The 54759-nt window shown below is 68.6% G+C and carries 54 protein-coding genes and 1 pseudogene; 42 read left to right on the forward strand and 13 right to left on the reverse strand.

Annotated features, from left to right (window positions below):
- Positions 1-72: 72 nt before the first annotated feature.
- Both ON04_RS07075 and ramB read right to left on the reverse strand, forming a co-directional pair.
- Entirely contained in the window at positions 73-654 is a 582-nt protein-coding gene (locus ON04_RS07075) for a carboxymuconolactone decarboxylase family protein (RefSeq protein ID WP_010540902.1), read from the reverse strand.
- Positions 655-659: 5 nt separating this feature from the next.
- Positions 660-2114: an acetate metabolism transcriptional regulator RamB gene (gene ramB, locus ON04_RS07080; RefSeq protein ID WP_010540903.1), complete on the reverse strand. Its 1455-nt coding sequence runs from the start codon at positions 2112-2114 to the stop codon at positions 660-662.
- Positions 2115-2308: 194 nt separating this feature from the next.
- Here ramB and aceA point away from each other — a divergent pair, with 194 nt between their 5' ends.
- The 8 genes from aceA (at position 2309) to ON04_RS07120 (ending at position 9484) form a co-directional block, all read left to right on the forward strand.
- Positions 2309-3598 carry an isocitrate lyase gene (gene aceA / locus ON04_RS07085; RefSeq protein ID WP_010540904.1) on the forward strand — a complete coding sequence of 430 codons (1290 nt, stop codon included), beginning with the start codon at positions 2309-2311 and terminating at the stop codon, positions 3596-3598.
- 144 nt (positions 3599-3742) lie between these two features.
- Entirely contained in the window at positions 3743-4663 is a 921-nt protein-coding gene (locus tag ON04_RS07090) for a 3-hydroxybutyryl-CoA dehydrogenase (RefSeq protein WP_010540905.1), read from the forward strand.
- A gap of 159 nt (positions 4664-4822) precedes the next feature.
- Positions 4823-5131: a hypothetical protein gene (locus tag ON04_RS07095; protein WP_010540906.1), complete on the forward strand. Its 309-nt coding sequence runs from the start codon at positions 4823-4825 to the stop codon at positions 5129-5131.
- A gap of 89 nt (positions 5132-5220) precedes the next feature.
- The gene (locus tag ON04_RS07100) at positions 5221-6429 is read left to right on the forward strand and encodes a DUF445 domain-containing protein (protein WP_010540907.1); all 1209 of its coding nucleotides are present in this window, start codon (positions 5221-5223) and stop codon (positions 6427-6429) included.
- A 205-nt stretch (positions 6430-6634) separates the two neighbouring features.
- On the forward strand, positions 6635-7156 hold the full coding sequence (locus tag ON04_RS07105) for a helix-turn-helix domain-containing protein (protein ID WP_010540908.1): 522 nt from the start codon (positions 6635-6637) through the stop codon (positions 7154-7156).
- A gap of 75 nt (positions 7157-7231) precedes the next feature.
- Positions 7232-8335, forward strand: a complete 1104-nt coding sequence (locus ON04_RS16705; RefSeq protein ID WP_010540909.1) for a hypothetical protein — start codon at positions 7232-7234, stop codon at positions 8333-8335.
- Between the two features lie 163 nt (positions 8336-8498).
- Positions 8499-8780, forward strand: coding sequence for a DUF2516 family protein (locus ON04_RS07115; RefSeq protein ID WP_010540910.1), 282 nt, complete (start codon positions 8499-8501; stop codon positions 8778-8780).
- Entirely contained in the window at positions 8777-9484 is a 708-nt protein-coding gene (locus tag ON04_RS07120) for a MerR family transcriptional regulator (RefSeq protein WP_010540911.1), read from the forward strand. Before ON04_RS07115 ends, ON04_RS07120 begins: the two co-directional genes overlap by 4 nt.
- Before the next feature lie 57 nt (positions 9485-9541).
- Here ON04_RS07120 and purU read toward each other — a convergent pair whose 3' ends face one another.
- Complete coding sequence (gene purU, locus ON04_RS07125; protein ID WP_010540912.1) at positions 9542-10408, reverse strand: formyltetrahydrofolate deformylase; 867 nt, start codon at positions 10406-10408, stop codon at positions 9542-9544.
- Between the two features lie 54 nt (positions 10409-10462).
- On the opposite strand from purU, the gene deoC reads away from it, so the two are divergent.
- Entirely contained in the window at positions 10463-11161 is a 699-nt protein-coding gene (gene deoC / locus ON04_RS07130; protein WP_029457966.1) for a deoxyribose-phosphate aldolase, read from the forward strand.
- Positions 11162-11171: 10 nt separating this feature from the next.
- On the opposite strand, the gene ON04_RS07135 is transcribed toward deoC, so the two are convergent.
- Positions 11172-12020 (reverse strand): LmeA family phospholipid-binding protein, encoded by an 849-nt coding sequence (locus ON04_RS07135; protein ID WP_010540914.1) that lies wholly within the window; start codon positions 12018-12020, stop codon positions 11172-11174.
- A gap of 94 nt (positions 12021-12114) precedes the next feature.
- Entirely contained in the window at positions 12115-12615 is a 501-nt protein-coding gene (locus ON04_RS07140) for a DUF2505 domain-containing protein (RefSeq protein ID WP_010540915.1), read from the reverse strand.
- A 38-nt stretch (positions 12616-12653) separates the two neighbouring features.
- Between ON04_RS07140 and ON04_RS07145 the strand changes: the two genes are divergently transcribed.
- From ON04_RS07145 to ON04_RS07160, 5 genes and pseudogenes are all read left to right on the forward strand, one after another.
- Positions 12654-13793, forward strand: coding sequence for a UDP-N-acetylmuramate dehydrogenase (locus ON04_RS07145; RefSeq protein ID WP_010540916.1), 1140 nt, complete (start codon positions 12654-12656; stop codon positions 13791-13793).
- A gap of 174 nt (positions 13794-13967) precedes the next feature.
- On the forward strand, positions 13968-15164 hold the full coding sequence (gene yidC / locus ON04_RS17005) for a membrane protein insertase YidC (protein ID WP_010540917.1): 1197 nt from the start codon (positions 13968-13970) through the stop codon (positions 15162-15164).
- 501 nt (positions 15165-15665) lie between these two features.
- Positions 15666-16178: pseudogene (locus ON04_RS17325) on the forward strand (ATP-binding cassette domain-containing protein); the annotation flags it as partial.
- Positions 16179-16622: 444 nt separating this feature from the next.
- On the forward strand, positions 16623-17246 hold the full coding sequence (locus ON04_RS17330; protein WP_420795330.1) for an ATP-binding cassette domain-containing protein: 624 nt from the start codon (positions 16623-16625) through the stop codon (positions 17244-17246).
- 55 nt (positions 17247-17301) lie between these two features.
- The gene (locus ON04_RS07160; RefSeq protein ID WP_010540919.1) at positions 17302-17907 is read left to right on the forward strand and encodes a dihydrofolate reductase family protein; all 606 of its coding nucleotides are present in this window, start codon (positions 17302-17304) and stop codon (positions 17905-17907) included.
- A gap of 92 nt (positions 17908-17999) precedes the next feature.
- Here the strand turns inward: ON04_RS07160 and ON04_RS07165 are convergent, their stop codons facing one another.
- The 3 genes from ON04_RS07165 to ON04_RS07175 all read right to left on the reverse strand — a co-directional run bounded on the left by ON04_RS07165 (position 18000) and on the right by ON04_RS07175 (position 19918).
- Positions 18000-18536 (reverse strand): ferritin, encoded by a 537-nt coding sequence (locus ON04_RS07165; protein ID WP_010540920.1) that lies wholly within the window; start codon positions 18534-18536, stop codon positions 18000-18002.
- A gap of 114 nt (positions 18537-18650) precedes the next feature.
- Positions 18651-19430, reverse strand: a complete 780-nt coding sequence (locus ON04_RS07170) for an SDR family oxidoreductase (RefSeq protein WP_010540921.1) — start codon at positions 19428-19430, stop codon at positions 18651-18653.
- 38 nt (positions 19431-19468) lie between these two features.
- Complete coding sequence (locus tag ON04_RS07175) at positions 19469-19918, reverse strand: limonene-1,2-epoxide hydrolase family protein (RefSeq protein WP_010540922.1); 450 nt, start codon at positions 19916-19918, stop codon at positions 19469-19471.
- A gap of 69 nt (positions 19919-19987) precedes the next feature.
- Here ON04_RS07175 and ON04_RS07180 point away from each other — a divergent pair, with 69 nt between their 5' ends.
- Genes ON04_RS07180 through ON04_RS07190 form a run of 3 tightly spaced genes read left to right on the forward strand, consistent with a single transcriptional unit; the run spans position 19988 to position 22810 of the window.
- A complete protein-coding gene (locus ON04_RS07180; RefSeq protein ID WP_010540923.1) occupies positions 19988-20830 on the forward strand; it encodes an alpha/beta fold hydrolase in 843 nt (280 codons plus the stop codon).
- A 59-nt stretch (positions 20831-20889) separates the two neighbouring features.
- Complete coding sequence (gene mshA / locus ON04_RS07185) at positions 20890-22200, forward strand: D-inositol-3-phosphate glycosyltransferase (RefSeq protein WP_010540924.1); 1311 nt, start codon at positions 20890-20892, stop codon at positions 22198-22200.
- Positions 22201-22228: 28 nt separating this feature from the next.
- Positions 22229-22810: a type III secretion system chaperone family protein gene (locus tag ON04_RS07190; protein ID WP_010540925.1), complete on the forward strand. Its 582-nt coding sequence runs from the start codon at positions 22229-22231 to the stop codon at positions 22808-22810.
- A 198-nt stretch (positions 22811-23008) separates the two neighbouring features.
- Here the strand turns inward: ON04_RS07190 and ON04_RS07195 are convergent, their stop codons facing one another.
- Positions 23009-24718 (reverse strand): long-chain-fatty-acid--CoA ligase, encoded by a 1710-nt coding sequence (locus tag ON04_RS07195; protein WP_010540926.1) that lies wholly within the window; start codon positions 24716-24718, stop codon positions 23009-23011.
- Positions 24719-24759: 41 nt separating this feature from the next.
- Between ON04_RS07195 and ON04_RS07200 the strand changes: the two genes are divergently transcribed.
- From ON04_RS07200 to ON04_RS07210, 3 genes are all read left to right on the forward strand, one after another.
- Positions 24760-25509, forward strand: a complete 750-nt coding sequence (locus ON04_RS07200; RefSeq protein ID WP_010540927.1) for a phosphoglyceromutase — start codon at positions 24760-24762, stop codon at positions 25507-25509.
- Positions 25510-25638: 129 nt separating this feature from the next.
- Entirely contained in the window at positions 25639-26835 is a 1197-nt protein-coding gene (locus tag ON04_RS07205) for a sensor histidine kinase (protein ID WP_010540928.1), read from the forward strand.
- On the forward strand, positions 26832-27521 hold the full coding sequence (locus ON04_RS07210) for a response regulator transcription factor (protein ID WP_010540929.1): 690 nt from the start codon (positions 26832-26834) through the stop codon (positions 27519-27521). Before ON04_RS07205 ends, ON04_RS07210 begins: the two co-directional genes overlap by 4 nt.
- Before the next feature lie 217 nt (positions 27522-27738).
- On the opposite strand, the gene ON04_RS07215 is transcribed toward ON04_RS07210, so the two are convergent.
- Positions 27739-28575: a DUF3109 family protein gene (locus tag ON04_RS07215; protein WP_010540930.1), complete on the reverse strand. Its 837-nt coding sequence runs from the start codon at positions 28573-28575 to the stop codon at positions 27739-27741.
- Between the two features lie 33 nt (positions 28576-28608).
- On the opposite strand from ON04_RS07215, the gene ON04_RS07220 reads away from it, so the two are divergent.
- The 7 genes from ON04_RS07220 (at position 28609) to ON04_RS07245 (ending at position 35412) form a co-directional block, all read left to right on the forward strand.
- Positions 28609-29556, forward strand: a complete 948-nt coding sequence (locus tag ON04_RS07220) for a Ppx/GppA family phosphatase (protein WP_193350598.1) — start codon at positions 28609-28611, stop codon at positions 29554-29556.
- Positions 29557-29558: 2 nt separating this feature from the next.
- Positions 29559-31133 carry a hypothetical protein gene (locus tag ON04_RS17200; protein ID WP_010540932.1) on the forward strand — a complete coding sequence of 525 codons (1575 nt, stop codon included), beginning with the start codon at positions 29559-29561 and terminating at the stop codon, positions 31131-31133.
- Positions 31134-31260: 127 nt separating this feature from the next.
- A complete protein-coding gene (proC, locus tag ON04_RS07230) occupies positions 31261-32097 on the forward strand; it encodes a pyrroline-5-carboxylate reductase (RefSeq protein ID WP_029457978.1) in 837 nt (278 codons plus the stop codon).
- Positions 32098-32387: 290 nt separating this feature from the next.
- A complete protein-coding gene (locus tag ON04_RS07235) occupies positions 32388-32609 on the forward strand; it encodes a helix-turn-helix domain-containing protein (protein ID WP_010540934.1) in 222 nt (73 codons plus the stop codon).
- A 169-nt stretch (positions 32610-32778) separates the two neighbouring features.
- Complete coding sequence (locus ON04_RS16160; RefSeq protein ID WP_003855542.1) at positions 32779-32880, forward strand: 30S ribosomal protein bS22; 102 nt, start codon at positions 32779-32781, stop codon at positions 32878-32880.
- A gap of 145 nt (positions 32881-33025) precedes the next feature.
- Positions 33026-34282, forward strand: a complete 1257-nt coding sequence (locus tag ON04_RS07240; RefSeq protein ID WP_238529257.1) for an NAD-dependent epimerase/dehydratase family protein — start codon at positions 33026-33028, stop codon at positions 34280-34282.
- The gene (locus tag ON04_RS07245; protein ID WP_010540936.1) at positions 34279-35412 is read left to right on the forward strand and encodes a lysophospholipid acyltransferase family protein; all 1134 of its coding nucleotides are present in this window, start codon (positions 34279-34281) and stop codon (positions 35410-35412) included. Before ON04_RS07240 ends, ON04_RS07245 begins: the two co-directional genes overlap by 4 nt.
- A gap of 155 nt (positions 35413-35567) precedes the next feature.
- Here ON04_RS07245 and ON04_RS07250 read toward each other — a convergent pair whose 3' ends face one another.
- Complete coding sequence (locus ON04_RS07250; protein WP_010540937.1) at positions 35568-36644, reverse strand: HAD family hydrolase; 1077 nt, start codon at positions 36642-36644, stop codon at positions 35568-35570.
- 137 nt (positions 36645-36781) lie between these two features.
- Between ON04_RS07250 and ON04_RS07255 the strand changes: the two genes are divergently transcribed.
- Positions 36782-37051 carry a glutaredoxin family protein gene (locus ON04_RS07255; RefSeq protein WP_029457980.1) on the forward strand — a complete coding sequence of 90 codons (270 nt, stop codon included), beginning with the start codon at positions 36782-36784 and terminating at the stop codon, positions 37049-37051.
- A 24-nt stretch (positions 37052-37075) separates the two neighbouring features.
- Here ON04_RS07255 and ON04_RS07260 read toward each other — a convergent pair whose 3' ends face one another.
- Positions 37076-37426 carry an HNH endonuclease gene (locus tag ON04_RS07260; RefSeq protein ID WP_010540939.1) on the reverse strand — a complete coding sequence of 117 codons (351 nt, stop codon included), beginning with the start codon at positions 37424-37426 and terminating at the stop codon, positions 37076-37078.
- Between the two features lie 421 nt (positions 37427-37847).
- On the opposite strand from ON04_RS07260, the gene ON04_RS07265 reads away from it, so the two are divergent.
- The 12 genes from ON04_RS07265 (at position 37848) to ON04_RS07320 (ending at position 50387) form a co-directional block, all read left to right on the forward strand.
- Positions 37848-39233, forward strand: coding sequence for a glutamyl-tRNA reductase (locus ON04_RS07265; RefSeq protein ID WP_033444156.1), 1386 nt, complete (start codon positions 37848-37850; stop codon positions 39231-39233).
- Positions 39230-40291 (forward strand): hydroxymethylbilane synthase, encoded by a 1062-nt coding sequence (gene hemC / locus ON04_RS07270; protein WP_010540941.1) that lies wholly within the window; start codon positions 39230-39232, stop codon positions 40289-40291. Before ON04_RS07265 ends, hemC begins: the two co-directional genes overlap by 4 nt.
- Before the next feature lie 69 nt (positions 40292-40360).
- Positions 40361-42004, forward strand: coding sequence for a bifunctional uroporphyrinogen-III C-methyltransferase/uroporphyrinogen-III synthase (locus ON04_RS07275; protein ID WP_010540942.1), 1644 nt, complete (start codon positions 40361-40363; stop codon positions 42002-42004).
- 55 nt (positions 42005-42059) lie between these two features.
- Complete coding sequence (gene hemB / locus ON04_RS07280) at positions 42060-43091, forward strand: porphobilinogen synthase (RefSeq protein WP_029457983.1); 1032 nt, start codon at positions 42060-42062, stop codon at positions 43089-43091.
- Between the two features lie 47 nt (positions 43092-43138).
- Complete coding sequence (locus tag ON04_RS07285) at positions 43139-43768, forward strand: hypothetical protein (protein WP_238529258.1); 630 nt, start codon at positions 43139-43141, stop codon at positions 43766-43768.
- Positions 43755-44294 carry a hypothetical protein gene (locus tag ON04_RS07290; protein ID WP_010540945.1) on the forward strand — a complete coding sequence of 180 codons (540 nt, stop codon included), beginning with the start codon at positions 43755-43757 and terminating at the stop codon, positions 44292-44294. The genes ON04_RS07285 and ON04_RS07290 overlap by 14 nt, the downstream gene beginning before the upstream one ends.
- Entirely contained in the window at positions 44291-44533 is a 243-nt protein-coding gene (locus ON04_RS07295; RefSeq protein WP_010540946.1) for a hypothetical protein, read from the forward strand. The genes ON04_RS07290 and ON04_RS07295 overlap by 4 nt, the downstream gene beginning before the upstream one ends.
- A 252-nt stretch (positions 44534-44785) precedes the next feature.
- Complete coding sequence (locus tag ON04_RS07300; protein WP_238529259.1) at positions 44786-46615, forward strand: alpha/beta fold hydrolase; 1830 nt, start codon at positions 44786-44788, stop codon at positions 46613-46615.
- Positions 46616-46699: 84 nt separating this feature from the next.
- A complete protein-coding gene (gene hemL, locus ON04_RS07305; RefSeq protein WP_010540948.1) occupies positions 46700-48010 on the forward strand; it encodes a glutamate-1-semialdehyde 2,1-aminomutase in 1311 nt (436 codons plus the stop codon).
- Complete coding sequence (locus ON04_RS07310) at positions 48007-48918, forward strand: histidine phosphatase family protein (protein WP_010540949.1); 912 nt, start codon at positions 48007-48009, stop codon at positions 48916-48918. The genes hemL and ON04_RS07310 overlap by 4 nt, the downstream gene beginning before the upstream one ends.
- A gap of 3 nt (positions 48919-48921) precedes the next feature.
- Positions 48922-49530 carry a TlpA disulfide reductase family protein gene (locus ON04_RS07315; RefSeq protein ID WP_010540950.1) on the forward strand — a complete coding sequence of 203 codons (609 nt, stop codon included), beginning with the start codon at positions 48922-48924 and terminating at the stop codon, positions 49528-49530.
- Positions 49527-50387, forward strand: coding sequence for a cytochrome c biogenesis CcdA family protein (locus tag ON04_RS07320; protein WP_010540951.1), 861 nt, complete (start codon positions 49527-49529; stop codon positions 50385-50387). The genes ON04_RS07315 and ON04_RS07320 overlap by 4 nt, the downstream gene beginning before the upstream one ends.
- Positions 50388-50407: 20 nt before the next feature.
- On the opposite strand, the gene ON04_RS07325 is transcribed toward ON04_RS07320, so the two are convergent.
- On the reverse strand, positions 50408-51757 hold the full coding sequence (locus tag ON04_RS07325; protein WP_033444159.1) for an HNH endonuclease signature motif containing protein: 1350 nt from the start codon (positions 51755-51757) through the stop codon (positions 50408-50410).
- A 371-nt stretch (positions 51758-52128) separates the two neighbouring features.
- On the opposite strand from ON04_RS07325, the gene ON04_RS17335 reads away from it, so the two are divergent.
- On the forward strand, positions 52129-52683 hold the full coding sequence (locus ON04_RS17335) for a DUF3558 family protein (RefSeq protein ID WP_420795331.1): 555 nt from the start codon (positions 52129-52131) through the stop codon (positions 52681-52683).
- Positions 52680-54575 (forward strand): hypothetical protein, encoded by a 1896-nt coding sequence (locus ON04_RS07330; RefSeq protein WP_141564678.1) that lies wholly within the window; start codon positions 52680-52682, stop codon positions 54573-54575. The genes ON04_RS17335 and ON04_RS07330 overlap by 4 nt, the downstream gene beginning before the upstream one ends.
- Positions 54576-54759: the final 184 nt, after the last annotated feature.

Here is a 54759-nt window from a genome sequence, read left to right on the forward strand (position 1 = left end):
GCGGGATGCGCTGGCGGGGTGGACGGAGTGGGCGGGCAGGCAGCGTAAGTCGGGCGGGACGAGTCGGGCTTGTCAGCTGGGGACGTCGGGCTGGATCCGCAGGACGTGCAGCGAGGTGGCGAGTCCGTCGTACTGCGCCACCAATTGCACCAGCGCCACCAGCTCAGACTCGTCCAGGTACGAGGCCAACTCAGACCACGCCTCGTCGGAGATGTCCTTGGACTGGACAAGCTCGTCCACGGCGGACAACAGAACCTTGAGCCTGTCTGGCCAACCGGCGGTCGCGGGGTCGGCGAGGGTGCGGATGATGTCGTCGTCGTCGAGACCAACGCTCGCTCCGATCCGCTCGTGATGGGCGCGCTCGTACGCGCTACTCCGCAGGTGCGCGATGCGCAGGATCACGAGCTCGGTGGTGCGACGATCGAGGACGCCGAAAGGCATCATCATCCCGGAGTACGCGAGCCAGGCAGGGAAGAGGCGACGGGCGTGGCCGAGCGTGGCGAACAGATGGACGTCCCGCTTACCGGTGACACGCGCGCCGATGCGATTGACCGCCCAGCCGACCGGGCCGAGCTCGCGAAACCCGCCGGGGCGGATGCGGGGAATGGAGACGGAGTCGGGTTGGCCTGGATTGCTGGTGGGGGACTGACTCATGGCCGTCACGTTAGGGCAGAGTCGCCGCCGGGGGAGTCGGGTTCGTGGAGTAGATACGGGGACAGCGACGAGCGGTGGGCGTCGACGGACAGGGTCCGGTTGAGCGGCGGGAATGCGCGCTGGGGGCAGGCCGGTCGCTCGCACATCCGGCAACCGGGGCCGATCTTGGTGGCTGCGTCCGAATCGGCCATGTCCAGGCCCTGCGCGTACACGGTCCGGTGGGCGTGGCGGGCCTCGCAACCCAGCCCGATCGCGAACGTCTTACGCGGTTCCCCGAATCGCATCGGTCGTGTGGTGACCGTGCGTGACACCCACAGATGCAGGTGCCCGTCCGGGGTCTCGGCCACCTGCCGATGGATCTTGCCGGGGAAGGAGAACGTCTCGTACACGTTCCACAGCGGACACGTGCCGCCCGACGTGGTGAAATGCACGCCCGACGCCGACTGACGCTTGGACATGTTGCCCGCACGGTCCACGCGCACGAAGCTGAACGGCACCCCGGACGCGCCCGGCCTCTGCAGGGTGGACAGCCGGTGGCAGACGGTCTCGTAGCCCGTGGCGTGGAAGGTCATCAGCCGTTCGATGTCGTAGCGGAAGTCCTCGGCGGTGTCGAGGAACCGCTGGTACGGCATGAGGACTGCGGCCGCGAAGTAGTTCGCCAGCCCACGAAGCGCCAGAGCCGAAGCGGCCGGCGAACTGAAGGCGCCGACCTCGACGAGTTCGTCGAGCATGTCGCGGTGCTCGAGGAACGCCAATTCGGAGGCGACCCGGAACGCCTGCTGCCCGGCCGTCATGTGCGCGGACAGTTCCAGGCGCCGGTCCTCGGGGGAGAAGCGGTGCCAGAGGCCGTCGGGGAGATCGACCCGCCGCGCGATCCTGACCCCGTGCGTCTCCGCCAGGCGCTGCTCCAGAACCGCACGCACGTCGCCGCGGTTCATCTGGATGCGATTGGTCAGCTCCTCGGCGGCCGTGTCCAGGGAGTCGATGTAGTTCTGGCGCTGGTAGAAGTAGTCGCGCACCTCCTCGTGCGGCATCGTCAGCGCGGAGTGGTCGATGCCGGCGTCTATCGCGTTGCGACTCTCGGTGAGCGCCGCCAGTAGGTCCGCCGAGTTCCGGTAGCGCTGGTGCAGCACCGCGACGGCCCGGGCGAGTTCAGGGTGGGCGCGCACGAGGTCGATCACCCCGGAGGTGGGGACCCCGGAGGAGACCTGCGGATCGGAAACCGCCTCGGTGAGCTGGGCGATCAGTCGGGTGTCGGAGTCGGAGGCGAAGAACGTGGAGTCGACCCCGTATTCCTCCGACAGGCGCGTGAGTACCCGGGAGGTGAGTGGGCGGACGTCCTTCTCCAGCTGGTTGAGATAGCTGGCGGACAGCCCCAGCGAGTGCGCGAACGCGGCCTGCGTGAGCTCCTGTTCCTCGCGGAGTCGGCGGAGTCTTGCGCCCATGTGACTGGCGGTCATGAGGTGCTCCCTGGATCGTGGTGGCGTGCCCCACATTATTCGCAAAGTTTGCAAGCAACGCAAAGAAACTCGCCATATTCGCACTCGTCGCAGGTAGACGCGGTGCAACGCGTATGGCATTCTTAGGAAGTACAGGAGTTCGGACTCGCATCAATGCGAAGTCGAGCCCGCCCCCGATACAGAAAAGAGTCGCAATGTCGAACGTCGGCAAGGCACGTACCGCTGCAGAGATCCAGCAGGACTGGGACACCAACCCCCGCTGGAAGGGCATCACCCGCAACTACACGGCCGATCAGGTCGCAGAGCTGCAGGGCACCGTGGTCGAGGAGCACACCCTCGCCCGTCGTGGCGCGGAGATCCTCTGGGACAAGGTCAACAACAAGGACTTCGTCAACTCGCTCGGTGCGCTCACCGGTAACCAGGCCGTGCAGCAGATCCGTGCCGGCCTCGAGGCCGTGTACCTCTCCGGCTGGCAGGTCGCCGGCGACGCCAACCTCTCGGGCCACACCTACCCGGACCAGTCGCTGTACCCGGCCAACTCGGTCCCGACCGTCGTGCGCCGCATCAACAACGCCCTGCTGCGCGCCGACGAGATTTCCCGCGTCGAGGGTGACACCTCGGTCGAGAACTGGCTCGCCCCGATCGTCGCCGACGCCGAAGCCGGCTTCGGTGGCGCGCTCAACGCGTACGAGCTGCAGAAGGCCATGATCGCCGCCGGCGCCGCCGGTGTGCACTGGGAGGACCAGCTCGCGTCGGAGAAGAAGTGCGGCCACCTCGGTGGCAAGGTGCTGATCCCGACCAACCAGCACATCCGTACGCTGACCTCGGCCCGCCTGGCGTCCGACGTCGCCAACGTGCCGTCGGTCATCATCGCGCGTACCGACGCCGAGGCCGCCACTCTCATCACCTCCGATGTGGACGAGCGTGACCGCCCGTTCATCACCGGCGAGCGCACCGCCGAGGGTTTCTACCACGTCAAGAACGGCATCGAGCCCTGCATCGAGCGTGCCAAGGCCTACGCCCCGTTCGCCGACATGATCTGGATGGAGACCGGCACGCCGGATCTCGAGTACGCCAAGAAGTTCGCCGAGGGCGTCAAGTCCGAGTTCCCGGACCAGCTCCTTGCCTACAACTGCTCGCCCTCCTTCAACTGGAAGGCGAACCTGGACGACGACACCATCGCCAAGTTCCAGAAGGAGCTCGGCGCGATGGGCTTCAAGTTCCAGTTCATCACCCTGGCGGGCTTCCACTCGCTCAACTACGGCATGTTCGACCTGGCCTACGGCTACGCCCGCAACCAGATGACGTCGTTCGTCGAGCTGCAGGAGCGCGAGTTCAAGGCCGCCGAGGAGCGTGGCTTCACCGCAGTCAAGCACCAGCGTGAGGTCGGCGCCGGCTACTTCGACCGCATCGCCACCACCGTGGACCCCAACACGTCCACCGCGGCGCTGAAGGGCTCCACCGAAGAGGGTCAGTTCCACTGATCCCCGGTCGACCGGAGTTGGTCGACTGACTACGCGACGTAGTGCATCACCGGGGGCCGGTCCGTCTCGACGAGGCGGCCCGGCCCCCGGTGTCGTCTCGTCACCCGGATGCCCCACCCATCCCCGCCTCGAAGGACCCAGCAGATGAGCAGCCCCCGCCATGCGACCACGGAGCCGGAACGGATTACTCGTGTCGGCGTGGTGGGCGCCGGACAGATGGGCGCGGGGATCGCCGAGGTCTGTGCACGAGCTTACGTGGATGTGCTGGTGTGGGAATCCACCAGAGAACTGACCACCGCCGGGCGGGACCGCATCCTCGATTCCCTCGACCGCGGGGTGTCCTCCGGCAAGATCACCGGACGCGAACGCGACCAGGCCGCACTGCGCCTGCGCTTCACCACCGATCTCACGGACTTCGCGGACCGCCAACTGGTGATCGAGGCGATTGTCGAGGACGAGGCGGCCAAGACCGCAGTGTTCCGCCAGCTCGACGAGGTCGTCACCGATCCCGCCGCGGTCCTGGCGTCCAACACGTCTTCCATCCCCGTGATGAAGCTCGGTACCTGCACCGCCCGCCCCGAGCGCGTGATCGGAATGCACTTCTTCAACCCGGTACCTGTGTTACCGCTGGTGGAGGTGGTGAGCACTCTCGAGACCGGTGCCGAAACCAGGGCGCGCGCCGAAGGGTTCGCCGAGCAGGTGCTGGGTAAGCAGGTCGTCCACTCGGTCGACCGCTCCGGGGCCGTGGTCAACGCCCTGCTCATACCGTTTCTGCTGTCCGCGATCCGGATGGCGGAGTCGGGATTCGCCACCCCGGAAGACATCGACAGGGCCATGGTGCTCGGATGCGCCCACCCGACGGGACCGCTCGCGCTGGCCGACCTGGTGGGTCTGGACACCGTCACGGCAATCGCCGACTCGATGTACGCGGAATTCAAGGAGCCCCTGTACGCCCCGCCGCCGCTGCTCCTGCGGATGGTGGAAGCCGGCCGGCTGGGAAAGAAGACCGGCCGGGGTTTCTACCGCTACGACGCCCCGCGGGCTGTTGCACGCGCGGTGCGCTGAGGCCGCGTTGTCGTCGTCGTGTTCGCACGTCGGCGCCGCGGTGGACCGACGAATCCACCGGGCGGTTACCCGGGGTTCCTGAGGTTCTAATAGGATTGATGCAATCAAGTCCCGAATCATGCGATCCGGGATAGGTAGTTAACGAAAGAGGACGACATCATGGCAGGTCAGACCCTCGAGCACACCGGTCCAGCTATCGTCGAGGAGTACTACCCGGAGTACGCGACCACCGTCGCCCGGACCTACTCGTTGTACTCCACCGAGATCTACCTCGGCTCCGCGCTGATCCTGCTGAGCATGTGCATGCTCGGGCTGCCCCTCACCGCGTTCGGCTACTACACCGACGACAAGGGGGTCGGCCTCGGGCTGGTCATCCTTGCCGTGGTGGCTACAGCGGCCCTGTTCTTGGTGGGTCTCGTCACCTGCATGATCGGCTTCCGTAAGTACGGTCGCGAGGTCGCACACTGACGCTCGACCCGGTCGAGGCCGCAGGCGCTTCCGCTTTCAAGGCGGGGGACCCGGCCGACGACGCCGAGAAGAGGGCCGGTCTCCGGCGGATGAAGACGGTCGCGACGGGTTTTCTCGTCGTGGCCGGGATCGTCTACCTGGCGACCGAGTACGCCCTGCACAACGGTGCGGGGGAATGGCTGCGGTATGTGCGTGCCGCCGCCGAGGCCGGGATGGTGGGCGGCTTGGCGGACTGGTTTGCTGTGACCGCGCTGTTCCGGCATCCGTTAGGGATCCCCATCCCGCATACCGCCCTCATCCGTAAGAAGAAGGACCAGCTGGGCGAATCGCTCGGCGGGTTTGTGGGCGACAATTTTCTCGACCCGCAGATGGTGAGCGAGAAGGTCCGCAGCGCCCACATCCCCGAGCGTGCCGGCGAGTGGCTGCAGGACCCTGAGCACCGTGCCCTGGCCTCGGACCAGGCCGCCAAAGCGATCCGCTCCGTCCTGGCGGTACTGCGTGACGACGACGCGGTGGCCATCATCGAACGCACCATCGTGGCCCGCATCGCCGAACCCGAATGGGGTCCGCCGGCGGGCCGCATCCTGGCCGAACTCCTCGACGAGGGCCGCCATCTCCCCCTTCTAGATCTCATGGCCGACCGCGCGCACGGCTGGGTGGAGGCCAACCCGGAGACCATCGACCGCTGGGTTCGCGAGAAGGCCCCCACCTGGGCCCCGCAGTTCGTCAACGAACTCCTGTCCGATCGTGCCTTCCGCGAGATGCGGGAGTGGACCTGGCAGATCAAGGTGGACAAGCAGCACGCCGTGCGGCTGGCATTGATCGGCTTCGTGGAGGACTTCGCCCGCGACCTCCAGCACGATCCGGCCACCATGGCCAAGCTCGAGACGTTCAAGCACGAGGTCATGAACCGGGACGAGGTCCGCCGTGCGGCGGGTTCGGCCTGGGCCGCGGCCAAACGGATGATCGTGGAGGCCACCGAGGATTCCTCCTCGACCCTGCGCGTGAAGATTGATGACCTGTTGAGGCGTCTGGCGGAGATGCTCGTCGACGACGGCAGGGTTCGCGACCGTCTCGATGACTACATGACCCGCACCGCGCGCTACGTCGCCGAGAACTACGCCGGCGAGGTCACGTCGATCATCTCCGAGACTGTCGAGCGTTGGGATGCCGACGAGGCTTCCGACAAGATCGAACTCCTCGCCGGCAAGGACCTGCAGTTCATCCGCATCAACGGCACCGTCGTGGGGGCCTTGGCGGGCCTGGCCATTCACACCGCCACCCAGTTGATCTTCTGACTCCGTAAGCGGCGCAGCTAGCACGGCGTTCGCGGCCACGGCGCAGTTGTTAGGGAGGCTTCAGGCCCCTGATCAGGCAACACGGGGAAAGCTGGTGTGATTAAACGCACCGCGACGAACGCTGCCTAGCGCTTGCTGCAGTTAGCACCCGTTGCTAGCATGGGTTGTAGTCGATGACCAAAGAGTAGCGAGGGAGGTGGTTTCCATGGCCGCACAGCGTGGACGTAAGCGCGTCGGTTCCGCGGACACCGCCACCGTGCAGGCGGCCGAGCCGGCTGCCGGAACCCTCGCGCGCAGGGCAAAACCTACCGGTGATGTCCCGCGTCAGATCGACGACGCCCGTAAGGGTGACGACGACAAGCGTTCGTCGGATTCGCAGGACATCGGGTCGTTCATCCGCACCCAGCGGGAGGCGGCGGAGGTGTCCATCCGGCAGCTCGCGGAGCGTGCCGGCGTGTCCAACCCGTATCTGAGTCAGATCGAACGCGGATTGCGCAAGCCGTCCGCCGAGGTGCTGGGACAGATCGCCCGAGGTCTGAGACTGTCCGCGGAGGTGCTGTACGCCCGCGCCGGGATCCTCGAACTCAAGCAGGGGAGCCCGGTCCGGGACGCGATTCTCACAGCTCCGGACCTCACGGAGCGGCAGAGGGAGGTGCTCGTTGAGATCTACGAGTCGTTCCGAGTGAACAATGCGACCGCCGCTGAACAGGTCGTCGGCGTCCCCTAGGGTGCCGCGCGACGGCTTTCGGGCCACGAGATACCGCATGCCAGATAAATCCGCAACGACAATCAAGGAGTCGATATGAGCGACAAGAAGCCCGCTGCCAAGAAGGCCCCGACCAAGACCGAGTCCGCCAAGAAGGTCTCGAACTCGGGCAAGACCGCCCCGGCCAAGTCCGTGGACAAGGATCCCGCGTTCGACGGCCCGCTCGGTCAGGCTTTCGCTGCCGTGCGCACCCCGGTTTACGCCTACGTCGGTGTCAACGACCTCGCTGTCCAGGCCGTCTCGGGCCTCGTCAAGGACCTGCGTCGTCGCGCCGAGGAGGCCGTGAACGATGCGCAGAGCCGCGTCACCGAGCGCGTGGTCGAGGTCCAGAACCGCGTCGCCGAGGTCCAGAACCGGGTCAACGAGGTGCCGGAGCGCGTCCAGGCCCTGCCTGCCGAGATGGAGGAGCTCGTTAACCGCTTCCGTCCGGAGGAGCTGCGCAAGGTCGCCGACGCCTATGTCGAGGTCGCCGCTGGCATCTACGGTGGACTCGCCGCCCGCGGTGAGGACGTCGTGACCCGTCTCCGTGAGGAGAACCCGCAGCTCGAGGCCGGTCTCGCTCGTGTCAACGAGCAGGTCGCCCGAGCCGCTGGTGCTGTCGAGGAGCAGGTCGAACTGGGCGAAGACGCGCTGGGTACGGTCGCCCGTCAGACCCGGTCGATCGGCGTGAAGGCTGCCGGCCGAGTCTCGAAGGGCGCGCGTAAGGCCGCCGAGGCCACCGGCGACGCGGCCGGTGCGGCTGCGGATCGCGTGGACGAGGCCGCTGACCGGGTCGACACGGCCGCAGTCGCGGCCGCCGTCCGAGTAGACGATGCTGCTGACAAGGCCGCCGACAAGGTGGACGATGCTGCCCACGCCGTCTCCGACGAGGTCCAGAGCGGTGCTGCCAAGGTTGAGGCCAGCGCGGCCCAGGCCAAGAAGGCGACCGCTAAGAAGGCCCCGGCGAAGAAGGCACCCGCCAAGAACGCCGCCAAGCCGACGGCCACCACCAAGGCGTCGACGTCTGCCAACAAGCCGGCCGCCGCGAAGAGCACCACGGCCAAGTCGGACACCCCGTCGCCGATGGACCTCGCGGACAGCGATCCCGAGCTGACCACCGCCGACACCCCGCTGCCCCCCGCGGGCACCGACCGCAACTGACGCTGCGGTTCCCGACGCCCCGGTTCTCCCTCTGGGAGGGCCGGGGCGCCGTGCATTTCAGGGTGCCGGGCCCGGCAGGAGCGGCCCGTCAGTGATGTCGATATCTGGACGCTGTGAACATCCCCATAGTGCGGTTTGGTAGGCGACGATTACACTGGACGATGTGATTGACGCGATTTCCGGAACCTGGGGCATGGTCCAGCTCGCGATCGGGGGTGCCCTGGTCGTGTGGGCACTCGTCGGGGTGGTCTTTGCCGCCATGGCGCCCGCATCGGCTTACTCGATCGAGGGTAAGTGGCCCAAGCAAGCCTGGGTCGGTATCTGCGCCGTCGCGGTGGTGTTGTTCGCGCTCATGCCGTTCAGCTTCCTGGGAATCCTCGCGATGGTCGCGGTGGGCGTGTTCTTTGCCGATGTCCGGCCGGCCGTGGGTGGACGACGGCGATGAGCCAGTCGGGGTCCGGGCCGTTGCAGCGCATTGACGAGCTGGCCGAGGACGCCGGCACCAGCGTGCGCAACATCCGGGTCTACCAGGAGCGCGGACTGCTTCAGCCACCGGTTCGTCGTGGCCGCACCGCGTACTACGGCCCGGAACACAAGCAGCGGCTCGCAGTGATAATGCGGCTACTCGACCGTGGCTACACGTTCGCCACCATCGAGGAATTGCTCATCGCGGAGCGACACGGGTTCACTCTCACCGAACTACTCGCGGTGGAGAGCATCAGAAGCGAGCGACGCCCCAGCGGCCGTCGCCGATCCTCCCGGGGCGTATCCGACCCGGTTGCCGCCTTCGAGATGCCTGAGGACCTGCGCGACATGGGGTCTGCTCTCGGCCTGAACAGTGACCAGGGGTCGGCGGATCACTTCTTCTCCGACGCCTACATGTACGAATTGTTCCGCGAGCTCATCGTGCTGGGCGTGGATGAGGGCGGCGTCGACCGCATCGGCGGCCTATTCATGGAGGGCCAGGGGATGGCCGCCGAGGCGATCGAGATCCTGGTCACGACCATGCGGGACGCGGGGATGGACCAGGCACGCATCGAAAAGCGTGTCAACGCGATGCTGCCGCGCGCGGGGGCGGCTGCGCGGCTGATCTTCCTGTCTGCCGCGCAGACCTTGCTGACCGAGCGCCACGGCTTCTCCAAGAACTGAGCCCGGCAAGAACTGAGCCCGACCCCGGGCCGCAGAGGTGGGCGATGGCGACGCCGCTCAGGTGAAGACCACGGTGCGACCGCCGTGCACCAGCACCCTGTCCTCCAGATGCCAACGCAGACCGCGCGCCAGCACGAGCTTCTCGGCATCGCGGCCCTCACGCACCATGCCCTTCACGGTGGCGGTGTGGTCGACGCGGATGACGTCCTGCTCGATGATCGGCCCCTCGTCGAGGTCGGCGGTCACGTAGTGGCAGGTCGCCCCGATCAGCTTCACCCCGCGCACGTGTGCCTGGTGGTACGGGCGCGCGCCCACGAAGCTGGGCAGGAAGCTGTGATGGATGTTCAGTGCCCGCCCCGACCACCGGGTGCACAGCTCATTGGGCAAGACCTGCATGAAGCGGGCCAGGACGATCGCGTGCGGGTCGATGTCGTCGACAAGTCGGGCGACCTCGTCGAACGACGGGCCACGCTCGGCCGGATCGGTCGGAAACTCCACGTGGTGGAACGGGACACCGTGCGCCTCGGCCATCCCGCGCAGGTTGTCGTGATTGCCGATCACCGCACGGATTCGGGCAGGGTAGTCGCCGCTCTCGACCCGTCCGAGCAGGTCGTGGAGGCAGTGCCCCTCCTTGGAGACGAGGACAACGACGTCCTTGGGCTCGGCGGAATCGGCGATATTCCAGTCCGTCTCCGGACCCAGCTCGGCGGCCACGCGCTCGAAGCGGCGTCGAAGCTCGTCGAGTTCCATGCCGATCGACTCGGCGTCCACGGACTGCCGGGTGAAGAACCAGCGGGAGTCCTCATCCGCGTGGTAGGCAGCCTCCACGATGGTGCCACCGAGCTCGGCGAGGAAGGTGGCGATGCGGGCGACGATACCGATGCGGTCCGGGCAACCCAGCGTGAGGACGAAGCGACGTGACATGAGAGGTCATTGTGCCAGCAAGCCATGTCCGACCCTCCCGCTAGGCTGGCCCGCATGAACGCCACCCCGCAGAATCACCTGACCAGGGCCCGGGTCGCCGCGATGATCGACCACACACTTCTCTCGCCCGACGCCTCACGGGAGGACGTGCAGGCGTGTGTCGCCGAGGCTCGCGAACTGGGGGTCAAAGCCGTGTGCGTGAGTCCGGGCATGCTGCCGGTGCGGGGCGGTGATCTGACGGTCGCCACGGTTGCGGGCTTCCCCTCGGGCAAGCATCACTCGCTGGTCAAGGCCATGGAGGGGCGCCTGGCCGTCGATCAGGGTGCCCACGAGGTGGACATGGTGATCGATGTGGGGGCCGCCATTGCCGGGCTGGTCGACGAGGTGATGGCGGACGTGTTGGCGATGCGCGACGCCGTCCCACCGCCGGTGAAGATCAAGGTGATCCTCGAGACCGCCGCCATCCACAAGGCACTCGGCGACGAGGCGGGGGACGAGCGGATCGAGGCGGTGTGTCATGCCGTCGCCCGTGCCGGGGCCGACTTCGTCAAGACCTCGACCGGTTTCCATCCCGCGGGTGGTGCGAGCGTGCGGGCGATCGAGGCCATGCACCGGGCCGTGGGCGGTCAGCTCGGCATCAAGGCCTCAGGCGGGATCCGTGACGCCGAGACCGCTCGCGCCATGATTGCGGCGGGGGCCACCCGACTGGGACTGAGCGGCAGCCGTGCCGTCCTCGAGGGTTTCGACGACTAGCGGAGTTGGTCTAGCGGTTCGACTCCAACACCACGTCCGTGCCGGCGAGGTCGACGGTCATGCCGCCGTCGACAACGCGCACGCCCGTGATCTCAACACCCTCGGGCAGGTCGGCCAGGGCGGAGTCCATCATCGACATGGTGCCGCCGAGCAGGGAGGACGGCAGTGCGAAGCCGAACACGGTGGCGCCCTCGGGCTCGAGCTCCAGGTTTCCGCCGTTCAGGTGCGGGGTCACCACCGCCTCCGCGAGTCCGCTGATGGACACGCGCAAGGTGCCTGACGCGGGGTCCGAGACAACGTCCTGGACCTGGATCAGCCCGCCGAGCACGCCATTGCCGGGGGCCTCGGACTGCGCGGCGGTGGCCATGGTCTGGTCGGAGACGAAAGCCGTCCCGGACAACGAGTCAACGTGGGTGAGCTCCCCGTTCTCACGCACACCCTCAGCGGTGATGTCGATGGCGGGGGCGGGGCCGGTGGCACCCTCGGCCGGCGTGCCGTCAGTGGTGATGTGCACCGAGCCGAGGGTTTTGTTGAATACCGACAGGAGTACCGGACCCGCACCGAGTTCGACCTGCGCCGGCGACCCGAGGGCCGTTGTGACCTCCTGGGTAAGCCGATCACTCACCGACTTGCGCATGCCCAGTTCCACGCCGATCGCGCCCACCACCAGCAGGACCAACACCACAACGGCGCCGAGAACAACGAGGAGACCGGTGCGCCGGCCGCGATTGCGCTCGAGGGGCGCATCAGCCGCCGGACGGATACCGCCCGGTGCGGCGGGGAACTGCTCCGTGGGGGCGTACTGGGTCTCGGGCCGCTCGTGGGCGGGGAAACGCTGGGTCTCATTGGGCGGCTGCATTGGATCGATTATCTCCGATCTATCAACGGAGCGCAGAACGCGGCTTCAGCGGGCGCACAGGGGACGAGGTGAGGAGATGCTCGAAAAACGCTGTTCAGCGGGCGTCGAGCCAACCGTTCAGGTGCGCGTACTCCGCCGTGAACAACCCGGTGATGTGCTGCACGACCATTTTCTCCAGCTTGCCGCCCAGCAGCGGAATGGACACCTTGACCTGGCCGGATACGGAATCCACCGCCGCGTCACCGTGGGCAACCGACTCGATCTCGCCGGTGATCACTCCGATTCCCCCGGCGGCCTCGGCGCGCGAGGTGCCGGACATCGTTTCGCCGTCGAACCCGCTGTACTGCACGGTCCGCTGCAGTCGGAGGTCACCCGAGAGCACCTTGCGGGCAAGCTCGGGGATGTCAGATTCGGAGATGTACTGCGTGACCGTGACGTTGATCGAATCGCCGCTCACGTCCAGGGCGTCGAGCGAATCCTTGGCCGTGCCCACCGAGCGGAGACGGTCAGCCCAGTAGGCCTCGTCTGCGTAGGCGGCATGGACGGCCTCGAGAGGCCCGCCGAGGTGGACGGAGTGTGAGAAGCGGGTCGCCATGCGGGAAACCCTACAAGTAGGCCGCTAGTCTCGTTCACGTGAACTCGCCCGCCTCAGGATCGTCCGACCCCGCCGCGGTACTCGATCGCCTCGTCGACGTGCCCGATGTGACCGCGGTGTCCGATGTCTCGCTCGCCGAGTTGACCACGCTGCGCATCGGCGGGATGCCTCGAGCACTGTTCGAGTGCGGGACCGCGGACGCCGTGGTGACCGTGATGCGGACTTTGGATGAGGCCGGAGTGCCCGTGTTGGTGCTGGGCGGCGGCTCGAACCTGGTGGTGGCCGGCGGCGATCTGGACCTGGTGGTGATGGCCGTGCGCAATCGCGAGGTCGCCTACCTGGACGGGGAGGATGCGGTGATCGTCCGCGCCGGGGCGGGTCTGCCCTGGGATGACCTCGTGGCCGACACCGTTGGCCGCGGGTACGGCGGCCTCGAGTGCCTGTCCGGCATCCCGGGCTCGGTCGGGGCGACGCCGGTGCAGAATGTGGGCGCGTACGGCGTCGAGGTGGCGCAGGTCCTGCACCGCGTGCGCTGGTACGACCGCGTGACCGGCGTCGACGAGTGGGTGTGCCCCGAGGCTCTGGGCCTCGCCTACCGCACGTCCGTGCTCAAGAACACCGACCGCGCCGTGGTGCTGGAGGTGGAGTTCCGACTAGACCGCGCAGGCCGCAGCGAACCCGTCCGCTACGCCGAACTCGCCGGCCGCCTGGGGGTGGAGCCGGGCGACCGGACGGACCCCGACCTCGTGCGGCGCACGGTCCTGGAGCTTCGCCGCGGCAAGGGAATGGTGTTGGACGACGACGACGAGGACACCTGGAGCGCCGGATCCTTCTTCACCAACCCGGTGATTCGCGAGGACGAACTCCCCACGGTGCGATCCCGGGTGGCGGGCAGGCTCGGATCCGCGGAGGCCGAGCAGATGCCGGCTTTTCCGGCGCCGAACGGGGTCAAACTATCTGCGGGGTGGCTGATCGAGCGGGCCGGTTTCCGTAAGGGGCACCCGTCGTCGTCGTCACCGGCACGTCTTTCCACCAAACACACCCTGGCCCTCACCAACCGGGGCCCGGCCACCGCTGACGACGTGATCGCTCTCGCGCGGGAGGTCCGCGACGGGGTGGACGCGGCGTTCGGTGTGCGGCTGCAACCCGAGCCCGTGTGGGTGAGCTGCGCGATCTGATGCCACGCCGGCGTCGCCACCCCTCGGCGGCTGACCCCGCCGCCCGCGAGCCCCTCCGCGGCTGACCCCGCCGCCCGCTGACCCCGCCGACCCTGGCACGCTGGAGCGCGACCTCCCGGTCATGACCCGCCCCGCGCCCGCCCAGGCGGCGCCGCACGTCTTGGAGAATCGCTCGTGGACCTGTTCTCGTATCCGGTGTCGCTCGTCATGAAGTTCTGGCACTGGGCGCTGAGCTTTGTGGTGGATCCCGACTCGGGCGTCGCGTGGGTCGGTTCCGTGCTGCTGCTGGTGGTGACCGTGCGACTGCTGCTCATGCGGTCCATGTGGCGGCAGCAGTACTCGATGCGCAAGATGGCGCAGCTCGCTCCCAAGATGAAGGAGATGCAGCTCAAGTACAAAAACCGCAAGTCTCCCGAGGATCGCCAAGAGCAGGCCAAGGAGATGCAGGCCCTGTACGCGGACGCCGGGGTCAACCCCGCGGCCGGCTGTCTGCCGCTCTTCGTGCAGATCCCTGTGTTCATCGGCCTGTACCACGTGCTGCTCAACTTTTCGCCGCGCGATGTGTCCATCGAGCAGGCGCAGACCATGACGAACGGCGCGTTCCAGCCGGAGCAGGTGGCGTCGTTCCTCAACGCCGAGATCTTCGGGGTGCCGCTGGCGTCCTATATCCGGATGCCGCAGGACGTCATGGAGTCCCTGCACCCGGGGCTCGAGCGCGGAGACATCCTCGTGCTGGCCGTGCCGCTGTTCGTCCTGGCCGGCATCGCGACCTTCATCAATATGTGGAATTCGTTCCGTCGCCAGAAGGCGGCCAAGGCTGCCGAGCAGGCCGCAGTCGCGCAGGTCGAGGCGGAAGATCGCGCAGGCGGCCCGTTTGTCGACGGCGAGGTGGTGGAGATCGACGGCGAGGCCGTGGGCGGGGAGAAGCCGGAGACGGTGGTCGACGGCCGGGTCGATGTCGGTGATTCAGGCCTGCGCGGCGACTCAGACCTGCCCGGCGACTCAGACCTGCCCGGCGATTCGGACCTGCCCGGCGACTCAGACCTCGAGGGGCGCGACGGTCGCGATGGGCTGAGCGGCACTCCGGCAAGGGCCGGGGTCGCGGGCGCCGACGAGAAGCCGCAGGACATTCAGTCGATGACCGAAGCCATGACCGAGTCGATGAACCGATCGATGAAGATCATGATGTACTTCTTCCCGTTCTTCCCGATCGTGGGCGCGTACTTCTTCAACTTCCCCATCGCGATCGGCCTGTACTGGCTGACGAACAACATCTGGACCGCGGTGCAGTCGCACTTCTTCATGGAGCGCCTCGAAAAGGAGTTGCCCATGAGCAGCAACGAGGGGCTCCCGCCCAGCGCGTTCATGTAGCCGCGGGGTAGCCCTCGTCGTCGCCCCGCGTCGCCCCGCGTCACCCCTCGTCGTCGCCCGCTCGTCGACTGGACTGTCGAGACCGGTGACGCAGCGGCACGGCCACCCCAGCAGCCCCGACAGTCACCGTGGGCCCCGTGGGCCCCGGCCCGCGCGGCTTCGCCGAGTTTGGTCGTTATCAGTGCGAAAAATCGGCCGAAGTGTCGCTGTGGTCACGACAAAAATAGCCAGCGGCGACGGTCGGAGCAACCGGGTAGACCCGCTGTCCGGCTCGAGTCGCCGTCCGGCGGTCCCGAACGCACCAGCCACCGGTTCGCACCCCTTGCCGCCGTTGCAGGCACGGCGTAACGTGCCCACCACGTCGGCATGCGCACGGCGCGACCGCAGGGACACCTGAGGCCGTGAGGGGCGCGGAGCCGAGAAGATCGAGATGAGGAGGACGAAGGACAGTGCTGAACTACAGGTGAGTCCCGGCCATCCGCCATCTCTCCTGGAGCACGCATGTCTTCCCTCGTCCTGTCGGACGTCGCGTACGCGTTCCCCGACAACACTCAACTTTTCAACGGGCTCGATGTCACTGTTGGTCCCGGCCTGACCGCCCTCGTCGGCCGCAACGGCGCCGGCAAGAGCACCCTGCTCCGCCTCATCGCAGGCGAACGCCGTCCGACGCGCGGGTCGATCAGTGTCGACGGCGATCCAGCAGGCCCGCCCACCGTGGGTTATCTGCCACAACTTCTCGCCGACGCCCCGGCGCGACGCACGCTCGCCGATGAGCTCGGCGTGGGCGGACGACTGGAAGCGTTGACGCGCATCGAGGCGGGGGAGGGCGATGACGACGACTTCGTGCTCGTCGGCGATGACTGGGCCGTGGCCGAGCGCAAGATCGCGCTGCTCGACGACTTGGGCCTGCCGACCGAGTTGGACCGGCCCGTGGTGGCCCTGTCCGGCGGGGAGCGCACCCTCGCCGCGGTAGCGGGTCGGCTGCTCGGGCGACCACAGGTCCTTCTGCTGGACGAGCCCAGCAATAATCTCGACGGGCGGGCACGGGAGCGACTGTTCGCTGCTATCGACGGGTTTGTGGGCGGCGGCGATCGCGTGGTGCTGGTGGTGAGCCACGATCTCGAACTGCTGGACCGTGCCGGCAGGACGGTCGAGCTGCGGGCCGGCCGGTGCCGGGTGTTCGGCGGGTCGTACGCGCATTACCGCGAGGTGGTCGAGGCCGAGCAGGGCGCAGCGTTGCAGTCGCTGACCGGGGCGCGGAACGATCTGCGTGCCGAGAAGCGGGGCAGGGTCGAGCGGGTCGAGAAGGCGAACCGCCGGGCCGCTCAGGGGCGGCGGGTGCAGGCAGCGGGCGGAATGCCCAAGATCTTTTTGAACGCCCGTCGCGCGTCGGCGCAGGAAGCGGCCGGCAGGCTGCGGGCGGTCCACGAACAGGGGGTCGAGCAGGCGAGGGAGCACATGCGCGAGGTTGACGCCGCGGTCCGGCGCGAGGAACGTCTGCGGGTCGAACTGCCCGACCCGGGATTGCCAGCCGGCCGGGTGGTGCTGGACGTCGATGACCGCGTCGCGGGACGTGTCCATATCGCTGGGCCCGCGCGCGTGCGACTGGCCGGGCCGAACGGTAGCGGCAAAACGACGCTGCTTCGGCGCCTCCTGAGCGACGTCGCCCGGGTCGACGACGAGGTGGTCCACGTCCCGTGGGCCCTGCTGCCGCAAGATCTGCGCGTCGAGCATCCGGAGTGGTCGGTCATCGACGCGCTGCTGGCCGTCCGCCCCAGCGTGTCGACGGAGGAGGCCCACGCACACGCGGCGCGGATGCTCTTCACCGGCGGCGCCGGGTTCCGCAGACTCGCGGACCTCTCCGGTGGGGAGCGGCTCCGTGCCGCGTTGGCGGCGCGGTTGTTCGCGCGCCCTGTCCCGCAACTGCTGGTCATGGACGAGCCGACCAACAATCTCGACCTCGACGGCGTGCAGGTGCTCGCCGACGCGCTTGCGCAGTGGCGCGGTGCGCTGCTGTTGGTCAGTCACGACGACGCCTTCTGCGACCGGGTGGGGGTGGACGACGTGATCACCCTCGGCTGACCCCGCTCTGGCGGGGTGGACGCAGGCGAACACCCATCCCCAGAAAGGACCCACCATGCGCAAGCTCATTTACTACGTGGCTGTGAGCGTCGACGGTTTCATCGCCGACCCCAGCGGCGGCTTCGATGATTTTCTCGTCGAGGGCGACCACATGCCGTGGATCATCGAGCACTACCCGGAGACGATCCCCGGCCACCTCCGAGGGCCCGTCGGGCTGGCGCAAACCCCGCACCGGGTGTTCGACACGGTGATCATGGGTCGCACCACCCATCAGGTGGCCGTGGACGGGGGCCTGGCCAGCGGGTACCCGCACCTGCGCCAGTACGTCGTGACCCACCGGCCGGGCGACCTGCCCGCCGAGGAGGGGCTGACGGCGTCTGACGAGGACCCGGTGACGCTGGTTCGCCGGCTCAAGTCGGAGGACTCACCGCTGCATATCTGGCTGTGCGGGGGTGGCACGCTGGCCGGGCAGGTAGTCGACGAGATCGACGAGTTTCAACTCAAGGTGAACCCGGTCATGCTCGGCGCGGGCATCCCGCTGGTGGCGCGCGCGACGGGCGAGTCGGGCGGGTCGGGCGTGGCGCTCCCACGGGCGCTGACCCGTCGGACGCGTCGAGACTTCGAGAGCGGGGTGAGCTACGTGGAGTACGGCCGCAACTGAGCACGCCCGCCCGCCCATCAACCCGGCTGGCGGACAGAACGTGTGTCCAGGGGTGTCCGGAACGCGACTTCTGTCCGCCAACCGGGGTGGTGTTAGACGGCGCCGCCGGCCACGGAGGGCGGGGTGCCGGTGTTGGTGGAGGCATCGTTCTCGCGGGCGAGGTACTCCTCGATGCGGAACCAGTCTCCGGCAGCGCGCTCGGCGATGGTCACCAGGGTGCTCATGTTGGCGACCTCCTCGACCTGCTCGCGCAGGAACCACAGCATGAACTGCTCGCCCAGCGGGTCGGACTCGGCGCGGGCGGCTTGGAACATCGCCTCGATCTGCGCGGTGACCTGCTTCTCCTGCTCCAGCGCGGAGCGCAGGGCGTCTGCGGGTCCGCCGTACGCGGCCTGGGGCGCCGGGACGGCGGGGATCGTCACGGGGATGTCGCGGTCGAGCATGTACTGGACCATCATCATCGCGTGGTTCCGCTCGCCGAGGCTGTGCTGGTAGAAGCGCGACGCGAGCTGCGGCAGATCCTGGGCGTCCGCCCACACGGCGATCGCGATGTACTGCTGGCTGGCAGCGAACTCATGACCGACCTGCGCGGAGAGGAGTTCGACGAACGAGTTCTTGTTCCTGGCCATTAACGGGCCCCTTTCGATAGGGGGCCAGCGTATGCGCGCCGCGCACGTTGTGCCAGGTCAGTAAGCCTAACCTGGGTCCGGGATGGCCAGCCTCACCTTCCTCGAATGCCTGCGTCAGCCCCGGTGTGAGCGCATAGCGGAGTGCTGGTCGCGCGGCTTCACCACGATCTGGTCCAGATTGACGTGCGAGGGCCTGCTGGCCACAAAGCCGACGATCTCCGCGATGTCCTGCGCCACCATCGGCGTGAGCCCACGGTAGACGGCGGCGGCCTTGTCGTCGTCACCATCGAACCGCACCTTCGAGAACTCCGTATCCACCATGCCCGGCGCGATCTCGGTGAACCGGACCGGCTCGCCCAGGTGCTCCCCGCGCAGGGTGCGGTGCAAGACGGCCTGTGCGTGCTTGGCGGAGGTGTAGCCCGAGCCGTTGTCATATGATTCGAGCGCGGCGATCGAGGTAATGGTGATGACCAACCCGTCGCCCGTCGCGACCAACACCGGCATCAGGCCCTTCACGATCCGCAGCGTGCCCACGACGTTGGTCTCCCACATCCAGCGCCACTGATCCTCGTCGGCGTCCATCACGCTGGTTGTGCCCTTGGCGCCGCCGGCATTGTTGACCAGCACGTTCAGACACGGGATCGCAGCGCAGAAGGCTGTGCACGACTCGGCGTCGGTCACGTCTAATGGTAGGGCGGTGCCGCCGATCTGGGTGGCGAGCGCCTCGAGGCGGTCGACGCGCCGTGCGCCCACCACCACGTGGAATCCCTGAGCGGCGAGCTCGCGTGCGGACGCCTCACCGATCCCCGACGACGCCCCCGTCACCACCGCGACGCGGGTCTCGGCGGGCAGGGCGGCGAGCCGCTCACGGGCGGCTGGGTGGTGGGTGCTCATGCTCTAGAGGGTAGGTGGTGGGTACGACGACGACGAGGTCAGCGGCCGCGACCGGTGACCATCCCGACGAACCCGCGTACCGCGCCCCTGGCCATGTTGGCCTTGGAGAAATAATCCTGCCAACCGCATATCAGCCCGTCCCGGACCTCGAGTCGCCCGCACACCCAGAAATCGGCGCGGAATGGCCCCACGCCGAGGTAGTCGGTGCGCTCGGTGAGCACGATGGTCGGTGCGCTGGGATCGGTCGGGTCGGCGGGCGCACCCACGGCGAGGTGATGCATGTCCACGTCGAAGTAGAGAGAGCGGTGCATGGAGGCGATCGCCTTGACCACGGCGCGCTTGCCCCGGAACGTCGGGAGGCCGATGTTGCCCCACCAGATGTCGTCGGCCAGCAGGCCCGCCGCGGTGCTGGTGGATCCGTTGACGAGTGCGTCGAAGAAGGTGCGGACCACGACGTCGGCGTCGGTCTGGGTGGTGGTTGCTGCCATTGGCCCACGGTAGCCGCCGCGGGGCCTGTCCGGGGGACGGTTTCGGGCGACGCTGGCACGATGAGGCCCATGACCAACGCAACCGTGCCCTCCATCGCCTCGGCCGTGTCCTCCGACGGCACCGTCATCGCCTACCGACTCCTCGGCGATCCCGCAGCACGACCGCTGGTGCTGGTGCACGGCTGGGCCCAGTCGAGCGCGTCCTGGGGGACGGAGTTGTTGGACGATCTGGCGCGGCGTTTCCACGTGGTGGCGATCGATCTGAGGGGCCACGGGCACTCCGGCGTCCCGGAGGCAGGGTACGACTCGCCGCAGCAGTGGGCCGACGACATCGATGCGGTCCTCGACGCGGCCGGGGTCGGCGTGAACGGGGGAGCCATTCTCCTGGGCTGGTCGTACGGCGGCGTCGTGGTCTCGGACTACCTGGCCGCTCGCGGTGAGGGCCGGGTCGCCGGGGTCGTCCTCTGTGGCGCGGTCACCTCGCTGTCCCGCTCGGCCGGTGGTGCGATCGGCCCGGCGATGAAGGAGGTCACGTCCGGGGGCGCGTTCGACGAGAATCCCGCGGTGGCGCTGGCTGCGTTCACGAGCTTCGGCAAGGCCATGATGCGCTCGGGCTCGGGGCCTGACGGACAGCGGATTCTGGGGCTGTCGCTGTCCACGCCGCCGTCGGTCCGACAGAAGCTGCTCACCCGCCGCGTCGACAACGACGCCACCCTGCAGGCCGTGGGTGTTCCCGCACTGGTGATTCACGGCGCGCATGACGGGGTGGTCCTGCCGTCGGCCGGGCAGGCCAACGCTCAAATGATTCCGCACGGCCGCTACGTGGAGTTCGCCGAGTCCGCCCACGCGCCGTTTTTGGAGGAGACGACCCGTTTCCTCGCCGAGATCGACGCCTTTGCCGCCGGGCTCTAGGGGTCCCCGGGGTACGCGGTGGTGTGCACGGTCCCGCCAGCAGGGGCACAATCGGACGGGTGACCGTATCAGACCTCCACCCCGGCTCCGACGCGCCGCTTCCGAAGCGCATCGCGGTGCTGTCCTTCCACACCTCGCCGCTGGCACAGCCCGGCACCGGCGACGCGGGCGGACTGAACGTGTACGTGCTGCAGACGGCGCGCCGTCTGGCCCTCCGGGGCGTCGAGGTGGAGATCTTCACCCGCGCCACCCATTCGTCGCAGCCGCCGGTCCAGGAGGCCGGGGACGGCGTGCTGGTGCGCAATATCGTGGCCGGGCCCTTTGAGGGACTGCGTAAGGAGGACCTGTCCACGCAGCTGTGCCCGTTTGTCGCCGGGGTCATGCGCGCTGAGGCGGGTCAGGCTCCCGGCCACTACGACCTCATCCATTCGCATTACTGGTTGTCGGGTCAGGCGGGGCTGGTGGCAGCCGAGCACTGGGGCGTGCCGCTGGTGCACACCGCGCACACCCTCGCCGCGGTGAAGAACGCGGTCCTGACCAACGGCGACACCCCCGAGCCGGAGTCGCGGCGCATCGGCGAGCAGCAGATCGTGGACGCCGCGCATCGTCTCGTGGTCAATACGACCGGCGAGCGCGACGAACTCGTGACCTATTACGACGCCGATCTCGCCGATATCGACGTGGTCCCTCCGGGCGCCGACCTCGAGCAGTACACCCCCGGCACCGAGCGCGGCACCGAACAGGCCCGCCGTGCGCTCGGCTTGGCACAGCGTTCCGAGGTCATCGCGTTCATCGGTCGCATCCAGCCGCTCAAGGCCCCTGATGTGATCGTTCGAGCCCTCGCCGAGATCGTGCGCACCCAGCCGCACCGCGACGTGCGACTGATGGTCGTGGGCGGACCCAGCGGATCCGGAATGGATCGGCCGAGTTCGTTGATGGACCTGGCAGAGGAGCTGGGCGTGGCCGATCGTGTCTGTTTCCTCGCGCCGCGGCCGCCGTCGGAGCTGGTGGACGTCTACCGCGCCGCGGACATCGTGGCGGTGCCGTCGTACTCCGAGTCGTTCGGCCTGGTCGCACTAGAGGCCCAGGCCTGCGGGACGCCGGTCGTCGCCGCGGCCGTGGGCGGGCTGCCGACCGCCGTGGCCGACGGCCGGACCGGGCTCACCGTGGACGGGCACGATCCGCGTGAGTGGGCGCGCACGTTGGTGTCGTTGCTCGACGACGACGAGCTGCGCCTCTCGATGTCGCGGGCCGCCCCGGTTCACGCTTCCGGGTTCAGCTGGGACTCCACCGCTGACGGGTTGCTCGCCTCGTATGCCGGCACCAAGGCCGCCCACCGGACCCGGCGCGCCGAGGCCACCGCGTCCTGACCGCGAACAACCTTTCTGAGGAGTCACGATGACCGAGCCAGCCGACGACCGCAGCCTGTTCGACCACGACGATGTGGAACGTGGCCCACTCGACCCCGCCGATGGCGAGGCCCACGCGCCCACCGTCGATCTGATCCGCAACTTCCTGGTGACCCGCGAGATCGAGTCCACGCTCGCGGGCGGCCGAACCTTCGTGGTGCAGTTACCGGGGGAGAAGCGGCTCAAGACCGCCTGCCATCTCACCGTGAACCGCGAGAGCGTGCGCATCGAGGCGTTCGTGTGCCGCCGGCCCGACGAGGACTTCGAGAAGGTCTACAAGTACCTGCTGCGTCGCAATCGGCGGATGTATCAGGTGGCGTACACGCTCGACAACAACGGCGACATCTACCTCGTCGGCCGGATGCCGCTGGTCGCCGTGACCGACGAGGAACTTGACCGCGTTCTGGGCCAGGTCCTCGAGGCCGCCGACCACGACTTCAACGTGCTGCTCGAGACCGGCTTCCACACGTCGATCCGCCGCGAATGGGAATGGCGCGTGTCCCGGGGTGAGCCGCTGCGCAACCTCGACGCATTCCGCCACCTCACCACGGACCTGCCCCAGCCGGACTAGGCACTAGGCCCTGAACTCCCCCGCCCGGCACAACCTCGCGCCCGCCGCGCCGCCCCCGCCTTTCGCCGAGCAGAGGATTTCGTGCAGATCCACTCGGCTGATGCAGGCGTTTTCCTCTTGGCGGCGGCGCGGCGGCGGGGCGGCGGCGGGGCGGCGCGGCGGCGGGGAGCCCGTGGCAGCGCGGCGAGGAAAGGCGGGTCAGGGGTTGATGGTCTCCGCCACCTTCTTGCGCAGCACCTTGCCCATCGGATTGGTGGGCAGCTCGTCCAGTTCCACGAACTCGCGCGGCACCTTGTAGCCAGCCAACGAGGCCTTGCAGTGCGCGCGGACCGCCTCGACGTCGAGCGTGGCGCCGGACTCGAGGACGACCGCGGCCACCACCTGCTCACCGCCCTCGGGGTGCGGGCGGCCGACCACTGCGCAGTCAGCGATGCCGGGCGCAGTGCGGAGGACGTCCTCGACCTCGGACGGGTAGACGTTGAACCCGCCGGTGACGATCATTTCCTTGATGCGGTCGACCACGCGCAGGAAGCCGTCGGGGTCCTGGACCACCACGTCACCGGTGCGCAGCCAGCCGTCGACGAACGCCCCCTCGGTGGCCTCCGTGTTGCCCCAATAGCCGGGGAAGACCTGCGGGCCCTTGACCAGGAGTTCACCGGGCTCGCCGCCGAGGACGTCGACGGAGGGGTTGTCCTTGTCCGCGATCCTGACATCGGTGTCCGGGAACGGGATGCCGATGTAGCCGGCCCGCCTCGCCGTCGACATCGGGTTGCCCACGGTGATGGGTGAGGTCTCAGTCATGCCGTACCCCTCCACCAACAGACCGCCTGTAGCGGCCTCCCACTTCTCGATGAGGTCGGTGGGCAGGCTCATGGCGCCGGACAGGGAGAACTTCACACCCTGCAGCGAGATCTTGCGCTCGGCGGCTTCCTCGAGGATGCGCTTGTAGATCGGTGGGACAGCAGGGATGAAGGTGGGCAGATCCTTCGCGAAGATCGGCATGATCAGATCCATGTCCGGGGTGGGCACGAGCTGCAGTCGGGCACCCTGCGCGATTCCGAACACCACGCACATCGTGACCCCGTAGGCGTGGAACATCGGCAGGGAAGCCAGGAACCTCTCGCGGCCGGGCTCGAGTTCGGGCACCCACGCGCGACCCTGCATGGAGTTGGCCACGAGGTTGGCGTGCGTCAGCGTGGCGCCCTTGGGTGGCCCGGTGGTGCCGGAGGTGTAGAGAATCAGCGCGGGGTCGCCCGCCTCGGGGCGCGGGTGCGAGAAGTCCAGCTCGGGCCCGGTCTCCAGATCGTCCCAGTCGAGGGTGCCCGGGGCGGGCCGGGAGAGCTTGTTGCGCGAGGAGCGCAGTGCGGGCACGGGCAGGTGCCGCACGGCGAGACGTTTGACGGTGGGGAAGGCCTCGAGCAGGTCGACGGCGAGGATGTGCTCGATCTCCGAACCCGGTCTATCGGCGAGGTCGCGAACGACATCGGCCACGACGTTCCAGGTCACCACCACTTTCGCCTGGTGATCGGAGAAGGGACCCTCGAGCTCGTCGGTGGTGTAGAGCGGATTGTGCTCCACCACGATCGCCCCTATGCGCAGGGCCGCGTAGAAGACAACGATGCCCTGGGGGCAGTTGGGCAGGAGCACGGCCACGCGGTCGCCGCGCTGCACGCCCAGGCGGCGTAGGCCCTCGGCGGCGCGACGGACCCGGCGTCCGAGTTCGGAGTAGCTGGTCAGCCGGCCGAAGAACTCGGTGGCGGGCCGGTCGGCGTGTGCGGATACGGCGGCATCGAACTGGTCGATGAGGGTGGTGGTGCCGTAGTCGAGGTTCTGGGTGGTGCCGGGCGTGTAGTGGATGGTCCACGGCCGGTCGGGGGAATCGGGGGTGGCTCCGGCGTGTGCGGTCATGTCTCCACCGTAGTCGTGGTGGCGGAGGTCATAATGGGTTCATGGCTTATGGAACCCTCATCCTTCTGCGTCACGGGCAATCCCAGTGGAACGCATCCAATCAGTTCACCGGTTGGGTCGACGTCGACCTGACCGATCTAGGGCGGGAAGAGGCGGTGCGCGGCGGCGAACTCCTCAAGGAGGAGGGGATCCTCCCGGACGTCCTGTACACCTCGCTGCTGCGTCGCGCCATCACCACCGCCAACATCTCGCTGGACGCCTGCGATCGCCACTGGATTCCCGTGGTCCGCCACTGGAAGCTCAACGAGCGTCACTACGGCCGGCTGCAGGGCCTGAACAAGGCACAGACCCAGGACGAGTTCGGCGAGGAGCAGTTCATGCTGTGGCGTCGTAGCTACGACACGCCGCCGCCGCCCATCGACGCGGACAACGAGTACTCGCAGTCGTCCGACGTCCGCTACTCGGATGTGCCGGAGGTGCCGCTGACCGAGTGCCTCAAGGACGTGGTGGACCGGTTCATCCCGTACTACGCCGCCGAGATCGCCCCGCAGCTCGCCGCCGGCAAGACGGTCATGGTGGCGGCGCACGGCAACTCGCTGCGCGCGCTGGTCAAGCACCTCGACGGCATCTCCGACGAGGACATTGCCGGACTGAACATCCCCACCGGCATTCCGCTGATCTACCGCTTCAACGACGACGGGCTGGTCGCCAACCCGGGCGGAACGTACCTCGACCCGGAGGCTGCGGCCGCAGGTGCCGCCGCAGTGGCCAACCAGGGCGGCCAGAAGTAGCAGGTCACGAGTTGTGAGACGAAGGGCCGGTGAACGGCCCATGAACCCCTGCCCACCTGCGGATTTTTCGCGAGTGGACAGGGGTTCGCGGTTTCGGTGGTCGGGTGTGCGCACCGTAGTATCGGGGACGTGCAGGTCAGTCTGGGGATCTTCCTCGCGATCGTTGCCGGGGTCATCGGCTTCATCGTGGGCGGTTTCGTTGTTCCGCTGCTCAACCGACGTGCTGATCGGCGCCGCGCAGAGCAGGCTGGACCGAGCCGTCTCGAAGTGCTGAGGTCGGTGTATCAGCAGGCTCCGTATGCGCTGGCGGTGGTGGATCGGCACCAGGACGTCGTTCTCTACAACCGTCGCGCCGGTGAGCTGGCGATCGTCGACGGGCGCCTCCTGGTGGAGCCGGTGTGGCTCGCCGCGCACGCCACGTTCACGACGGGGCAGCCCTCGCCGTTCGACCTGCCCGCAAAGGCGGCGGCGGGTCGTCGTCGTATCCCGTCGGTGAGCGGGCGCAGCGAGATCCTCAACGGCCACGGTGAGCAGTTTGTGGTGGTGTTTGCCGACGACGACTCCGAGCAACGCCGGATGGAGGCGGCTCGCCGGGACTTCGTGGCCAACGTCTCGCACGAGCTCAAGACGCCGGTGGGGGCCATGGCGGTGCTGGCGGAGGCGATGTTGGAGGCGAAGGACGACCCGGAATCGGTGGAGTACTTCGGCGGCCGGGTGGTGAGCGAGGCCCAGCGTCTGGGGAAAATGGTCTCCGAACTCATCGCGCTCTCGCGGCTGCAAGGGGCCGAGCGGATCCGCGACCCGGAGCCGGTGGACGTTGACGACGTCGTGGATGAGGCGGTGCGCCGGTCGTCGGCGGCGGCTGAGGCGGCCGGGATCGAACTGATCACCGACTCGCCGTCCGGGCTGGAGGTCGAGGGCGACTGGACGCTTCTCGTCACGGCCATGACCAATCTCATCTCCAATGCCGTCAACTACTCGCATGAGCGAACGCCCGTCTCCGTAACCAGGGCTCGCGTCGGCGACTCGATCATGCTGCGGGTCACCGACCGCGGCATCGGCATCGCCCCTGAACACCAGGCCCGGGTTTTCGAGCGGTTCTTCCGCGTGGACAAGGCCCGGTCGCGGGCGACGGGCGGGACCGGACTTGGTTTGGCGATCGTCAAGCACGTCGCCCAGAACCACAACGGCGCCGTCAGCATCTGGAGCCGACCCGGCACGGGATCCACTTTCACACTCGAACTACCGGCGCATCTCGAGCCGGGTGACGATGGCGGGGAAGCCGCCGCCGAGCACGTCAAACAAGGAGAGGACCAGGTGCCGTGACCAGGGTGCTGATCGTGGAGGACGAGGACTCGTTGGCGGATCCGCTCGCGTTCCTCCTCCGCAAAGAGGGCTTTGAAGTAACCGTAGCCGGCGACGGCCCGGCTGCACTGGAGCGCTTTGAGGCCGAGGGCGCGGACATCGTCCTGCTGGACCTCATGCTTCCGGGCATGTCAGGCACCGATGTGTGCCGTCGCCTGCGCCTGACCTCCAGTGTTCCGGTGATCATGGTGACCGCGCGCGACAGTGAGATCGACAAGGTCGTGGGGTTGGAACTCGGCGCCGACGACTACGTGACCAAGCCCTACTCGGCCCGCGAACTCATCGCCCGCATCCGCGCGGTTCTTCGGCGTGGGGCCGAGATGGAGTCGGACCAAGCCGATGAGGTCGGCGTCCTGGAGTCCGGCCCTGTCCGCATGGACATCGAACGGCACACGGTCACGGTCCGCGGTGCGCTGGTGACGCTGCCACTCAAAGAGTTTGAGCTTCTCGAGTACCTGCTGCGCAACTCGGGCCGGGTGCTCACGCGGGGGCAGCTCATCGACCGCGTGTGGGGCTCGGACTACGTGGGCGACACCAAGACGCTCGATGTGCACGTCAAGCGACTGCGCTCCAAGATCGAGCAGGATCCGGGCAAGCCGGTGAACCTGGTGACGGTCCGCGGGCTGGGCTACAAGTTCGAGGCCTGACCCGCCCCCCGCCCCACCCCACCCCACCCAGGCATCTGCTCCCGCGCCTGTACACCTAAAACGCAGCCGCTACCCGCGATGCACTCCGGCACCCGCGGCGGCGGTGGCGGGAGTTCATGGACGGACGCGCCTGTGGCTAGGACGTGACTGTGGCTCGGAGGCGGCGGTGGCGGGAGTTCATGGACGGACGCGCCTGTGGCTAGGACGTGACTGTGGCTCAGCCGCAGGCGCGTTCGGTTGCCGGGTGAACGGCCACGATCCCCAGTTGACGTCGCCGGCCACACGCCGCCGCCAGCACTTCGTAGCACCGGGCGCCGAGGAGTTCGACCAGCTCATCACGCAGCGACAGATAGACGGGCTCGGTGCCGACGTGGGACTCGGGCGATCCGGTGCAGTACCAGTCCAGGTCCAGCCCGCCCGGGCCCCAGCCGCGGCGGTCGTATTCGCCGACACGGGTGTGCAGGATCTGGACCTCGTCGGGCCGGTCCTCCCACTCGTGCGTCACCCGGAGTGGCAGCTGCCAGCACACGTCCGGCTTCGACTCCGGCAGACTCCGCCCGGTCCGCCCCGCCATGTGGTGGAGGGCGCAGCCCGATCCGGCCGGCCAGCCGGGATCGTTGAAGAAGACACAGCGCCCGTTGTGCTTCCGAGTTCGTAGCGCAGGCTCCATCTCGCCGTCGTCCCCGGTCAGTTCATCCATCTCGAGCCATGCTTCGGTGTCGGAGTTCTCGGCGGCGGCGAAGGCGGCGTCGCGGTGTTGCCATTCACCGGGCTCGAGGCGCGAGACGTTCACTTTGAGCCGGTCGCGGTCCTCGTCGTCGCTGAGAAACGCGCCGTGGGTGCAACAGCCCGAGTCGGGTTGGGAACTGTCGATGCCGTGACACGCCGGCGTTCCGAACACGCAGGTCCACGAGGACAGCAGCCAGGTCATGTCGACGGAGACCAGGTGTTCGTCATTGTCGGGGTCAGGGAACGTGTACCACTCGCGCGGGAAGTCCATGGGGACCTCGGGCAGAGGGGTACCCGGGGTGGTGGGGGGTTCGGTGGCGGTCACAACCTGCGACCGTAGACCGTTTAGGGTGGTCGTGTGAGATTAGGTGTCCTGGACGTGGGAAGTAACACGGTCCACTTCGTGGTGGTCGACGCCCACCGGGGTGGCCATCCGACGCCCATGAACGATTCCAAGACCCGTCTGCGGCTGATCGAGTATCTGGACGACGACAACAAGATCACCAAATCCGGCATCTCCCGACTGGTGGACGCGGTCAATGAGGCGGTCGATCTGGCCAAGGCCACCAAGTGTGGCGAGGTGATGGCGCTGGCCACGTCGGCCGTGCGCGATGCCGCCAACTCCGAGGAAGTGCTGGAGAAGGTTCGCAAGGAGACCGGCCTCGAACTGCGGGTCCTCTCGGGCGAGGACGAGGCGCGGATGACCTTCCTGGCTGCTCGCCGGTGGTACGGCTGGAGCGCCGGACGGATCATCAACCTCGACATCGGTGGAGGGTCGCTCGAGATGACCAGTGGTGAGGACGAACTGCCCGAGCAAGCGTTCAGCCTGCCGCTGGGCGCGGGGCGTCTGACTTACGACTGGTTCAAGACGGACCCGCCGGAGCGCAAACGGCTCAACCAGTTGCGCGATTTCATCGACGCCGAGCTCGAGGGGCCCGCCAGGGAACTGCGCGCGGCGGGTGAACCCGATCTCGCGTGTGCGACCTCCAAAACCTTCCGTACGCTGGCACGATTGACCGGAGCTGCGCCGTCGTCGGAGGGGCCTCGTGTGGAACGGGTGCTCACGGCGTCGGGTTTGCGGCAGGTGATCGCGTTTATCTCCCGCATGACGGCCGCGGACAGGGCAGAGTTGGAGGGCATCAGCTCTGATCGATCGCATCAGGTGGTGGCGGGAGCGTTGGTTGCGGAGGCGTCCATGCGTGCACTCGGTTTGGAAAGTGTGAAAATCTGTCCGTGGGCCCTGCGAGAGGGGCTCATCCTGCAGCGTCTCGACCGGGACGTGGGCGGCGACGGGAAGGGGAGCTGACGATGGCTGAGGATTCTGACGGTCAGCAGATCACCGTGGCGGAGCTGCTCAAGCGCATGGGCGCGGATCAGCAGTCGGCCGCGCCTGAGGGGCGTAGACGCCGCAGGGCTGACGAGGGTGGTCTGAGCGTCACCGAGCTGACGGGGGAGATCCCCCGGATCACTGACGAGACGGTGCTCAGCAGTCGTGCTGAGCGTCGCCGCGCGCGTGAGGCCGAGGAGGCCGCCGCAGGGGGCGAGACTGAGGGCGGGTCGGGCACGAAGACCGGTCCGACGACGACGACGAGCCCGTCCTCCGGCAAGGCCCCGCAGTCTCCTGCTGCGGCGGAGCAGTCCGGGCCGGGCGGCAAGCCGGGAGCGTCTGCGGCCTCCGGAGCTGCTGGCGCTGCGGCTGCCGGTGGGGCGGTGGCCGGGCAGAAGCCCGCGACCTCGGCTGCCCAGCAGGCGCCGACTGCTGCCACGCCGACGCGGCCGACCTCGCCGGTTCCGACACCGCCGGTTCCGACAACGCCGACGTCGACCTCAGCCACTCCGACTAGCGCTGCTCCGGCCGCGCCGGCCCCGGGTTCGTACCCGACGCCGCCGGCCACCGACTCCCATGACGCACCTGCGCAGGGCAAGAAGGGCGGCCTGCGAGGGCTGTTCGGCCGCAAGCCCAAGGCTCAGGAGCGCTCGCCGTACGAGGTCCCTGCGCACCGTCCGACTCCAGCCGGTGCCGCGGCGGCTGCTGCGTCGTCGACTGCCGCCCCCACGGCGTCGGCCGCACAGACGGATACTTCGACACCCCCGGTCAGGCCCGAGACTGCGGGGGAGGGCACGACGCCGGCCAAGCCCGCGTCGACCACCGCGACCCCGCCTGTCACAAAGGCTGCGGCGGCCAAGACTGACGCCGCGAAGGCCGACTCGGCCAAGCCCAGCACGACGCCGCCCGTCGACAAGGCTGAGGCCGCGAAGCCCAGCACAGCCAAGCCCACCGGTGCTGCCGCGGCGGCCGCGTCCACGGATGCGCCGGCGTGGGGTGTGCCATCGGGTAGTGGCTCGACCGCCCACCGCGCGCCCGAGGCGTCCGCCGAGGATGCCGACGAGACCGGTTCGCCGGCCGATCAGGGTGGGGGCGTGGGCACCGCGACCAAGGCTGCCGCTGCCGGTGGGGCCGGTATCGCGGGCATGACCGCTGCCGCCGTGGGTGCGGTGGCGCGAGATGACGAGCCGACCTCCGGACCACTCGGCTCGGACCACACCGACACCGACACCGACACCGCTTACGCAGACACCGATCCCGCCGATGCCGACTCCGGCTATCCCGACACCGAGCGTTCGCCGGCGTCGCAGTGGCTGATCCTCATCGCGCAGGTGCTCGCCTCGGCGGTCGCCGGCGCGGCACTGTTCATCGGCTTCCAGTTGCTCTGGCGTGACCTGCGCTGGGTGGCGTTCGCGCTGGCCGTTGTGGTGATCGTGGGCCTGGTGGCCATGGTCCGCGTGCTGCGCAGGTCCAACGACACGGTCAGCATCGCTCTGGCGGTGATCGTAGGCCTGGGCGTGACCTGCGGGCCACTCCTGCTGATGGCGATCACCTAGCCCGGCCGCACCTGGCCCGAACACGCCTCCGCCCGCATCTGCACCAGATGCGGGCGGAGCTGATTTCGGGACCCGGGGCCCGCCCGAGCCGGAGGCTGGCTGATGCCCGTGTGGCACTGTAATGGGCATGACGAGAATCGCAGTTGTCGGTGGCGGACGCATCGGAGAGGCCCTCATCGCGGGCCTGCGTGAGGCCGGGACCGAGCCGTCGAACATCGTGGTGGTCGACGCCGTGGAGGCCCGCGCGAACCAGTTGGCCCGGAAGTACTCCATCCTGGCCACCAGTCTCGACATCGGCTGTGAGGGCGCGGACGTGATCGTGGTGGCCGTCAAGCCGAAGGACGTGCCTGCCGTGGTGGGACGGATCGGTGACGCCGTCTCGGACAGCGTCAACGAATCGATCGTGGTCTCACTCGCCGCGGGGGTGCCCACGCAGGTGCTGGAGAACAAGCTCTCCGCCGGCTCGCCCGTCGTGCGCGTGATGCCCAACACCGCCATGTTGGTGGGGCAGGGCGTCTCGGCGGTCTGCAAGGGCCGCTTCGCGCGCGACGAGCACCTTCAGCAGGTCGTGACGATCATGAAGAGTGTGGGCGCCGTCGTCGTCGTCACAGAGCCCCAGATGGACGCGGTGACCGCGGTCTCCGGCTCCGGACCCGCCTACTTCTTCCTCCTCACGGAGGCGATGATCGACGCGGGCGTGGAGCACGGACTGCCGCGCGACGTGGCGGTGACGCTCGCGACGGGCACGGCGCTGGGTGCGGGCGCGATGCTCACCGGCGGCGGCGAGGGGCCCGCTGAGTTGCGGTACAACGTCAGTTCGCCCGGCGGCACCACCGCGGCGGCGATCCGCAGACTCGAGGCCGGCGGTCTGCGTGCGGCGGTCGCGGATGCCGTGGATGCGGCCGCGTCTCGGTCGCTGGAACTCGCGGTGGCCGCCACAGCCGACGACGACGAGGACGACTGACCGCACACAACGCCCCGCGAAGCATCGGTGGGGCGGAACAGGCGACGTGGACAGTCGCCCTGATAAGGCCCGCCGGGTGAGAGAAAAGCCACCCGGCGGGCCGCTCCTTTTAACACAAGGCCAGCTCAGGGGCGGTGAGGCAGGGGAGGGGCGGCGTGTCTTAGAAGCAATTCGCCCACTCCCGTCGCATTGATCACACCCTTCACGCTAGGCTCATACCCAGCACGTGCGTGTCCGTACCGCAGGAGGGGAAGCCTGCGGCACGACGCGTGCCACGAAGGGTTGTGACAATGGCGACTACCGACAAGACTGAAGGCGGCTCGCAGGCGGCGGGGGGTTCCCAATTCCTGACCGTTGCCGAGGTCGCCGCGCTGATGCGCGTGTCCAAGATGACGGTTTACAGGCTCGTCCACTCAGGCGAGTTGCCCGCGGTTCGCGTGGGTCGGTCGTTCCGTGTGCACTCCAAGGCTGTCCACGAGTACCTGGACACCTCGTACTTCTCCGCTGGCTGACCAGCCACGCGGTTCCGCCCCGTCAAAGGGACGGCTCCCGGCCCGTTTTCCGTCGCGGCACTACCTGCGGGTAGTCTGGAATGGTTCCGTACCGGCTTGAAGAGCCCGTTTTGTAGCCGGAGCGCAGTAAGGCCCACGACCAGTAGTCGACAGGTAGGTGACACCCGATATGGGTTCTGTGATCAAGAAGCGCCGCAAGCGTATGTCCAAGAAGAAGCACCGCAAGATGCTTCGCCGGACCCGCGTGCAGCGTCGTAAACTCGGTAAGTGAGTCATTGGGCGCTCAAACCGCGCCCGGACTCACGCCTGTAGCGGATGCCCGTCACCATCGAGGTGGCGGGCATCGGTGTATTTCGGCCCATCGGCTGTGAGGACCACGCACATGAGCCGGGGGGTCCACGGCTAGACTCGGTCCGGTGAACACCCAAGCTCCCCCCCATAGCCCGGCGCGCGCCGTGGCCGTCGTGGGCGGTAGCCGCTACCTCGGGGCACACCTGGTGGGCAAGCTGCTCCGCACCGGCTCCGTGGAGCGCGTACTGGCCATCGATTCGATCAAGCCCTCGCCCCAGCACCGCCGACGCATGCGGGACGCCGAGTTCGTGCGTCTGGACCCGCAGTCCCCGCGACTGCAGGGCATCCTGCGTGAGGCCGGGATCGACACCGTGGTCCACGCGGGCCTGCACCATACCGACTTCGCCCCGGGCGGCCGTGACGCCGTCAAGGAGGCGAACATCATGGGCTCGATGCACGTGATCGCGGCCTGCGGTCGCGCGGCGACCGTCAAGCGATTCGTGCTGATCTCCTCGTCCACCGTGTACGGCTCCTCCGGTGTGGACCCCGCGATGTTCACCGAGGACATGGCCGCCCGGCGCCAGCCCAGTGGCGGCATCCCGCTCGATCACCTGTCCGTGGAGGGCTACGTCCGGGGAATGTCCCGCAAGCGACCGGACATCGACGTGTCCATCCTGCGGATCCCCGCCGTCCTGGGGCTCCCCGAGCCCACGGTGGTGGGCGAACTGCTGTTGCCGTCGATCGCGCCCGTCCTGGCCGGCTACGACCCGCGCATCCAGCTGCTGCACCCGCAGGACGCGCTCGACGCCCTCTTGCGCGCCACCGTCGGCGCCCCACCGGGCACCTACAACATCGCCGCCGACGGCGTGATGACGCTCTCGCAGGCCATCCGCAGGGCCGGTCACATCCCGCTGCCCGTCATGCCCGCCACGTTCAAGATCGCGGCGCGGCTGCTGTCCTCGCAGGGGCTGCGCGATATCGGGCCGTCGCAGTTGCGGTACCTCCGCTTTGGTCGCGCCGTGGACACCACACGCATGCGCACCGAGTTCGGGTTCGAGCCCAGGTACACCACCGAAGAGGCACTGCAGGCCTACCTCGTCGACTCAGGCGCCGAGCCCCTGGTCACGCGCGCCTCGCTCGAGCGGTCCGCCGGCAAGGTGGCCCGCATCCTGCCCGCCGGCCTGGCCGACAAGCTGCGCGCCGGCGTGGACACCACGCTCGACGAGCTGGCGGCCATCGGGGCACTGCCCGACCAGCCCGGTGGCATACCCGTGCAGCCCCGCGCCGGCTCGGCACAAGCCCGCACCGGTGCAGCACAGGTCCGCGCCGGCTCGGCACAGGTCCGCGCCGCGGCCGCCCAGACCAAGGAGGAGGCGCCGTGAAGGGCCCCGAGTTCGACCTGAGCCAACCCCTCGGCGGGCCCCGCTGGGGCGAGGGGCGCCGCGACGCCCGCAGCGACCGCGCGGTGGGCGAGGGCTTCTCCGGAGCCACCACCGGCAGCGACGCCGCAGCCACGGAGATAGGCCGGATCGTCGACCGCTTCCTGACCTCCATGCGCTCCTCGATCGGCCAGGTCGTGGATGCACTGCCCGTCGACGCCGAAACCCTCGCACCCGTCCGCGATCTGGCCCGCGGTGTGGACGTGATGCTCGCGACCGGCGACGTCTCCGCACTCACCGGTCTGGCGGACACCATCAGCGCCGCCGGCGAGATGCTGGCCACCCGTATCACCGGCGGCTATGAGGTCGACGAGTTCGGCTTCGACGAGCACTTCCACACCAACGTGTGGCTGCCCCTGTGGCGACCGCTGTTCGAGCACTGGTTCCGCGTTGAGGTGATCGGCGCCGAGAACATCCCCGCCGAGGGTGCCGGACTGATCGTGTCCAACCATGCGGGCGTCCTGCCGATCGACGGACTCATGACCACCGTCGCCGTTCACGACCACGCCGGCCGTGCCCTACGCCTCCTCGCCGCCGATCTCGCCATGACCCTGCCAATCTCGGCACCGTTGGCTCGCCGGGCCGGGGCGACCCTGGCCTGCAACGCCGATGCCGAACGGCTCCTCGAAAGCGGTCAGGTGGTAGCGGTGTGGCCCGAGGGTTTCAAGGGGCTCGGAAAGCCGTTCGCCGACCGTTACCGCCTGCAGCGCTTCGGCCGCGGCGGGTTCGTGGCCACCGCCCTCGCGGCGGGCGCCCCGATCATCCCGTGTTCGGTCGTCGGCTCAGAGGAGATCTACCCGAAGATCGGCGAGATCCCGGCGCTCGCACGTCTGCTGGGGGTGCCGTACATGCCCATCACGCCCACCTTCCCGCTGCTCGGCGGGTTCGGCGGGGTGCCGCTGCCCACAAAGTGGACGATGGAGTTCGGCGAGCCCATCGAGACCTCACATCTCGGACCCGAGGCCGCCGAGGACCCCATGGTGGTCTTTGAGATCACCGACCAGGTACGCGAGACCATCCAGAACACGCTGTTCCGGAACCTCGCGCGTCGCGGCAGCGTCTTCTTCGGCTGATTCCGGCGCCGGCTGCGTCGGCTGCGCCGGCTGCGTCGCCGCCAAGAGGAAATCGTGCAAACCCACTCGGGCGATGCAGGCGAAATCCTCTTCGCGGCGTGGCGTGGCGGGGCGAGCAGCGCGGGGCGAGCAGCGCGGGGCGAGCAGCGCGGCGGTCAGAACATGCGGCGCAATGAGCCGATCGTCCGCACACCGTAGGGCGACTTGGCAGCCGCACGCGCGCCTGCCAGTCCGCCCACCGCGATGACGCCCGGCACGGCCTTTTTAGCGGCCTTGCGGACGGTTCGGAAATCCTTGATGCCCCACCCGTTCTCCGAGGCGTACTTACGCAGCTTCGAATCCGGGTTGATGGCCACCGGGTGGCCGACCAGCGTCAGCATGGGCATGTCGTTGAAGCTGTCCGAGTAGGCGTAGCAGCGGGATAGGTCAAAGCCCTCCGCCTCTGCCAGCCGGCTGATGGCGTGCGCCTTGCCGGGCCCGTGCAGGATGTCGCCCACGAGGCGGCCCGTGTAGACGCCGTCCTTTTCCTCAGCGACGGTCCCGAGAGCTCCGGACAGTCCGAGTCGCGTCGCGATGACCCGCGCCAGCATCACAGGCGTGGCCGTGACCAGCCAGACCTGCTCCCCGGCATCCAGGTGCATCTGCACGAGAGACCGGGTGCCCGGCCAGACGCGGTCAAGCATGGAGGTGTCCACGACCTCCTCGCTAAGCGCGACGAGCTCGGCGACGGTGCGACCCTCGACGAAGCTGAGTGCCTTCTCGCGACCGGCGGCCACGTCGTCGGCGTTCTCCTGCCCGGAGATCCGGAATTTGGCCTGCGACCACGCCAGACCCGCGAGATCCCTGGCGTTGAAGAACTTGTGTTTGGCCAGTCCGCGCGCGAGCAGAATGATGGACGCGCCCTGGATGAGGGTGTTGTCTACGTCGAAGAACGCCGCGACCTTCGGATCCGCAACTTTTGGCTCCGCGGGATGTTCCTCGGGCTCGGGGACCTCCGGCTCGGGGGCGGCGTCGGCCAGCGGCGACTCGGGCTCCGCGCCGGAGTCGAGCTTGATCGCGTGCTCGGCCGAGGCCTCACCGGCCATGCGCTGCACCCGCGCGTCACGACGACGCCACACCAGCCGACCGAACGCGGTGATGATGTCCGCCCGGCCGAGAAGTCGCCGGCCGCGGCGGGAGTCGGCGGGGTCGGTGGGGGTGGTGTCGTCGGCGGCGTCGTTGTGGTCGTTCACCGGGCGGGACCTCCTCAGGGCGCTGGATGCCCATCCTAGGTCAGCCCTCTGACACACGACGCGGTTGCGGCACCAGCGCACGACTGCACAACCTCCCGCCCGCCCGGATGGTCGCGGGGCTCGGGCATCATCGGGGCATGCTGCACACGGTGACCCTGTTGACCCGCGAGGGCTGCGGAAGCTGCGTCCGCGTCTACGACCAGTTGGTGCCCCTCTGCGACGCCGCGGGCGCACGCCTGGACACGACGGACGTCGACCGCGCCGCCGACCGCGAACTCGCCCTGGAATACGGCGACCGCCTACCTGTCGTCCTGGTGGACGGTGCGGAGCATTCGTGTTGGGAGGTCGACGACGACGAGATGGCCGCCACGCTCGCCGAGCCCGACCCCTTTGCCGGTTGGGACTAGACCCGACCCCTTTGCCGGTTGGGACTAGAACGGAGCAGGCGGTGAGCGCAGGGCCCGCAGGACGGTGGCGTGGCGCAGGAGGAACGCGCCTTCGTCGAGCTTCTTGCGCCGCAACCAGCCGGTGACCTCGCTGTTGTGCTTGCTCGCGTTACAGGACGCGCACGCGGGCACCACGTTCTCCAGGGTGTAGCGGCCACCGCGCGAAATGGGCTGGACGCAGTCGCGCTGCAGCGCCGGGGCGGTGGCCTGGCAGTAGGCGCAGCCGCCCCACGCGTCGAGGATCCGGAGCCACTGGTCGTCGGTGAGGTCGTTGTCGACCCGGGACAGACGACGCTGCCGTCGCTTGGCGTAGCGGGCGCGGGTCGCCGCGGACATCGTGGAGGAGTTTCTACGACGAGGGGGCACGAGCCGATACTACGGGTGGCCCGGTAGGCGGTCCGTGCTGTTCACGGGCACCGCCAAGGGCCCGCCGCATATAGCATCCTGCCCGGCGACGGTTTTGTCCCGGGGTGCCATGCGGGTTACGGTGGAGCGCGATCCGGGTCGTACGCAGCCTTAAGGCCACGGCCGGCCCGGCAGGGGTTTTCCGTACGGAAATCGCCCTGTACGCAGCCGTGCACACCGACAGGAGACGACCGACTGTGGAGCAGCGTTCCGCGTGTGTGTCCAACGGTCACCTGTACGTCCTTGACGTTCAGGCGGTCCCGGGTGGAAGAGCCGGCCGATACACCCGAGTTGACGAGTTAGCACCCATCATGGCATGGGACACATGCGCGCTCTCGTCCGGGGGTCGGGAGTGAGCATTCTCCTCGTGGGACTGTCCCATCACAGTGCACCGGTCTCGCTGCTCGAGGCCGTGGCCGTCTCGGAGTCAGATCGTGACGCCCTCACCGAGGAGCTCATCAAGGGCGAGAACGTCGACGAGGCGATGATCGTCACCACCTGTAATCGCGTGGAGGTCTACTCGGCCGCCAAGGCTTTCCACCCCGCGCTCGACGACGTGGTGGCGCTGCTGGCCGAGCATTCCGGCCTCTCGGCGGACGAGCTCAGCCGGCACCTGTACGTGCGTTACTCCGAGTCGGCGGCCGAGCACCTGTTCTCCGTGGCCTCCGGCCTGGACTCGATGGTCGTGGGCGAGCAGCAGATCATCGGGCAGATCCGCACCGCCTACCAGTCGGCCTCCGACATCGGGGCGGCCGGAACCACGCTGCACCGCCTCGCCCAGCAGGCCCTGCACGTGGGCAAACGGGTCCACACGGAGACCGGCATCGACTCCGCCGGCGCCTCCGTGGTGTCCGTGGCGCTGGACCGGGCCGCCGAGATTCTCAACGCCGCCGGCCCCGCCGCAGTGTCGACCAAAGACGCCGGCCCCAGCAGCCCCGCCCCGTCTGCAGCTCCCGGGCCCGCACCGTCCCGCAACCTCGACGGCCGCAGCGCCGTGGTCGTGGGCGCCGGCGCGATGGGCGGCCTGGCGGTGGCTCACCTCGGCCGCGGCGGAATCTCCCGCATCGAGGTCACCAACCGCACTCCCGAGCGCGCCGCGCGGCTGTCCGAGATCGCCCGCGACTCCGGCACCCCTGCGGCGGCGTTCGCGCTGGATGATCTCGCCGACGCCGTGGCCCGCGCTGACATCCTCTTCACGTGCACCGGCGCCGTCGGCACGGTCGTCACCCTCGGCGACGTGCACACCGCACTGGCCCGCCGGGGCGAGCGAGGCCCGCTGGTCATCTGCGACCTGGGCATGCCGCGCGACGTGGACCCCGCCGTGGCCGGCCTGCCCGGCGTGACCGTGCTGGGCATCGAGGCGCTCCAGTTCGATCCCGCCACCTCCGGCGCGGCCGCCGACGCCGACGCCGCCCGCACCATCGTTGACGCCGAACTCACCGCGTACACACAGGCCGAACGCATGGCCGGCGTGGGCCCGCTGATCGGTCAACTTCGCGGACGCGGCGGACAGGTCGTGGCCGCGGAGATGCGCCGGCTCGAGTCGCGACTGCCCGGCATGGACGAGAAGATCCGCGACGAAGTGTCCAACACAGTCCGCCGGGTCGTGGACAAACTTCTGCACCCGCCCACGGTGCGATTCAAGGAACTCGCCGCCCAGCCGGATGGCGAGAGTTACGCAGCGGTCGTACGGACACTGTTCGACCTGGACAGCACCGTCGACGAGGAGGCGTCATGAGCAGAACATTCAAGGTCGGCACCCGTGGCAGCACCCTGGCCACCACGCAGGCCGGGCATGTGCGTGATGCGCTCATCGCCGCCGGCCACCCCGCGGAGCTGGTCATCGTGCAGACCAAGGGCGACGTGGTGATGGCTCCGGTGGAGCGGATCGGCGTCGGGGTATTCACCCTCGAACTCCGGGCCGCCCTCGAGCGCGGCGACTGCGACATCGCCGTCCACTCGTACAAGGACCTGCCCACCGCCCGCGACGACCGGTTCGCCCCGATCGCCGTGCCGCCCCGCGTCGACCCGTCCGATGTGCTGATCGCCCGCGACGGCCTGACGATGGAGACGCTGCCCGAGGGCGCCCGCGTGGGCACCTCCGCGCCGCGTCGGCGTTCCCAGCTCGCCGCCCTGCGGCCCGACCTGCAGCTTCGCCCGCTGCGCGGCAACATCGACACGCGCATGGGCTACGTCACCAGCGGCGACCTCGATGCGGTGGTCCTGGCCGCGGCCGGACTCGACCGCACCCAGGCCGGCGACCGCGCCACCCATCGGTTCGACATCGATGAGATGCTGCCGGCTCCGGCCCAGGGCGCCCTCGCCGTCGAGGCCAGAGCGGACGACGCGGAGGCGATCGCGGCCCTTGCCGTCGTCGACCACCTCCCGACCCGGGTGCGCATCGCCGCCGAACGCCGCCTGCTCGCCGACCTCGAGGCCGGGTGTACCGCACCCGTCGGCGCCCGCGCCGAACTGACCGGCACCGGCCCCGCGAGCTCAGCGTTCGCCGGCACCAACCCCGGCGCGGACATCCCCGCCGCCGACGCCGAGCTCAGACTGCACGCGGTCGTGGCAGCACACGACGGCTCCACCGTCCTGCGCACCGAGGGGACGACAGTGCCCGGTGGACACCCGGACGGGCCGATCGCCGCAGCCGAGGAACTCGGACGAAAACTCGCGGCCGAACTCCTCGACCGAGGTGCGCGTGACCTGATGTCCGCCGAATCCCCCGATCAAGGCGATCCACTCGTACCCACGACGTCGACGACGGCGCCACCAACCGTCACCGATTCCTGAATGGCCCCCCACGAACTCCCATCTCGCGCGCAGCCAGCGCGCGGCACCCACATCACGGAGAGACGAACAATGACTCGAGCACGCACCACCCGCCCCGGCACCGTCCGATTTGTCGGCGGGGGTCCAGGTAACGCGGGGATGCTCACCTGCCGGGCACAGGAAGTCCTGTCCGGCAATCCGCTGGTCTTCGCGGACGCCGACGTCTCCGCCGAGGTGCTGGCCCTGGTCGCCACCGAGGTGCCCGTCCCGCAGGAGCTCCTCGACGCCCGGCAGGCCGAGATGGACGCTGCCGTCGCCGACGAGAACAAGGCCGAGATCAAGCGACTCAAGGCCCTGCCCGCACCCACGGCCGCCGATGTCCGCCCGGTGCTCGGTGAGCCCGCTGCCGTGGCCAAGCAGCTCGTCGCCGAGGCCAAGAAGGGCCGTGACGTAGTCCGCCTCGTCACCGGCGACCCCATGACCACCGACGCCACCGTCACCGAGATCGCCGCCGTCGGCCGCACTGTCGTGCCGTTCGAGGTCGTCCCCGGTGTCGCCGAGGCCACCGCCGTGCCCGCCTTCGCCGGTATCGCGCTCGGCTCCGGCTACGTCTTTGCCGACGGCCGCGGGAAGGTCGACTGGGCCGCCCTCGTCGGCTCGCCCGGCCCGATCGTCCTGCGCACCACCGGCCGCCACCTCGCCGAGGCCGCGTCGAACCTGGCCGAGCAGGGGCTCGCTGCCGGAACCCCGGTGACCGTGACCTGTTCCGGCTCCCTGTGCGCGCAGAAGTCGGCCGACGGCACCCTGGCCACCATGGCCGAGGTCGGTCGCGACATGGACGGCGACCTGGTGGTGACCGTCGGCAAGTCCGCCGGCGAGCGCCACCGTCACCAGTGGTGGGAGTCGCGCGCCATGTTCGGCTGGAACGTCCTGGTGCCCCGCACCAAGGCGCAGTCCGCCGAGATGAGCAACCGGATCGCCGAGCACGGTGCCGTGCCCGCCGAGGTGCCCACCATCGCGGTGGAGCCGCCCCGTAGCCCCGCCCAGATGGAACGCGCCGTCAAGGGACTCGTCGACGGCCGCTACCAGTGGGTCGTGTTCACCTCCTCCAACGCGGTCCGCGCCGTGTGGGAGAAGTTCGTCGAGTTTGGCCTCGACGCCCGCGCCTTCTCCGGCGTCAAGATCGCCTGCGTGGGCGAGGGCACGGCGGCGAGCGTCCGCGAGCTCGGTATCCAGCCAGAACTGCTGCCGTCCGGCGAGCAGTCCAGCCTGGGCCTGCTCGAGGTGTTCCCGCCCTACGACGACGTGCTGGACCCCGTCAACCGCGTCCTCCTGCCGCGCGCCGACATCGCCACCGAGACCCTCGCCGAGGGCCTGACCAACCGTGGCTGGGAGATCGAGGACGTCACCGCATACCGCACGGTTCGCGCCGCACCGCCGGCCGCGGAGATCCGCGAGATGATCAAGACCGGCGGGTTCGACGCCGTCTGCTTCACCAGCTCCTCGACCGTTCGCAACCTCGTCGGGATCGCCGGGAAGCCGCACGCCCGGACGCTCATCGCGTGCATCGGCCCGCGGACCGCCGAGACCGCGGCCGAGTTCGGATTGCGGGTGGACGTCCAGCCCGAGAACGCCTCCGTGCTCGAACTGGTCGACGCGCTCGCCGCACACGCGGATCACCTGCGTGCCGCCGGGGAACTGCCGCCGCCGCGTCGTCGCGCACGGCGCCGCTGACCCCGCGGGGCGGACCCCGGCTCCTCGGGTGGCCGATTTTCGTAGAGTGAGGAACGTGACCGAGTTGCCGAAAAATCCCGTCGTGCCAGTCGTCCGCCCGCGCCGTCTGCGGAATACGCCGGCCATGCGCCGGCTCGTGGCGGAGACGTCTCTCCAGGCCCGGCAGCTCGTGCTGCCGGCCTTCGTGGCCGACGGGCTCGATGAGCCCAAGCCGATCTCCTCCCTGCCCGGCGTTGTCCAACACACGGTTGACTCCCTGCGCCGGGAAGCGTTTGCCGCGGCCGAGGCGGGGCTGGGCGGGATCATGCTGTTCGGCGTCCCGCTCGACGCCCACAAGGACGCCACCGGGAGCTGCGGCGCGGACCCCGACGGGATCCTCAACCGTGCCCTCGCGGCCGTGCGTGCGGAGGTCGGCGACGATCTGGTGATCATGGCCGACACCTGCCTCGACGAGTTCACCGATCACGGCCACTGCGGCGTGCTCGGCACCGACCCGCGCGGCGAACAGATCGTCGACAACGACGCCACCCTCGCCGCCTACAACGAGCTGGCGCTTGCCCAGGCCGCGGCCGGCGCCCACGTGGTGAGCCCCAGCGGGATGATGGACGGCCAGATCGCGGCCATCCGGCAGGCCCTGGATTCCGGCGACTACCAGGACGTGGCAGTGCTGGCCTACAGCGCCAAGTACGCCAGCGCCTTCTTCGGTCCCTTCCGCGAGGCCGTCGGCTCCTCCCTGCGCGGTGATCGTCGGACCTATCAGCAGGATCCCGCCAACCTGCGCGAATCCCTTCGTGAGGTGCGGCTCGACCTGGACGAGGGCGCCGACATGGTCATGGTCAAGCCCGCCATGTCCTACCTCGACGTCCTCCGGCAGACCGCCGAGATCTCCGACGTGCCGGTAGCGGCCTATCAGGTCTCCGGTGAGTACGCCATGATCTCCGCCGCCGCCGAACGCGGGTGGATCGACCACGACCCCGCCGTCATGGAGTCCCTCACCTCCATCCGCCGCGCCGGCGCCGACATCGTCCTGACCTACTGGGCCCTTCATGCCGCTCGCCTCCTCTCCGACGGGTGGGGCGCACGATGAGCCGCCCCGGCCCTTGGCGCCCGCCGGCGGAGACCGGGACAGACGGCGTGGGAGCGGCGCCTGTGGGAGCCGGGCCCGGGGGACCGCACGGCCCCCAGCCGGTGCCACCCGGCGGCGGGCACCAGAACGCCCCGCCCCCGCCCAAGAACGAGCCCGCCGCGCCGCCTCCCGAGGAGATCCACACCGCCTGGGTGCTGTGGTTGGCCGCCGCCGGACTCGCGATGATCGGCATGCTGCTCAACGCGTTCACCGCGAGTTTCGCCGACCTGCCCGTCACCACACGTGACGCGTTCCGCGACGCGGTCGATTCCGCCGGCAACCCCGCCATCAAGGTCGAAGACATGTTCTCCGTCGCTATGGTGCTCGGAGCGGTGTTCGCGGTGATCGCCGCCGCGGTCACCGTCTGGCTCGCTTTTCGTCTGCGCGCCGGTAAGGGCTGGGCACGCACGATGCTCGACATCGTGGCGATCTTCCTCGTGGTGGACGGGGTGTCGGTGCTGATCGGCGTCTTCTCCGGCGTCTCGGTGGCGGGGGAGCGCGGTGATGTCGTCAGCTTTATTGTCTTCTCGCTGCAGATCCTGGCCGGCCTCTGCGCGGCCACGGCCGTTTGGCGACAGCACACCGCCGAGGCCATGAAATACACGAGCCCGAACGGCGGCGCCCGTGCCGGCGAGTGAACCCGCATCCGCGCTGCCGGGCGTGGAACCGGAGGGGCCGATCCTGTACTCCGAGGACGGCTGGAGCTGGATCTGGATCCTCGCCGCCCCGGCGCTCTGCGTGGCCGCCGCAGTGTTCGAGCTGGCGACCGGTGCTCCCGTGCACTGGCTCATGCTGCTCGTCTGCGCGCTGGCCACGGCGCTGTGCCACGGCGTGATGATCGCTGCCACGCGCGTGCACGGACGCGTCCGGCTCACGCCCACCGTGTACGTGCAGGGCACCGAGGAACTCGAACTCGAGCACATCGAGCAGGTACTGCCGCTGTACACCGACGACGGCAGCGAGGCCTCGTGGGAGACCGCGCGCACCCTCGGCGAACTGCGGGAGGTGCCCCGCCGTCGAGGCTCCGTGGGCCTGCGACTGGACACCGGTGGCGAGGTGCGGGCCTGGTGCCGCCGCCCGCGGGTTCTGCACGCCGCACTCGATGACCTAGTTGGCGACGGCGAAGGGCCGGACCGCGACGGCGACGCGGACGATCCCGCGTGAGTGCCCGACGGCACGCGATCTTGGCCGCCGTCGCAGCCGTGCTCGCGGTGGTTCTCTGGTGGCTTTCGCGGGATGTGGTGGCCGTCCCCGCACCGCAAGTCGACCCACCCGTCGACGGCCTCATCGAGCGGACCGTGACGACGACGTGGTTGCTGCTGTCCGCGACCGTGTTGGCGGGTCTGGCGATGGTCCTGACAACGCTCGCGATCCTTAAGCGACGAACCTACGACGACGGCTGATATATCTACTTCTGCCTGCGCTTTTCTCGATAAGCACCCCGTCTGGGTAACGATCGGATGACGGTTCGCTGAGTGTGTCCATCTGGATTCCGCGTGGCGCGCGCCACAGGCTACATTTATGACGGTTCGGACGCATGTGGCAACCGTTAAATTCGGGGGTCGATGCGTCCGCTTCGCCGGAAAGACACCTACATCACATGGAATCGGGGATCGGTGCAGCCGTCTAGCACTTTCGTTGGCACCACCGCGGTCGTGGGAGCGATCGCACTTCTGGGAACGGGAGTGGCCGCGGCCGCCCCCGTCGAATGGCAGGATTGCACCGCGATGCTCGGAGTCGAGGCCGAGTACATCCCGGCCGGACTCGAGTGCGGGACCGTCGAGGTTCCCGTCGACTACGGCGACCCCGACGGCGACAAGACCCAGGTGGCGCTCACCCGCATCAAGGCCTCCAGCGGCAAGTCCCGGTCGGCCGTGTTCGGCAATCCCGGTGGCCCCGGTAACTACGCCCTGAACTTCTGGACCCCGGCCTTTGAAGGCACCAGCCCACGCGGCCTGTACGAGAACCATGATCTGGTGGCTGTGCAGCCACGTGGACTCTTCGGCTCCAACCCCATGGTGTGCAACGTCGACTACGTCGGCCCGAACTCCGAGAACCCGCTGCACGACGCCTGCTACGGCACCAATGCCGCGTACATGAAGTCCATGACTACCGAGAACGCCGCCCGCGACACGAACGCCGTCCGCGAAGCCCTCGAGCTGGCTGAGATCGACTACGTGGGAGTCTCCTACGGCACCGCGATCGGCACCGATTACGCCACCCTGTTCCCCGAGCACACCGGGCGCATGGTGCTGGACTCGAACACCCACCCCGACTGGCGCTGGTCGAAGCAGGCGGAGCAGGGGGCCCTGGCCCAGGAGCGTCGGATCAACGACATCTTCGGCTGGATCGCCGACCGTGACGACTACTACGGCTTGGGCGACACCCCGCTGAAGGTGTTCCACTCCTGGAAGTGGGTCACCGACCAGGAGGTCGGCGGCCCCGCCAACCTCACCCCGCCGCCGGCTGAGGCCCGAGACCTGCCCGTCGAACTGCGGGGCACCGCTCTCGAGCAGCCCGCGATCGACGTGGTGAACGGGACCGCCCCCGGACGCGCCCGGGTCGAGGGGTTTGCCCGCGCCGCAGCTCTGCAGGGGCTGACCAACAACGCCACCACCGGGCTCTACGACACCACCGTCGGCGCCACCTACTCCGAGCAGGCCTGGCCGATGCTCGCGCACATGCTGAAGTACTACAACGACGGCGGCGACATCGCCCGCGTGGACTACGAGACCGTGGGCTTGATGCTCGCCGCGCAGGAGAACCGCTCGCCCGTGTACCGCACGGACATCGAGATGAACGCCATTGTCACCTGCAACGAGACGGCCGACCCGTCCAGCCAGCTCGGCGTGTTGGCCGCGAAGGCCGACAAGTACACCGGAGGCAACCGCCTCACCACCCGCGCCGCCGCGGAGGCCGCCGGCGACGACTGCGTGGGCTGGCAGCCCGTCGCCCGCACCATCGGTCCCAACGGTGACGCGCTCGCGGAGAAGCCTCTCGTCCTGCACTCCGAGGACGACGCCGTCACCCCCATCGCCGGCGCACACCGCGTGGCCGAGGCCATGGACGGCGTCCTGGTGACCGTCGGCGGTGGAGACCACGGCACGTTCCGTTCCGGCAACGAGGCCGTCGACGATCTCGTGATGAGTTTCCTTGAGACAGGCGAGGCCGCGCCGGGTCACGTCCAGGGCAAGCCGTCGCCCGAGCCGCTGCCCCGCTGGGGTCAGGCCGAGCGCATCGCCGCCCAGCAGCAGGGCATGTCCGCCCCGGTGGCCGGGGCGGACGACTGGTACGGCACCCACCGCGACACCGGAGCCGCACCCGCGCCCGCCGCCAACCCGGCACCGGTCCTGGCGCCACTGCCCACCCCGCAGGAGCTGCAGCAGCAGGCGGAGAAGGCGTTCCACGACTTCGCCGCACCGATCGACGCAGCAGCCAAGGCGCTGTTCACGCCCCCGGGTGTGGCAGCCTCGCCGCAGGCCTGACACCGCGAGGGGGTATTCGGGCGCGGTCTTTGAGACACTTGTGGGGTGACGTCTTCGAGTGATGCCCTCCAGACCCCGTCCGGCATGTCCGGCACCACCCGATCGGCCGAGCTCTTCGCCGAGGCCCGCGAGCTGATCCCCGGCGGAGTCAACTCTCCGGTCCGTGCGTTCAACTCCGTCGGCGGAACCCCGCGCTTCATGCGTGAAGCGCGGGGTTCGCGCATGACGGACGTCGACGGCAACAGCTACATCGACCTCGTCAGCTCCTGGGGGCCGATGATCCACGGGCACGCCCACCCCGAGATCGTGGACGCCGTCCGCAACGCCGCCACCCGCGGCCTCAGCTTCGGAACCCCCACCGAGGGCGAGGTCGACCTGGCTCGCGAGATCATCGCCCGCACCTCCGTTGAGCAGGTCCGACTGGTGAACTCCGGTACCGAGGCCACCATGAGCGCCGTGCGCCTGGCCCGCGGCTTCACCGGCCGCGCCAAGGTGGTCAAGTTCTCCGGTTGCTACCACGGCCACGTGGACGCGCTCCTGGCCGATGCTGGCTCCGGGGTTGCGACCTTCTCTCTGCCGGACTCGCCCGGCGTGACGGGCGCCAGCGCCCACGACACGATCGTGCTGCCGTACAACGACGTCGAGGCCGCGCGACTGGTGTTCGCGAACCACGGCGACGAGATCGCCTGCGTGATCACCGAGGCCGCCGCCGGCAACATGGGTACGGTCCCGCCGCTGCCCGGCTTCAACGAGGAGCTGCGAAACCTCTGCTCCGACAACGGCGCGCTGCTGATCATGGACGAGGTCATGACCGGCTTCCGTGCCGGCGACCGCGGCTGGTGGGGCATCGACGGCGTGGCCGGCGACCTGACCACCTTCGGCAAGGTCATGTCCGGTGGTCTGCCCGCCGCGGCCTTCGGAGGACGCGCCGACGTGATGGCCCACCTCGCGCCCGTGGGCCCCGTCTACCAGGCGGGAACCCTGTCCGGGAACCCCGTGGCCGTGGCCGCCGGGCTCACGTCCCTGCGACTGGCCGACCACGCCTGCTACTACACCCTGCAGACCAACGCCGACCGGCTCGAGGCGCTGATCAGCAACGCACTGCAGGCCGCCGGCGTCGCCCACACCATTCAGCGGGCAGGCACCATGCTCAGCACCTTCTTCACCGAAGACCAGGTGGTCGACTACGCCGGAGCCAAGGCCGCCGAGTCCTTCCGCTACGCGCCGTTCTTCAACACCCTGCTCGACCGTGGGATCTACGCCCCGCCGAGCGCGTTTGAGACCTGGTTCGTCTCGACCGCCCTGACCGACGACGATTTCCAGCACATCGCCGATGCCCTTCCGGTGGCAGCCGAAGCCGCAGCCGCAGCGACCAACCCGGAGACGGCCCGATGAGCAATAACAAGCGCGGACTGCGGGGCAAGCTCGCCGTCCCGTCGACGGGCCCCACCTCACTGCCGATCCCCCTTCGGGGAGAGCATCCCGCCCCCGCCGACGCCCCGCCGTCGCTGGGCGGGTCCGCGTCCACCGCTGCCCGCGCGGAGGCTCCGGTCCCGCCGCAGCCCGAGGGGTCCGCGGCGTACGGGGCGGACCCGGGCACGATCGCTGCTCCCGGTGAGCCGGCTTCGTCGTCGTCGGGGACCCCGCGCGATGCCTCGGCTCGCGGCAACGAGACGCAGACGATCGTGCATCTGGTGCGACACGGCGAAGTGCACAACCCCGAGGGCGTGCTCTACGGCCGACTGCCCGGATTCCGCCTGTCCGAACTGGGCCGCAGCCAGGCCGAGACCGTGGGCCGTGTCCTGGGGGCCGGCCACGACATCGTGTCGATAGTCGCCTCGCCGCTGCAGCGTGCGCAGGAGACCGCGGCGCCACTCGCCGAGGCGCTCGGCCTGCCGGTGGGGATCGATGCCGACATCATCGAGGCCGACAACCGCTTCGAGGGACACAAGGTCGGCGGACGCGGCGGCGCACTGCGCGACCCGCAATACTGGCCGATTCTGCTCAACCCGATGCGACCGTCCTGGGGCGAGCCGTACCTGCAGATCGCCCACCGGATGATCGGCGCCGTGTACTCCACCCTCGACACCGCCCGCGGTCACGAAGCCGTGCTGGTAAGTCACCAGCTCCCCGTTTACACCACACGCCGGTTCCTCGAGGGCCGGCGGCTGTGGCACGACCCGCGTAAGCGTCAGTGCTCGCTGGCCTCCATCACCTCGCTTGTTTTTGAGGGCACTACGCTTCGTGACATCGTCTATTCGGAACCGGCGGGTGCCTCCGACCCGTCTCAGACTGGAGCCTGAAGCATGCGCAAGACCAAGGCAGCCATCGGCGCGCTCCTGCTCGCCGGCGCCCTCGCCGCCGGGGGCTGCGCGACCGGTGCGGACGCTGTGGTGGTGGGCCCTGAGACGTTCGAGTTCGTCAGCCCCGATGGACAGATCGAGATCCACTACGAGCCCGCCGATCGCAAGCCCGTCGCCACGCTCAAGGGTCCAGACCTCCTCGACCCCGATACCACCCTCAACGTGCAGGAAGACTTTGCCGGGCAGGTGGTCGTGCTCAACCTGTGGGGACAGTGGTGCGGGCCGTGCCGCTCCGAGTCCGACGACCTGCAGCGCCTGCAGGAGAAGTTCGAACCGCAGGGCGCGACCGTGTTCGGCATCAACCTGCGCGACCCCAATCGGCAGAAGCCCGTCGACTTTGTCAAGGACAACGGCATCACGTTCCCCTCGATCTGGGACCCCAGCAACGCCGCCGTGGCCGCACTGCGTGGGTTCCCGACGTCCGTGGTGCCGGCGACGATCATTCTCGATAAGCAGCACCGGGTCGCCGCCGTGTACCTGGCGGAGATCACCGACGACAAGCTGAGCGACACCGTCTCCGAGATCCTCGCCGAGGAGGTCGAACCGGTGTGAACCCCGAGGTGATCCTGCTCGGCCAGGGCATCGGGGAGACCTTCCAGCAGACGGTCTCCAGTGGGCCGATCCTGCTGGCACTGGGCGCCTGCGTGCTCGCCGGTCTCGTTTCTTTTGCCTCGCCGTGCGTGATCCCGCTGGTGCCCGGTTACCTGGCGTACCTCGCCAGCGTCGTGGGAGCCGAGCGGCCTCCGGCCACCGCGGCCGCCGCGGAGAAGCAGCGTGCAGCGAGTGCCACGCTGACCATGGAGGAGCGCCGCACCCGGCGCTCTTCGCGGGTTCGGGTGGTGGGCGCCTCGCTGCTCTTCGTGGGCGGCTTCACCGTGGTGTTTGTGTTGCTCAGTGCCATGGTGCTGGGAACTGTGCAGTACCTGGCCCCTCAGGAGCAGTTGCTGCAGCGGCTCGGCGGCGTGGTGACCATCGTGATGGGGCTGGTCTTTATCGGCCTCGTTCCCACTCTTCAGCGAGACACCCGTATGCAGCCCAAGGCCCTGTCGACCTGGGTGGGCGCGCCACTGCTCGGCGCAGTGTTTGCTCTCGGCTGGACCCCGTGCCTTGGACCGACCCTCGCGGCGGCCCTGTCGGTGGCCGCCGGCACCGGGGTCGACGCCGCCCGCGGCGTCCTGCTGATCGTGGCCTACTGCCTGGGCCTCGGACTGCCGTTTGTCATCGTGGCCTTTGGCTCCACCTGGGCCATGCGCACCGTGGGCTGGCTGCAGAGGAATACGCGTCGCATCCAGATCTTCGGCGGCATCATGCTGATCATCGTGGGAGTGCTCCTGCTCACCGGGGCCTGGGCTGAGTTTGTGTACTGGCTGCGCGACTTCGCCATCTCGGACACGACGCTCCCCATCTGATCGCAGCTCAAAGTATGTGTTCATGCTGTCTGCAGTGCGTGAGTGAGGGCGTGGTCGAGGTCTGTTAGCAGTGCGAAGGGCAGGATCGGTGCTTCCATTGGCGCAGGAGGCGGTGGCCCGGGTTTAGGTGCTGGTGGTGCGGCGGAGCGGGGCGTGTTCTCGGGCGGGATCCATCTCACGCCTTGGGGTGCGGCCGGATCGGGCATCGTGGTCCAGCCTGTGGAGTGGATCATGGCGTGGCAGTCGGCGCTGACGAGGGCGAGTTCGTTGATGTTGGTGTTGCCTCCTGCGGCCCAGGGTTTCCCTGCGTGGTGGGCTTGGCAGTGGCGGGCGTCTTGGTCGCAGTCGGGGTGCGTGCAGCCTCCGTAGGCGGCGAACAGGGCCAGGCGCTGGTAGCGGGATGCGGTTCGGCGGCTGCGGAAGAGGCGCAGCTGCATTTCCTCGTCGCACAGAGCGAGGAACCAGTGGTTGCCGCGCGCCATTGCCAGGGCTTGCGGGACGGGGACACGCAGGCCGGTGTCGGTGTGGCCGCAGCCGGCCAGGGTCGCTAACTGGTCGAGATCCATACGGATGACGATCGCCGCTGCGCCGGTCTTGGCGGGGTCGGCTGACAGGGCCAGAGTGAGGGCGTGGACCATCGCGTCGTGCATGCGTTGGCCGTCGGTCCGGTCGTCGGAGGTGTCGGGGTCGGGCCACAGTCTGCCCGGCTGGCCCCAGCGGGCGTGAACCTCGCGCATCAGTGCCGCGAGCTGGGGATCCATTGTCATGGACGCGCGGGCCATCAGATCCAGCCCCTGGCCGCCGCAGGTGACTGAACGACGGCGTGCGCGCTCGTCGGCGCCGCGCTCGGTCCGCCCCGGATCTAACTGATCCAGTAGTCGATGCGCATGCTCCTGCAGGCGGCGGGTCGTGCACTGGTCGGCGGCGAGAGCGATTAGCTGCTCCTCCAGGTGGGCGCGAACCTCGTCGTCGTAGTCGTCCGGCAGCGCGGCCAGCGCGGTGCTGATGATGCGCAGGTGCCCGGCGGATAGGGTGCCGGCGGCGGTGGCGCGCATGCGGGCGGTGTCGGCGATGGACGAGTCGTCGAGTCGGCCGCGCGCATCACTGGGGGACAGTCCCAGCCCACCGGTGAGCATCTGACGGTCGTTGATGAACCCCATTTGGCGGGCTGTTCCGGCGGTGCGTGCGGCAGCCACCACGCGGGCCTGGGTGGCGCGGATGCGGCGCTGGGCCTGCTCGAGCGCGACCAGTTCGGCGTGCAGCTCTGCGGCCGACGCCTCCTCCCACTCGTGCTGTAGGTGCACATCCAAGGCGGACAGCACGGTGGTCAGCTCCCCGCTGGCTGTGGTCCCGCTTCCGGTGTCGCTCATGCGTTCGATTAGATCATCTGGGTACGACACGAACCGGTCGATGCAGATCAGCGACACTTCTGGAGCGATGGCGACCGCTTGGCGAAGTTACGTTGCGGCGCCGCGCCCGTCGCGACCAATACGGTTCGAGCTGCGCTGCGCACTCTGGCTGGGTCGTGCGGGACGATTTGGTGGCCCACCACTTTGACGCCGCGAGATGTCATCCTTACCCGTGTGGATGCCCCGACCGTATGCCTTGCCGAGCTCTGAACTGCATGTTCCGTCAGGGCTTGGAAAAGTTTGGACAAAGTGGAACCGCGCGCTGCTGCCGGCACGTCGTACATGATGTGGGGAAAAGTAGAGCTGTAGGGGCCGCGCTGATCGCGGCTGGGATGGTGCTGACCGGGTGCGCGTCGGGCGGCGGCGTAGAGGGTTCGACGACGACGAGTTCCGCTACCGCCGAGCCCGTCAATCCGTGGGATCTTCCACTCGAGCAGAGGCCGGCCTTATTCGATCCGTGTACCGAGCTCCCGGTGGAGGCTGTGGAACAGGGTCTCGGTGGGCCGGTTGAGAAGGTGAATTTGTACGAGCGGAATCGACCCGGCGAATTAATGGCTTGCGGATGGGCTACAGATCAAGCTGAGATCAGCGTCTTGGCTACTTGGAAACCGCGATATGAATACATTAAAGACCGGTCATTAAAGATATTAGATTTGGAAAATAACGTAGATGGCAGAACGGGTATGCGGCTGGTCGATAACACAGCTGTGACCGAACGCTCGTGTATACAACTATTTTTCACTGAGCGAGGAACAATCTGGTTGCGACTGGACTTGCTCGACTTCTTTCGAGAGTTCAGGGGAGAGCGGCCGACTGAGCCGTGCGGGGCCCTAGAACAGGCGATTCCACCGATCATGGCTCACTACCCGCAAGGAGAATTTAAGTGACAGTTGTTCTTGACGCAGGCGCCGCCGAAAGTTGCTTTGCGGCGAGTATGGAATTTTCCCTAAAACTCCAACAATTAGCTCACAATTACGCAGTATCGGAGCAGGATTATGGCGGGGGTTCGTTTCGAACTGCTCGCCAACTGGGAGCGGTCTACTCGCTTTTTGTCGGGCATGATCTTCAAACTCTGCTTAATGGGTTTGCAGCTCAAGGCGAAGCTATGTCGTTCCTCTTCAAGGCGGCCGGCGGCCTAATCGAAGCCCAGGATGAAGCCTTGGCTGCCGCCCTGTCGAAGGCGACCGAGGAGCCGGCGGGGCTGCAGAGCCTGGGGCTGATCAATGCCGGCGAATCCGACGTCTTCAGCCTTGGCGATCAATGCGTTATGGGCGCCTACGGCCGGGTGGGACCGGAAGATGTTTCGAACGAGTCGCTCGAATGGATCGCGAGTAGCGCAGAGGGCCTGCAGCCCGGGCAGTATCTGGAAATCCGTCAAAGGGCCGCTGATGTGGCGCGCGACCTCGCGGAAGCTGCAGTGACACTCAAGAATGAGCTCGGCGGCGTGCTCGGCTCCGCCTGGCAGGGCGAGTTCGTTGTGAGCGCCTTGGACTCAAAGAGCAAGCTCGTCGAATCGGCGCTCTCACTCTCGACGGAACTGAACCAGGTCGCGGACAAAGCCCAGCGGGCATATGAAGGCCAGGAAACCACCCGCATCCGGGTCAGTGAGCAAGCGATGGCAGTTGCGGAGCAAAGCGGGTCCGGAACGTCGTTCTCCGGCAATGTCAACGCCTCCGCCATAAACGAGATCAGGAGACGCCAGGAGGCCGAAGAACAGGCCCGGGCGATCGTCAATCACGAGTACAGCCCAGCCGTGATGGATGCCAACCTCGACGATATGGACTTCACCACCGCTTACCGCGTCGTTTCGGGGACAGCGCTTGGCGGGCCGAACGGCATCGACATGGGCCGCATCTGGAACAACGACGGTGTCATCCGCCCGGCCACGGCGGGGACGCCGAGTGCTGCCGCACTTGCAGCGGCGGCCGGCGGTGGTGCGGGTGCTGACGTGGGTGTGGCTGGTGGCGGCGGGACTTCCGGAGGTGCCGGGGCTGGCCCGACGACGACGAGCTCGCCCGTTGCCCCGACGAATCCGACTACCGAGCAAGCGTTGCTGGCTTCTCGAGGGGGCGCTGTCGATGGCGCTGGGGCGGTTGCTGCTCCTGCGGGACAGGGGGCATCGGGCGGCGGCGTGAATGCGTCGACGACCGCTGCCGGTGCGCCATTCGTCCCTTCCACGACGGCTGGTGGCAGACAGTCGGGTGCCGGAGGAGGCGGAATCCCGGGTATTCGCGGGGCCGGCAGGTCCAACCGTGAGCGTGATCGTGGCTTCGGCAGTGCCGCGGGCCTGGTGGGTGGCGGCGGGGCCGCGGCGGCGGGTGCTGCGGCATCCCGCCTCGGCGGCGCCGGCACGTTGGCGGGAATCGGTGGGGCAGCCGGCTTGGGCGGGGGGCCAGGAGGCGGACCGAGTGGCGGTGGCGCGGGCGCAGGAGCGTTCGGAGCCGGATCCGCGGGAGCTGGGCCTGCGGGATCGGGTGTAGGAGGGACGTCGCCGTCGTCGTCGTCGGGCGGGGCCCAGGCAGGTCGAGCAGGCGCGATGCCGATGGGCGGCATGGCGGGCGCATCGGGTGCGAATCAGAATTCCGACCGCAAGGGCCACACGCCCGCCGGCTACCTGACCAATGCGACCAACACCACGGCCATCATCGGCGATCCGCTCAAGGTCTCGCCGGCGGTGCTGGGTCGCAAGCTGATGGAGGGTCCGGCAGCAGAGGATCAGCCCGAGCCGTTCCGGAGCCGGGTGATCGGACGCGACTACACCGGCCGCGCAGCAAATTAGCAGAAGACGGTTCCAGTCAAACGATCATTGTGCCTCGGCAGAATTGTCGATACTGATCGGATGAACGCGAACTCGGTACGGAGGAGGGCGGTCGGACTTCTCGGAGCCATGGCCGTGGTGATGGCAGGGTGCGGCGGAACGCAAAACGACGAATCGCCGGACCAGTCAGAGACGACCACCTCGA

The organism is Dietzia alimentaria 72 (assembly GCF_000226215.1).
Taxonomy (GTDB): domain Bacteria; phylum Actinomycetota; class Actinomycetes; order Mycobacteriales; family Mycobacteriaceae; genus Dietzia; species Dietzia alimentaria.

Bases quoted from the DNA above. Each gene is read 5' to 3' on its own strand.
- ON04_RS07075 (WP_010540902.1), bottom strand. From the start codon at position 654: ATGAGTCAGTCCCCCACCAGCAATCCAGGCCAACCCGACTCCGTCTCC.
- ramB (WP_010540903.1), bottom strand. From the start codon at position 2,114: ATGACCGCCAGTCACATGGGCGCAAGACTCCGCCGACTCCGCGAGGAA.
- aceA (WP_010540904.1), top strand. From the start codon at position 2,309: ATGTCGAACGTCGGCAAGGCACGTACCGCTGCAGAGATCCAGCAGGAC.
- ON04_RS07090 (WP_010540905.1), top strand. From the start codon at position 3,743: ATGAGCAGCCCCCGCCATGCGACCACGGAGCCGGAACGGATTACTCGT.
- ON04_RS07095 (WP_010540906.1), top strand. From the start codon at position 4,823: ATGGCAGGTCAGACCCTCGAGCACACCGGTCCAGCTATCGTCGAGGAG.
- ON04_RS07100 (WP_010540907.1), top strand. From the start codon at position 5,221: ATGAAGACGGTCGCGACGGGTTTTCTCGTCGTGGCCGGGATCGTCTAC.
- ON04_RS07105 (WP_010540908.1), top strand. From the start codon at position 6,635: ATGGCCGCACAGCGTGGACGTAAGCGCGTCGGTTCCGCGGACACCGCC.
- ON04_RS16705 (WP_010540909.1), top strand. From the start codon at position 7,232: ATGAGCGACAAGAAGCCCGCTGCCAAGAAGGCCCCGACCAAGACCGAG.
- ON04_RS07120 (WP_010540911.1), top strand. From the start codon at position 8,777: ATGAGCCAGTCGGGGTCCGGGCCGTTGCAGCGCATTGACGAGCTGGCC.
- purU (WP_010540912.1), bottom strand. From the start codon at position 10,408: ATGTCACGTCGCTTCGTCCTCACGCTGGGTTGCCCGGACCGCATCGGT.
- deoC (WP_029457966.1), top strand. From the start codon at position 10,463: ATGAACGCCACCCCGCAGAATCACCTGACCAGGGCCCGGGTCGCCGCG.
- ON04_RS07135 (WP_010540914.1), bottom strand. From the start codon at position 12,020: ATGCAGCCGCCCAATGAGACCCAGCGTTTCCCCGCCCACGAGCGGCCC.
- ON04_RS07140 (WP_010540915.1), bottom strand. From the start codon at position 12,615: ATGGCGACCCGCTTCTCACACTCCGTCCACCTCGGCGGGCCTCTCGAG.
- ON04_RS17330 (WP_420795330.1), top strand. From the start codon at position 16,623: ATGCGCGAGGTTGACGCCGCGGTCCGGCGCGAGGAACGTCTGCGGGTC.
- ON04_RS07160 (WP_010540919.1), top strand. From the start codon at position 17,302: ATGCGCAAGCTCATTTACTACGTGGCTGTGAGCGTCGACGGTTTCATC.
- ON04_RS07165 (WP_010540920.1), bottom strand. From the start codon at position 18,536: ATGGCCAGGAACAAGAACTCGTTCGTCGAACTCCTCTCCGCGCAGGTC.
- ON04_RS07170 (WP_010540921.1), bottom strand. From the start codon at position 19,430: ATGAGCACCCACCACCCAGCCGCCCGTGAGCGGCTCGCCGCCCTGCCC.
- ON04_RS07175 (WP_010540922.1), bottom strand. From the start codon at position 19,918: ATGGCAGCAACCACCACCCAGACCGACGCCGACGTCGTGGTCCGCACC.
- ON04_RS07180 (WP_010540923.1), top strand. From the start codon at position 19,988: ATGACCAACGCAACCGTGCCCTCCATCGCCTCGGCCGTGTCCTCCGAC.
- ON04_RS07190 (WP_010540925.1), top strand. From the start codon at position 22,229: ATGACCGAGCCAGCCGACGACCGCAGCCTGTTCGACCACGACGATGTG.
- ON04_RS07195 (WP_010540926.1), bottom strand. From the start codon at position 24,718: ATGACCGCACACGCCGGAGCCACCCCCGATTCCCCCGACCGGCCGTGG.
- ON04_RS07200 (WP_010540927.1), top strand. From the start codon at position 24,760: ATGGCTTATGGAACCCTCATCCTTCTGCGTCACGGGCAATCCCAGTGG.
- ON04_RS17200 (WP_010540932.1), top strand. From the start codon at position 29,559: ATGGCTGAGGATTCTGACGGTCAGCAGATCACCGTGGCGGAGCTGCTC.
- proC (WP_029457978.1), top strand. From the start codon at position 31,261: ATGACGAGAATCGCAGTTGTCGGTGGCGGACGCATCGGAGAGGCCCTC.
- ON04_RS07235 (WP_010540934.1), top strand. From the start codon at position 32,388: ATGGCGACTACCGACAAGACTGAAGGCGGCTCGCAGGCGGCGGGGGGT.
- ON04_RS16160 (WP_003855542.1), top strand. From the start codon at position 32,779: ATGGGTTCTGTGATCAAGAAGCGCCGCAAGCGTATGTCCAAGAAGAAG.
- ON04_RS07255 (WP_029457980.1), top strand. From the start codon at position 36,782: ATGCTGCACACGGTGACCCTGTTGACCCGCGAGGGCTGCGGAAGCTGC.
- ON04_RS07260 (WP_010540939.1), bottom strand. From the start codon at position 37,426: ATGTCCGCGGCGACCCGCGCCCGCTACGCCAAGCGACGGCAGCGTCGT.
- hemC (WP_010540941.1), top strand. From the start codon at position 39,230: ATGAGCAGAACATTCAAGGTCGGCACCCGTGGCAGCACCCTGGCCACC.
- ON04_RS07275 (WP_010540942.1), top strand. From the start codon at position 40,361: ATGACTCGAGCACGCACCACCCGCCCCGGCACCGTCCGATTTGTCGGC.
- hemL (WP_010540948.1), top strand. From the start codon at position 46,700: ATGTCCGGCACCACCCGATCGGCCGAGCTCTTCGCCGAGGCCCGCGAG.
- ON04_RS07310 (WP_010540949.1), top strand. From the start codon at position 48,007: ATGAGCAATAACAAGCGCGGACTGCGGGGCAAGCTCGCCGTCCCGTCG.
- ON04_RS07315 (WP_010540950.1), top strand. From the start codon at position 48,922: ATGCGCAAGACCAAGGCAGCCATCGGCGCGCTCCTGCTCGCCGGCGCC.
- ON04_RS07325 (WP_033444159.1), bottom strand. From the start codon at position 51,757: ATGAGCGACACCGGAAGCGGGACCACAGCCAGCGGGGAGCTGACCACC.
- ON04_RS17335 (WP_420795331.1), top strand. From the start codon at position 52,129: ATGGTGCTGACCGGGTGCGCGTCGGGCGGCGGCGTAGAGGGTTCGACG.